Source organism: Erwinia sp. S38 (assembly GCF_016624545.1).
Classification (GTDB): domain Bacteria; phylum Pseudomonadota; class Gammaproteobacteria; order Enterobacterales; family Enterobacteriaceae; genus Erwinia; species Erwinia coffeiphila.
This window is the reverse complement of sequence record NZ_JACVTS010000001.1, coordinates 230,687-288,357: the sequence shown is the minus strand read 5'-3', so window position 1 is coordinate 288,357 and position 57,671 is coordinate 230,687. Positions and strand designations below refer to the sequence as shown.

Here is a 57,671-nt window from a genome sequence, read left to right as displayed (position 1 = left end):
GCCAGGATATTCACGCCGCGCAGCATTTTTACGCGAGCGTCATTACCGAATTTTACGTCTTTAGCTGCCATTTTCTAATTTCCCTTAAATTCGTTAGGTTCAGTGAGTTACGCGTAAATTACGCTTCAACAATCGCCAGGATGTCGTTTTCAGAGATGATCAGAACTTCTTCGTTGTCGATCTTCTCGGTTTTTGCGCCGTAGCCTTCGTTGAAAATCACTACGTCGCCAACTTTCACATCCAGCGGCTTCACTTCGCCACTTTCCAGGATACGACCGTTACCTACAGCCAGCACTTCGCCACGGGTGGATTTACCCGCTGCGGAACCGGTCAGCACGATGCCGCCTGCAGATTTAGATTCAACTTCTTTACGCTTAACAATCACACGGTCGTGCAGTGGACGAATTTTCATTGATAGCTCTCCTTTGAGAAGTCCAATCAGTCTTTTGGGATGAATGCCGGGCTTCGCTCGAAGCTGGCCTCGTGACGGAAGAGATAAGGACGGAACAACCCGCTTTCAAGGGCTGGAAATTATTTTTTTTGCTTATGTCGCCGTTCGCGTGCTTTTCAAGCAGTTGACGATAAAAAAAACGGCGCGACCATCAGGTCCACGCCGCCGGAGATGACGATACAACAGGCTTAACGCCGGTCGTCGCGATCGTCATGTTCGATCAGATTATTCTCTTTACGCTCATATTCACCGTCAACGGTAAACCCGCTGCTGCCGTTAGCTCCGCCGCCGCCCCAGACGCGCAGATGCGGCATCAGTTTCAGCGTCAGGTGCTTCTGCACCGGCGGCAGTAGCAGCAGCAACCCCAGGAAGTCAGTGAAAAATCCGGGGATCAGCAGCAGGAAGCCCGCCAGGATCAGCGAAACGCTTTTGACCATTTCGGCAGCCGGGCTTTCACCCGCATTCAGCTTCTGCTGCATTAACATAAAGTTTTTCATCCCCTGGTTTTTGACCAGCGAGATACCGATACAGGAGGTAAAAATCACCAGCAGCATGGTGAGTAAGACCCCAAGGACGTGGGCAACCTGAATAAAGAGTGAAATCTCAATCCAGACCAGCACGAAGATGACTAAGAACGGTAACCAACGCACCGTATTCTCCTCTTTAAGTGGCCACCCCGCTAAAGGCAGAGCGGCAGAAAATGGCGATCCTGAAGACCGATATTATAGAAGATGGGAGCGCCCTACCCCGTTTTCAACCGTAAATGTGGAAATTCATCCATCCGCATCTTTTGCCGGGACGATCACATATTATTGAAGATGTTTGAAATGGCACACGCTTTAAGTGATCTGGATTCAGTCTTTTCACTGGCAACAGAATATGATCGTGCCTGAGCGGTCACGAACGGATAAAATACGGCTCAGGGCGTTTAACGCCACGATAATCCCCGGTGACCTGATTCCGAGCTGGTTATTGTTGCTGACTTACGTTGTACACGGACCGTACGCAGGATCGATTCCGTGCTGACGAAACGTTCAGTACCTGTTGCCAGAGAAGGCAGGCGCTTAAATTGTGTAGATTTCCCGGCAGTTCTAACAAGAAGGTTCTCATGGCTAATAACATTCGTATCGAAGAAGATCTGTTAGGTATACGTGAAGTTCCGGCGGATGCTTACTACGGTGTTCATACTCTGCGTGCGATTGAAAACTTCTACATCAGTAACAGTAAAATCAGCGATATACCTGAATTTGTTCGCGGCATGGTGATGGTGAAAAAAGCCGCCGCGCTGGCAAATAAAGAGCTGCAAACCATCCCACGCAACGTTGCTAATGCGATTGTCAACGCCTGTGATGAAGTGCTGAACAACGGCAAATGCATGGATCAGTTCCCCATTGACGTGTATCAGGGCGGCGCAGGAACCTCGGTGAACATGAACACCAATGAGGTGCTGGCCAATATCGGCCTTGAGCTGATGGGCCACCAGAAAGGTGAATATCAGTACCTCAACCCGAACGATCACGTTAATAAATGCCAGTCCACCAACGACGCCTATCCAACAGGCTTCCGCATTGCGGTGTACAGCTCAATCCTCAAACTGCTTGATGCGATTGCCCAGCTTAGTGAAGGTTTTCAGCGCAAAGCGGTGGAATTCCAGACCATCCTGAAAATGGGCCGTACACAGCTACAGGATGCGGTGCCGATGACCCTCGGCCAGGAATTCCATGCCTTTAACGTGCTGCTGAATGAAGAGATTAAAAGCATTCTGCGCACCGCCGAACTGCTGCTGGAAGTGAACCTGGGCGCAACGGCGATCGGCACCCGACTGAATACGCCGGACGGCTATCAGCAGCTGGCGGTGCAAAAACTGGCCGAGGTCAGCGGGCTGCCGTGCGTACCGGCTGAAGATCTGATTGAAGCAACCTCTGACTGCGGTGCCTACGTGATGGTCCACAGCTCGCTGAAGCGCCTGGCCGTGAAGCTGTCGAAAATCTGTAACGACCTGCGCCTGCTCTCTTCCGGTCCGCGTGCCGGCCTGAATGAAATCAACCTGCCGGAGCTGCAGGCGGGTTCTTCCATCATGCCAGCCAAAGTTAACCCGGTGGTGCCGGAAGTAGTCAATCAGGTCTGCTTCAAGGTGATCGGCAACGATATTACCGTCACCATGGCGTCCGAAGCGGGTCAGCTGCAGCTGAACGTGATGGAGCCGGTGATTGGCCAGGCGCTGTTTGAATCGGTGCATATCCTGACCAACGCCTGCTACAACCTGCTGGAAAAATGCGTCGACGGCATCACCGCCAACAAAGCGGTATGCGAAGCCTACGTGTTTAACTCCATCGGGATCGTCACCTACCTCAACCCGTATATCGGCCACCATAACGGCGATATCGTCGGTAAGATCTGTGCCGAAACCGGCAAGAGCGTTCGTGAAGTGGTGCTGGAGCGCGGTCTGCTGACCGAAAGCGAGCTGGATGACATTTTCTCTACCCAGAACCTGATGTTCCCGGTTTACAAAGCAAAACGCTACACCGATGAAAACTAACAATAAGCGATTTACCCGATAGCCCTTTTAAGGCACGTCAGTTCAGCGAACGACGTGCCTTTTTACTTTCCACGGTCTACAAATCATTAACAACTTATTATCAGTAATTTAAGGAGCACATAGATGTTGCTACCCGAGCTTGTCGTTGTCCTGCTGGCTATCTACCTGGGTTCCCGGCTGGGCGGGATCGGTATTGGTTTTGCCGGGGGTTTAGGCGTGCTGGTACTCACCCTGGGGTTCCAGATAAAACCCGGTGCCATCCCCTTTGACGTGATTGAAATTATTATGGGGGTGATTGCCGCCATTGCCGCCATGCAGATCGCCGGCGGGATGGATTACCTCGTCAATCTGGCCGAGCGCCTGCTGCGTAAGCACCCGCGCTACATCACCTTTCTGGCTCCGCTGGTCACCTACGGCATGACGCTGCTGGCGGGTACCGGCCACACGGCGTTTTCCACCCTGCCGGTGATTGCCGAGGTGGCGAAAGAGCAGGGCGTGCGCCCTTCCCGCCCGCTTTCGATTGCCGTAGTCGCCTCGCAAATTGCGATTACCGCTTCTCCTATTTCCGCCGCCGTGGTGTTTCTGGCCGCGCTGCTGGAGCCGAAAGGCGTTAGCTATCTCGGGCTGCTGGCGGTGGCGATTCCCTCAACGATGGCGGCTATTTTTGTCGCGGCGCTGGTGACCAACTTCCTCGGTAAGGAGCTGAAAGACGATCCGGTTTACCAGGCACGACTGGCGAAGGGCGAAGTCACGCTGCGCGGTGCCAGTAAGTTTGAAGAAAAGCCCGGCGCGAAGCTCTCCGTCCTGCTGTTTTTAGTCGGCATCGTGGCGGTGGTGTTCTACGCCACGGCCATTAGCGACGCCGTTGGCCTGATCCAGAATCCGGTCCTGCCGCGCAACGAAGCAATCGTGGTGTTTATGCTGACCGTCGCCACACTGATCTGCCTGACCTGCAAGGTGGACACCGGTGAAATCCTTAGCGCCAGCACCTTCAAATCCGGCATGAGCGCCTGCGTCTGCGTGATGGGCGTTGCCTGGCTGGGGGATACGTTTGTTAAAGCACACATCGGCGAGATCCAGAGCGTTGCCGGTGAGCTGCTGGACAGCTATCCGTGGATGCTGGCTATCGTGCTGTTTTTCGCCTCCACGCTGCTCTACTCCCAGGCGGCCACCACCAAGGCGCTGATGCCTGCCGCCCTGATGCTCGGCGTATCGCCGGTCACGGCAGTCGCCTCCTTCGCTGCGGTGTCCGCGCTGTTCGTGCTGCCGACCTACCCAACCCTGCTTGCTGCCGTTGAGATGGACGATACCGGCTCCACGCGCATTGGCCGCTTCGTCTTCAACCACTCCTTCCTGATCCCCGGGACCCTGGCGATTATGCTCTCCGTGGCGTTTGGCTTCCTGATTGGGCATTTAGTGCTGTAGCCAGGCCAGCAGCGGGCCGCACGCCATCGTCTGCGGCCCGCTATCACGCTCTCAACTTCATCCTGAAAAGCCATCCCCGACTTGCCATGCTATTATCTGCGCTTGCCGTACAAGGAATAGCCGACAGCACCGCTTTCCGGTCTGTCTCAGCCCCAAATGGAGAGAGCCAACGCCCGTTATGATCCCACGACTTTTGACTTCTTTTTTACTGCTGCTGTGTACCCTGTTCAGCGTTAGTGCCAGTGCATCGCTTTTCGGCCAGGGCAGTAACAGCCAGTTTGTGCCGGTTAATCAGGCTTTTGCTTTTGACTTCAGCCAGCAGGAAAACCAGCTTACTCTCCGCTGGCAGATCAAACCCGGCTACTACCTCTATCGTCAGCAGATGCATATCAGCGTGCAAAACGCCACGCTGGCGCAGTGGGAACTGCCTGCCGGCAAACCGCATGAGGATGAGTTCTACGGTAAAACCGAAATCTACCCGGAAAACCTGACGCTGCCGTTCACCATCCAGCAGGCGAGCAGCGGAGCGCAGCTCACCGTTACCTATCAGGGCTGCGCCGCCGTTGGATTCTGCTATCCACCGGAAACCCGCAGCGTGCCGCTTAGCGCTGTCTTCGGGCAGGAACCCGCGTCCGCGCCGGGCGCATCAGTCACAGCGCCACCAGTGGAAGACTCACCTGCCGTAGCCAACAACCCGCCGCCTGCTGAAGCTTCACCTGCCGCAGCCAGTAACTCGTCCGCTATTGAAGCGTCGCCGGTTGCAGCCGATAACCAGTCAGCGGTCGCCGTCAGCAACGCGCCACCTGCCGCAACGCCTGCGGAAGAATCATCCTCGCTGCCGTTCTCACCGCTGTGGGCGTTGCTGATTGGCATCGGCGTGGCCTTTACGCCCTGCGTACTGCCGATGTACCCGCTGATTTCCGGCATCATTCTCGGCGGCAATCGTAAATTCAGTCTGTGCCGCCTGTTTATGCTGGCGATGATTTACGTTCAGGGCATGGCGCTGACCTATACGGTGATGGGTATTGTCGTTGCCGCCGCCGGGCTGCGTTTCCAGGCGGCGCTTCAGGCCCCGGCCGTGCTTATTGGCCTGTCTGTGCTGTTTATCGTGCTCGCTCTGTCGATGTTCGGCCTGTTCACACTACAGCTGCCTTCCACTCTGCAAACCCGGCTGACTCTGTGGAGCAATCGCCAGCAGGGCGGATCGCTACCCGGCGTGTTCCTGATGGGCGCGCTGGCCGGGCTAATCTGTTCCCCCTGCACCACCGCGCCGCTGAGCGCGATCCTGCTGTATATCGCCCAGAGCGGCAATATGCTGGCGGGAGCCGGTACGCTCTACCTTTATGCGCTGGGCATGGGCCTGCCGCTGATCGCCATTACGCTGTTTGGCAACCGCCTGCTGCCGAAGAGTGGCCCGTGGATGCAAACGGTTAAAGAAGGCTTCGGCTTCGTGATCCTTGCCCTGCCGGTGTTCCTGCTGGAGCGGGTCATCGGCGATGTCTGGGGGCTGCGTCTGTGGAGCCTGCTCGGTGTCGCTTTCTTTGGCTGGGCGTTTATCAGCAGCCTGAAAAGCAGCCGGGGCTGGCTGCGCGTACTCCAGGTGATCCTGCTGGCGGCGATGCTGATTGCCGCACGTCCGTTGCAGGACTGGGCGTTCGGCACTCAGGCAGCCAGTACTGAGGCCGCACACCTTAACTTCCAACGCATCAGCAGCGCGGCACAGCTCGACCAGAAGCTTCAGGCCAGCCGTGGCAAAATCACGATGCTGGACCTGTACGCAGACTGGTGCGTGGCATGCAAAGAGTTTGAGAAATATACCTTTAGCGATACGCAGGTGCAGTCAGCCCTCGGTAAAGTGCAGCTGCTGCAGGCCGATGTGACCCGCAACAGCAGCACGGACAGCGCGCTGTTGCAGCATTTGCAGGTGCTGGGGCTACCCACCATCCTGTTTTTCGATGCCAATGGTCACGAGATCCCTGGCTCACGCGTCACCGGCTTTATGAAAGCGGATGATTTCCGCCAGCATTTGCAGAAAGTGACACCATAAACAACACTAAAGCCTTATTGCGCATCCGTTGCGATGCCAGACCGGAACAGAAAAGGAGAGCCAATTGCAGCGTGAACAGGTACTCGAGCATGCCCTGAATATCCTCGAGAAATACGGATTGGCGGCAACAACCTCTCTTACCATGCTGGTTGGAGAGCTGGATTGCTCCGAAGAAGAGATTAAACGCTTCTGGCCCGATCGCGAAGCGTTGCTGTATGACGCCCTGCGCTATCACGGCGAGCAGATTGATATCTGGCGGCGCAAGCTGCTGCTGGATGATGAGCTCAGCGCCGGTCAAAAGCTGCTGGCGCGCTATCAGGTGCTGGCCGATGCGGTGAATAACCAGCGCTATCCCGGCTGCCTGTTTATTGCCGCCTGTAGCTTCTATCCGCAGGCCGACCATCCGATCCACCAGCTTGCCGAACAGCAAAAGAAAGCCTCCTGGCAGTACACCCACGAGCTGCTCGATACGCTGGGAGCGGAGAACTCCACGCTGGTCGCCCATCAGATGGAATTAATTCTGGAAGGCTGCCTGTCGCGCCTGCTGGTGAAACGTCAGGTGCAGGACGTTGAAACCGCCCGCAGACTGGCCGAAGATGTTCTCGCCATTGCAATGTGCCGTAAGAACGGTGCGCTTTCCTGAGCAGCTTTTGCACCATCAGAGCAAAAAGCAGGCAGTCAGCGGGGATTTAGGTATTTTTTATGACAAAGCCGTTGACGCCGAACGGCCATTACGGTTTAATGCGCCCCGTTGCCCGAATAGCTCAGTCGGTAGAGCAGGGGATTGAAAATCCCCGTGTCCCTGGTTCGATTCCGGGTTCGGGCACCAAATTTAAAGCATACTGGTTAGAAGTTAGTTTTCTAACGGGTGTCTGAATGAAGGTGGTGTTCAAAGCAACGGTGAGTGCATTTGCATCATCGAAGGTTGAATGTTTTAAACCTTCAAGAAAGGGTATCAGTTTACGCTGATGCCTTTTTTTTCGTTGGTGAAAAATAATTACCCCTGACCTCATCACGTGGTAACCATGAGTAAACTAATTCCCTCATCTCTGGTTGCTTTAAAAAAGGCCTCGCCGTGTGAGGGCTGCAAATATCTGCCGGAACGGCGGCACTCCAGTCTCGTTACAATTTCACCCACTAACAGGGGTTTATGGGTTCAATTGTCTGAAATTAGGGGAAAGGCTAAATATCTTCAGCCTTTGGCGCTTATCTCACCTTTTTGAAGATAATCAGGATAAGAGGTACACCTATTACGAAACCGTAAATCGCCGCATCAAAAACGGCATTTGTAGCTTGAGCAAGTGAATCAACAGCTTGGTAATACTCATTCAATGGAACAGGGTTTGAGACAAGGTTCTGGTTTTCTGAGAAGACCTCGAATGCTTGTGAGGCGATAAACAGACCGAGGAAGTAGCCTAAGCTAACAATGCAAATCCCTCCCCATCGGAGAATGGTTTTAGTTCTACTCGTCAATGTCATAAGAACCACCTAATACACCACCAAACGTACCACTGGAATATTGTGATAATGAATCACCGGTAGCGGCGGCTTCGGCAGCAATATGCTGAATTTTACCTTTTGGTGACTCTTGATATCGCAGTAAATTGTCCTTGTTGGGGTATATTTTTTTAAACTCTTCCGTCATTTCAATTACTGTCATTGATGAGAAGTCAGAGCTTTTTGACCCAAGATAACGCTGCAACGAGACAGGGATCGTGAAATCCTCTTCAGATTCGATAGGAATCTGCGTCGTGATGGACGTGTAGTTATGCTCGAATACTTTTGAACCAGCAAACTTGATCCCTTCAACAGAGTGAGTGGTACAGTTATTTCCCGTTACGTCGTACTCATCGATAGTGCGACCTCTTCGCTGAGTTGTTTCTTTCATCTCCGATGTTCGAATTGCTGGCTTACCTTTGTTCCAAAGATCTTCAAAGAACTGTCTCGTTTTCATCGGGTCAGCGTCATCTATTCGAAATACTCTTGCGCCCATACGGTACAGTTCCGCTCTATAGTAAACCCTCGCATCTTCACCTTGCAGAAAGTTTAAAATCCCATCACCCGTTAAATTACCTGGACCTGTTCTGCCGTAGCGACCATAAGTATAGAGATAAATAGAATTACCCTGATGAACGGATACGAAAGCGTGTCCTGCGTCGCTGGTTTCAGTCCAAATGTAAACACCGTTCAATAACGGGTTATGTTCTGGCTTACAGATGTCAGCAAAATTATTCATTTCAGGATTTGCAATTGGACCGGGGAGTACGGGAAATTCAAACGAGTGAAATTGAGCCATATTGTTTTTCGCTGGCTCTCTAGAAAATTCGTAAGTATCAAAGATGGAAGGAATAAAACGTGATTTGCAAGGACAAGAGCTACGGCTGTGCAATGTCCCGGCAATCCTTTTTCCATGTATGTCGTCGTTTTCAAGACCTCCCACAATGCGAAATCTACCGGCATGTTTACCACAGGTAACTTGATGGCCTTCGCAGGCCATGTCTCTATCAAAGTGTTGGTGATCGGGACATCCTTCAATAATTCGACCACCGCAAACGGTTTTATCCCCCCTGAATAAGTAGTGACCAATAGCCATTCATCTTCATCCTTATGTTATTTGTAAACCCATACAGAAAGTGTAGGCTTTTGGCTGTGGTGAGTAAATGCACAAACGTAATGAACTCAGGGTATGAGCACGGTTAAGTTGAGTGTCGCTTAGTTTTCACTGTTAAGGCGGTACACGCACTTGTGATTAACGTGAAGGCCTTCGCGGCGCAGTAACTGCCAGATGCAGCGATAGCCAAAACGCCTGCGCTCACGTGCCAGCTCAAGGATGCGCACTGATAAATGCGCATCAGCTGCCGGACACTGAGAATCATAGCTGCAGGTCGACAGGGACAAACCTGTAAGCCTGCAGGCACAATGTTGCGACAGACCGGTCGCATCGCACATAAACTCGACGGCTTCCCGCTTCTGGTCTGTCGTCAGTACTTTCGCTCCGGAGCCACCTGAAGTCCCTCCCTATCCAGCATGGCTTCGGCAAGCAGCTTCTTGAGTCTGGCATTTTCTTCCTGAAGCTACTTCAGGTGTTTAACCTCGGGAACCTCCATACCGCCATACTTCTTATGCAAGGTGTAGAAGGTGGCGTCGGATTTGGCGTGCTTACGGCAGTGCTCACGGGTAGAAACCCCGGCTTCAGCCTTGCGGAGGATACTGATGATCTGTTCGTCGGAAAAATGCTTCTTCATGGGGATGCCCTCATGTGGCTTATGAAGACATTACTAACATCAGGGTGTATTAATCAACGGGGAGCAGGTCAAGATGACTCAGCGGCACGATCAACACGTTGAAGACCTAAGAGTGTAAGTATCCCCAGCACCCGAAAAAAACCGGCCCTGTTGGCGGAAGTCAGTGGTGATTTTCACGGTCTGAAGGGGAAAATCAGCAGCGCCGACGGGCTACGTCGTCGGCGCTGTAGACTATTTTCGCGCTTCGCGCAGATCGAAGCGCACCGGAAGGCTGATGCTGATCTCGGCCATGCCGACGACCATCTCCGGCGGTGGCGGCGGCACCGGCGATGCGCGCAGCGGTAGCTCAGTGGTTTCCCGATCCAGCGAGCTGACGCCGCTCGAGCGCAACAGCTTCACCGCCAGCACCCTGCCCTGGCGATCGAGGGTAATGCTAATCTGCGCCACGCCCTGCCGCTGCTGGCGCAGCGCGATCGCCGGGTAGCGCTTGTAGCGGCTGAGATGCGCCAGCAGTTCGCCGCTCCACGCCGAAGCGTTGCGGCTGGGCTGGGCAGCGGCCTGGCTACGCGGGGCGGCAACGGTTTTGCCCGCCATCGGCGGCGGCGCGCTGGTATCCGGCGCGGCCGCTGCGAGGGAAGGCGGGTTCGGCGGTGCCTTTTCCACCGGACGCTTCGGGGGTTTCTGCTTCTCCACCGGGGTTTTGTCAGGCTGTGCGGCGGCGGTTGTGCGGTGAATCAGGGCGTCGGGTGCCTCCGTCAACTGCGGCGCGGCCTGCCGGGTTGGCTCAGCCTGCGCGGCGATCGCCTGCACCTGGCGCACGCCGGTCGGCCTTTTCTCGCTGTTCGGCACCGATTCGGCCTGCTCGGCAACCGCCAGCAGCAGCATCGGCTGAGCGGCAGGCAGCGGCGGCGGCGGGGCCGCACGGTAGCTCAACCACAGCAGCAGCGTGCCGTGCAGCGCCAGGGTAAGCAGCCCGGCCGCGGCCCGACGGCGCTGCCGCTGCGGTGCGGGAAGCGGGCTGGAGGGAAGGACGGAGTGAGCGATCATAAGCAGCAGTACCCGGATTGGCCGTAAAAGGTGCCCGATATGCCTGAAAACAATCGGGGGATTACCCTGAGGTCACCCGAACGGAGAGAAACGGGCAGAACTGCGATGAATTATGGGGTTATTTATCTTAAATTGTCTTCACTGTAGTTTTATATTCTACTTCGAATATTAACATCACTCTTTTTAAGCGTATTCGTCTGTTAATAGTCGACTATGAGATGCTGATGAAGTATTTCGATAGCGAGCTGACCTGAACCGGCAGCGTGCCTGGCAGCGAGGCAATAATCCGATCGGTGTCAGCGAGCGGGAAGGCACCCGACAGCCGCAGGCCTGCGACCTGCTGACCGCAGCGGATTACGCCGCGACGGTAGCGCGCCAGCTCGGCGAGAAAGTCATCCAGTCGCATATTGTCGGCGTACAGCATTCCCTGCTGCCAGCCGGGTTCCCCGCTGACCCTGCCCACCTCGTGGAAACCGCTGAGATTCAACCGACCGCCGTAGCCCGCGTTGAGGGTGGTGCGCTGGCCATCCAGAGGCATGACGCTGAGCTGGCCGTGATAGACCGCAAGCTCGCTATAGTCGTCATGCAGCCGCAGGCTGAACCGGCTGTTGTGCGACTGCACGCTGCCCTGCGGCAGCGACAGCTGCAGCGGCATGCCGTTGCGCGGCGAGGCGACCAGCATTTCGCCCTGCAGCAGGCTGAGCTGCGGCAGGCTGACGTTCACCGCGGTCTGCGTGTTCAGCAGCAGATCGGTGCCGTCGCTCAGCGTGACCCGCTGCTGCTCGCCGATCGCCGTGCGGTAGTCGGCCTGCCACGATCGCCAGGGCAGCCCCCCTGCGCCGACCGCGCCGATCAGACCAACGCCGGCAGCGCAGCGCAGCAGCCGACGCCGCTGCGGGTTAGCGACCGTCGACAGGCTGCGGTGCGCCGCTTCGCCGTTCAGCTGCGAGAACTGCGAAGAGAAGCGGCTGATATGCTGCCAGGCCCGCACGTTTTCCGGGCTGGCCGCCAGCCAGCGCTGCCAGCCGTCCTTATCCTCGCCGCTCGCCTCTTCCGACATCAGCTGCGTCAGCCACGCCACTGCCTCGCGTGCGCTCTGCGGGTCAATCTCTTCGGCCATCGCGCCCCCCTCCGCCGTTATCACGCAGAGAGCGCAAAGAAGCAGTGCAGGTTGGCACGCTGTAGGTACTGTTTCACCGAGCTGGTTGAGACGCGCAGGCGTTCTGCAATGTCGCTGTAGCGCATGCCCTGTAGGTGCGCCAGCAGGAACGCTTCGCGCACGTGCGGCGGCAGCCCGTCCAGCGCCCGGTCAAGCTGCTCCAGCATTTCAATCGCCTGCTGACGCACTTCCGGCGAGGGGATCGCCTCTTCCGGCAGCTCGGCGAGCGCCTGCAGGTAGTGTTCTTCAATTTTTTTACGGCGGTAGAAGTTGGCGACCAGGCGGCGTGCCACCGTCGCCAGGAACGGGCGCGGCTCGCGGATCGTTAACAGCTGCGGGCTGAGCAGGATGCCCATAAAGGTATCCTGTGCCAGATCTTCCGCATGGGACGCGCAGCTGACCCTGTTGCGCAGCCAGCTGCACAGCCAGCTGTGATGCTCAAGGTAGAGCTGTTCGGCAAAACCGTGGGACGCTGCGCTCTGTTTCCTCGCCATGCAAAACACCCGATAGTAATGATAGTGAAAATAACAATCATTATTATTTAGATAATGTAAATGGCGTGTCAAGTTATTGCTGAATTTTAACGCGTTTTACCGCGTTGTGCGGCCACACGTGCGGTGCGGGGGCCACTGCGGCCCCCGCTGGGAGGAAGGATTAGAAACGCTGGCTGACGCTGAACTTGAAGTTGCGCCCGACGCCGGAAACCGATTCGCCGAGGTACGGATAGTAGTTGTGGTTCAGCAGGTTATCGACGGTGACCCGCGCCTCAAGACCGCGCCAGAAGTTTGGCTCCCACGAAGCGAACAGGCCGTACAGCGCATAGCCGGAGGTTTTCGGCAACGCCCACACCGCCGCCTGAGGATCGCCATCCACCGGCGAGCGGTCCTGCTTACGTACGAAGTCGCCGGTTACGCCGAAGGCCAGATTGGCACGCGGCACTTTCAGGCCGAGCATCGCGTGTGCGGTCGTCGGCGGGATTTCGGCGATCCATGTTTCATTACCCCACGGGTCGCGCGGTGAGCCGTCGCGCTTACCGCGAATCGATGACAGCGACAGGCTGCCGAACACGCTTTCGCTGTCGTAGAACGACTCAACCTCGAACCCTTCAATGGTGTAGCCCGGCAGGTTGCGGTAGTTGGAGAGCGGCTGGCCGCAGCTGCCCTCTTCGCACAGCACGCCGCGGCGGTAGAAGATCTCGTTCTTTCCACGGTTACGGAACAGGGTGGTGCGGATCTGCAAGCTGTCCTTGTCCAGCAGCAGGTCGTTGAAGTCAAGCACCGCGCCCAGCCGGATGCCGGTAATGCGCTCCACCTGCAGATTGCGGCTGGTGCCCGGCACGCTGGAAGCGGCGGACTGCACTTCATACTGCTCGTCGATCACCGGCGCGCGCCAGGTGCGGCTGACGTCGGCAAACAGCGAGACGTTACGCGTCGCCTTCCAGATGGTGCCGAGGTGCGGCGACCAGCCGGTGTAGGTCACGCTGCTGTAGTCGTGGCCGGCCAGCGGATCGCTGTCGTTATAGCGCGGCGCAAGGTTCGGCCGCCCGGTGTTGGTGACATGGTCGTAGCGCAGGCCAGGGGTGATCGTCAGGTCGCCGTAGCTCACCGCATCCTGTAGATAGACGCTACGCGTCTCCTGTTTACCCGCTGGCATATAGTAAGGCTGGAAGTAACCATAGTTGTAGCTGGCGTTGGTCGCGCCGGACGGATAGTACATCAGCGTATCGCGGTCGTGCTTATGCAGCTGCGTGCCGATCAGCAGCTTGTGCTCCAGCGGCCCGCTGCTGAACTCGCTCACGTTGCTGACGTCCAGCTGGCGGTCGGTATAGCTGACCCAGCTCTCGTTGCCCAGCGTGCCGAGATAGCTGGACTGCGAGGCGGAGTCAGGCCGCCGGTCATGCTGCTCGGTTTTCGAATAGGCCAGCGCCACGGTCAGATTGACCAGCGGCTGTGACTCCGGGGCAAGGTTCCACTTCGCCGAGTAGTTGCTGTCCTTCTGGTCGCGGTAGACCAGAATGCGGCGCCAGGCCTCCTCATAGCCGTAGCGGTCGATGTTCGCCTGGCTCGGTGCGGCGATATCGTCGCGTTTGGCGGCAAACGGCTGCCAGCCGTCGGATTCAGAACGCATCGCCGAGAGGGTCAGGGTCTGCGAATCGGTCAGATAGAGGTTAGTTTTCAGCAGGTAGGAGGTCTGGTCGTTCTCAGAATAGGCGAAGCGCGTGCCGTCCGGGCGCTTGATGTTACCGCCGTCGCGGCGGCTGGCGTACAGCAGGCCGTCGGCAAATCCCTCCTCGCTGCGGCCGTACAGCGCGCCGCTGTAAATGCCCTGGCGATCGTTGGTGTGGTAGCTGTATTTCAGCATACCGCCGAGATCTTCTCCCGGACGCAGCATATCACCGGCGTCTTTGGTTTCCATCGTGATGGTGCCGCCGAAGCCGCCGTTGGCGTTCTGAATATTATGCGGGCCCTTGTCGACGCTCACGCGCTTCAGCAGCTCCGGCTCAATAAAGACCGAACCCTGGCGATACTTTTCGAAGCCCTTCGGCGCGCCGTCCAGTACCACCTTAACGTCTTCCATGTCGCCCATGCCCCAGATATTCAGGCTCTGCCCACCCGGACGAGGCGAACCGGCCATCGACACACCCGGCAGCTTGTCGAGCAGGCTGGCAACGTTGTCGGCCTGGATGCGGTCGATATCCTGCTGGTCAAGCGTGGAGCGCCCGGCGGCGGTACTGTCGGACAGCCCGGCGACCACCGACAGCTCTGGAATGGCGAGAGCCTGTTCCGCCGCGCTGTCGACCAGCCGGTAGCCGCTGTCGGTCTGTTCAGCGCGCAGGCCGCTCCCTGCCAACAGGATGTCCAGCGCCTGCTCAACACCGTAGCTGCCGCGCACGCCGGCGCTGCTTTTCCCGCGGGTCTGCTCCGGGGTGAAAATCAGGATGACGCCCGCCTGGCCAGCGGCGCTGCGCAGCGCCCCCGCCAGATCCCCGGCAGGAACCGAGAAGGTCTGCGCTGCGGGCTGCTGCAGCGTAGCGGACTGTGCCAGCGCGCCAGCGGGCACGACGGCGGTGGCGGCCAGCAGGCCGGTGATGGCGATAGCAAGGCGACTACGGGCAGAGGCGGCCCCCGCGCGCGTCGGGCGGACTGTATTTTTTATGGTCATTAAGCGGTTCCCTGAAGGTATTGAATCGAAAGCTCATCAAAGAGGTCACGCGAGGAAAGAAATCGGGCAGAAAAAAAAGAAAATTAGTCGGGGAACGGGCTGCGCTATCTATCCTCTTTCATTCTGAGGAGAGAGATATGCCAAAAAGAGAATCACAATGCATAAAAATCGGAACCTGTAATTTAAATCGATAAACTCCCTGTCAAATCCCCCAGCGTCACCATCAACATCATTGGGTCTATTGGTGAAGGCTCAAATCCTACTCTCAGGTAAAATGTACGCGCTTCATCAGACAGCGCATGTACCATCATTCCTCTGATGCCGATCGTATCTGCTACCTGAATGACCCTTAGCCCGGCATCGCGCACCAGCGCCCTGCCAACCCCCTGGCCGTGTAATGATTTATCCACCGCCAAACGGCCCAGCACAACGACGGGGATGGGATCGGGCATATTACGGCGAAATCGTCCGGGAGCGGCATTCGTCATTACGGCACTGGAGGCCAATGAATAATACGCCAGCACGTTTAAACCATCACAGCTGACGAAAGTACGTGATGCGCCAGTGACCTGATTTTTCATCGCCCGCTGTTTTAGCCAGTTATCCATGGACTCCACGCCACAACAAAATGCAGACAGCAGATGTTCGGCGTGGAGCGGCTCGGGTGCAGATATCATTCTTTCTTTTCCCACGGGGCAAGGGTTTGCATCGTTTTTCGCAGTGCGTCATTCGCAGCAGGAGCCTGATCCAATCGGGTAAGAAAAGCCTGATAAGCGTCTGGATCTGCCATGATGATCCGCCGATCGATTAACGCTTCCTCCGCGGCGGCACGAGCAGCCTCAAGAACAAAATCGGTGCGATTTTTTCCCTTGGCTTTTGCCGCACGATCGATGAGATCCCGCTCGGCGGGCTTGATGCGCAAATTCAATGTTTCGCGTTTGACAGAAGCACTGTTCGTTACGGGCATAATGTTATCTCCGCCATACTTACTGGACATTAATCATACAGCAATCGTAACGCAGATGTCATTACGAGCTATCGTAACCACAGGCAGCAGGATGCTCCTCAATTAGAATGCCACGGCAGCATTCACCGCCCCAGCAGCCCCTTAAGAAGCCCACGGCTTTCATCCAGGTCCGCCATCTGCCGTTCAATAACATCCAGCTGCTCGTGCACTTTCACCTGTAAAGCCTCACAGGGCGCGCTCCCCGAACTCACACAGTTCAGCAAGCTGCGAATAACCGGCAGCGTAAATCCGGCCGCATTCAGCATCAGCACCCGACGGACCGTTTCCACATCCTCTTGGGAAAAATGCCGGTAGTTTGTGCCGCTGCGCGTCGGGTGCAGCAATCCGGCCGTTTCATAGTAACGGAGCATGCGAATGCTTACGCCGGTCAGCGACGCCAGCTTACCAATCTGCATATCCCCTCCCCTTGACTCTGACAGTGCTGTCAGAGTGTAAGCTTGCCTTTGTCGAAATAACAGGAGCAGCACAATGTTGAAATTGATCATGTGTGTAAAAAGACGGGCGGACTTAACGGCAGAAGAATTCGATCGATACTGGCGTGAAAACCATGCCCGGCTGGTGACTAAACACGCTCAGGTACTGGGAATTCGTCGCTATATCCAGACCCTCCCTTATGCTGATGCTTCGGCACAAGAGGCACTACGGCAAACCCGAAACGCCCCTCAGGTGGATTACGATGGCTGCGCTGAGCTGTGGTGGGACGACATGGCGTCGCATCTGGCGGCGCGAAAAACCGAGGAGGGATTACTGGCACTGCGGGAGCTGATTGCCGATGAACGACAGTTTGTCGATTTAACGCAATCACAGCTCTGGTACGGTGAGGAAAGGACGATCGTTTCTGAATCAGAAAAATAACGTCGCGGCTCTAAACCTTATTTTCAGCTATTCTCCCTGAAAACTGACTTCAGGGGGAAACAGACGCCGGGTCATATGCAAAAGAATTGATCTGCAAAATGAAATACACTCTCCACATGCGGCCTGTAGGTTCGATGTTCCTCATCACGGCTATTTTCAGCCAGAAATCCTCCACTTCAGAATACGATAAACATCAACCAGCCCATCCGGCTGAAAAATTGAATTTCAGGTAACCCCCTGCCATCCAGAACTCTCTATTAGTCTAAAATAAAAATAGAATAGCCTTCCCACTTTTTCTTCACCGTGACAAACCTGCCAGCAAAAGTATGTTTACCATTCGTTTAAAAAACCAGTAAATAACCACATAATAAATAAGCGTTATTTAAATTTACCCTACCCAGGAGAATACTTACCAAAACTGTCAAGTACCTGTTAATTGTCTTCATCTATTATTTAAACATTAACGATAGACGACCCTCACAATCTCTTGCACTAAGTGGTGATTTTTTCCTATAGGATAAAGACCAAAATGGTACTAAAAAAATAGCATGAGAGGATATGGAATGTCAGTGGGGATCTTAAAAGAGTCTAAATATGAAATATTGGCAATCTTGAGAGAAGAGTGCAGAGTTAAATCTGAAATAGACATTTATCATAAAGGAGAATTGTGGGCAGCAAATATCAAAAAGGTTGATTTCTCATGTTTTTATATTAATCCTGATGATTCGGATTTTTCATCAATTACTGACAGTGCTGGGTTTTCTTTTGTATTACACAGCCAGTTAGGAAAAATTGAGTTCAGTGCTGCATTAAGCACCGAAAGTGACCGTCAAAACACCGCCAATGCCATTGCTTTTTTTTTGCCTGATAGCATTAACATTTTGCAACGTCGCTTAACACAACGCGTACGCGTTAAAAACGATTCGGGTTTCTTCTGTTCGGGTCGACACAAGAGCGGTGAAAGCTATAGATGTACTATCAATGACCTTTCTGAGGGAGGATGTTCTTTTATATCTGAATCCTTCAAAAAAAAGTTCATGGATAAAGGAATGGCATTAGACAATGTAGAGATTTCACTTGCAGAATACGGTATTATCGTTACCAGTCTGAAAGTGGTTAACGTCACGCCGGTGTATCAGGATCGTTCTCATGAACGAAATGCTTTTCGCATTTCCTGTAAATTCAATTATAAAAACCCCGACACTAAAAAATACATCGAGGACACCGTATTAAAGATAACCGTCGATCAAAAACTCAAGTCCAGACGATTTTAGTTCCAAATTATATTTAAGTTTGAATAGCATATTGTGTATTCTGGTTGTCATTGCCGTTGGCGATGACACATCAAATAAAAAACTGACACCTGAAAAATAATGAGCAATACGATGCTTATCGATACGTTATCTCGTGGTGATATAGCTATTCGCTATGTTTATCAGAAAATGTTTTCACCTGAAGGAAAACTGGTTGCCGTTGAATGCCTGAGCCGCTTTGACCGAATCACCGTCTCCCCCGATGTTTTTTTTCGCAATGTAAACAATTCATTACGTGAAGATATTTTTATCGAGCAGCTGGCACAGGCAGAGCAGCACAGAAACTGGTTCCTGGATAATGCTGTGTTTCTGACTATCAATATCGACGATCATATCCTCTCGCTTCTGCAACGTCATGATATTGCGGAGAGGATTGAACGGCTGGAACATGTGCATTTTGAGGTAGCTGAATACTCAGTCAGCTTATTGAGCCGCGCGCCGGTAAACCGTTTATTGCCGCTAAACGTTTCGCTCTGGCTGGATGACTTTGGTTCTGGTCACGCCGGGATCGGTGCTATACGCGGCTATCATTTTAATTACGTAAAAATTGACAAGGAATTCTTCTGGCATTTAATAGAAAAAGAACACGGACGTCAGCTCATGCAGGCGTTAATTACATTCCTGTCAAAAAATAATCATCGGGTGATTATCGAAGGCGTTGAGAACGAAGAACATCAACGCTGGCTAAGCGGCATGGAATGGTTTGCAATGCAGGGATTTTACTGGCAGGAAGTCAGTATTGAACAACTGGTGCAGGAAGAAGTTGTTATTTAATATGCCGGAGCAATCCGGCATCACCCTTCGATATTATTAATTATAAACCAGCTCCAGCGTTGCCAGGCTGCTAATCGGTCCGCTGGTCACCTGCTGCGGCGAGGTGGTCACATAGCCTATATAGTAGGTTAATACGCCACTGCTTGCCGATTGATCCTGCATCTGAACCTGATTCTGCTGCGGATCGGCCGGAACAATTTTATTTTCCGCCGCCAGCGTGCTGCCGTCATTGGTCGCCAGAGCCAGGTAAATATGGCGCGCACCGTCGGGTAAAATATTATCCAGGTACTCGGCACTGTTGTTATTCACCGCGCTTATACCCACACCACTAATCCAGCGTACACTGACTATCGGAAGCGATATTTGTCGATCTTCCCCGCCATGCGAATTCAGCTGGCACTGAGACAGTTCCAGCGTAAAAGCCTGCGGATTCATAAATGCCCCCGCTCCTCGCTGGTGAACTTCAGTAAGACTGACCGGAGCCAGCCAGATATTACCGCTACCGGCGTTATTGCTGCCATTTAGCGCCACGCTGCATGACGTATCGCTAACTCGCCCACGAAAATCGATCCGCCCATCATCATAGAAAGGCATCTTCCCCTGGGCTGAAAAGGCGGTTAAACCGCAGCCCAGCAGAATCATCTGAACGATCTTTTTAAGGGTTAAATACGATAACAATTCGCTCATATCCACCTCCCGGGTTAATCGTACGTCAGGTTAAAGACCATATGAGATTCCACTTCACCGGTCGAGGTGGTCGGCAGGTACTGATAGAAACGGGCACGATACGGTAAGGTGATATAGCGCGTTTCCTGGCTCTGTAGCGTACCGATGTTGTATTTTTTATTAAACTCGATTGGCGTACCGTCTTTCAGCACCTGAATACCGATCCCTTTTGCCGCCGAATTGCCGGTTTTTTCGTTAATCAGTGCCCCTTTGGTCGCGGTGGTATTGGTGGCCAGATTCCCGGAGAACGTCGTATTGATGTTAGCAAACCCGGAAGCGCTTAAGCCGCCGCTGCACTGCAGCTGAATATTAAAATCTCTTCCGCCCGCAGTCGTACCGACTCCGTTTAAATCGGAACGTTTAATTGCGCCCACATCAACATTCATATTAGTACCACTCAATACCGTACAGGAAGGCGAAACAATGGTGATCGCATTGGCACTCAGATAGGTGTCCAGAATGGGATTATTACCGTTCTCCCAGTCGTAGCTCGTATATTTTCCTGCCGCCAGCGTACCGCTTCCGGTGGTGGTGGCGGTTTTAATAATCTCCAGGGTGAAGCGCGACCCCTCCAGAGAATAGGTCGTGGTTCGGGTTATCGATGAGGAATAGGTATCCGGGTAGATAATATTCACCGTGGCCCCGCCGCGGCTGAAGCGCATGCCGATTCCCGGCACGTTGGTAGAAAACACCTTATTACCCAGATTGGTACTGCCCGCCAGCGCCATCTTCGCCACAAAGCGGTTGGTGCCGGAGGTACAGGTGTAGCTTGCGCCGCCCGGCGCATTCATCGTCCAGTTTCGGGTGGCAATCACCGAACCCACCGGCAGATCGGGCGGCACCACCACCCTGCCCACCACCATATCCAGCTGTACCGTTGGCTGAGAGAGTCGGGTACAGGCTGCCCAGGCGGAGGTTGTCCCCATCATCATCAGCCCCATCAAGATAACCAGCTGCTTACTCAGCGACATACCCTTTCCTTATTGTTTTCCTGGCCCAGCTCAACGGAACACTCTCCGCCGCTCCATTTCACCACCGCGCGCCGTGCGCTGGCATCGCTGATAAACAGCATGCTGCCCTGGCCTACGACGCCAATCGCTTTACCGTCCGCATCGTAAACGGAGGCGGCAAACGGCAGCGGCGACTGATTGGCCTGCCGGGCATGTAGCGTGATGTTGTTCTGAATTGACGTATTGAAGGCCACTTTCACCACGCTGTCTTCCCACGGTACGACCTGAGCAACCGTTCGCTCGAACGCGACATCGTCATTGCTGCCTTTCGGGTCAATTTCAACCGCATTGATGCGGTAGGGGCGCAGATACGGCAGAACCGCATAGCCGTTTTTATCCACGCGCGTCCCCGGTGAACCCGGCAGTTCAGCACCTGCCGCATCCTTCGCTTCGATCAGCGCCATGGTCGTGCCGGTCTCCGGCGACAGGACGATGCCGCCGCCGTGAGCAATCAGCGTCCCACTGCCGCCCAGCCCGCTCTGGCGATAGCCCGCGCCCTGACTGTAGCTGCCATTCAGCGTGGCCAGCGGCGTACGATAGCTGCCGTTCAGCGCCACATCATGCTCACCGCCGCTGGAGGTGGTGGTGGAAATGCCGTAGTTAAGGTTATTGCTGCTATCCAGCGAGCCGTTCACGCCAATCTGTGAGCTGCCGAAGTGCGAGTTATTAAATGAGGTATTCGAGGTCAGGTTGGCGGTACGCCCCTCGCCGAACCACAGCGGATAGCTGAAGTTAAGCGACACGCGGTCGTCGCGGCTGTGGCCGGAGCTGTCCGGGGTATAAACGCGCTGAGCGCCCACCGACCATGACAGGCGGCCAAACATATTGTTGTAGCTGAGCTGATACTGCTTCTCGGTGCCGGAACGGTTCCAGTAATCGGAGATGCGGCCGCTCAGATAGAAGCCGCCCCAGCCGTCCGGCAGGCTCTGGTTGACGGTAAAGGTCAGGCCGTTTTTCTGCCGCCACTGGGTGTAATTGCTGTCGTAGTATTTCTCCTGATCGACCGCAAACAGCGCGTCGTTCAGGTTGTAATAACCTTTGGTGGAGTAACGATACGCCGCCAGCACGATGCTGGTCTGGGTTTCGGTGAACATCCGGTTAAAGGTGGCACGGTAGCTCTGGCCGTTTTCATTCAGCGTATCGCTTCTCAGCCGTGACTGGGTGATATCGAAGGAGAGCGCACCGAAACCGGTATTCATCCCGGTGCCGAGCAGGAAGGCCTGATAATCATTAAAGCCGGTAGCGCCGACATAGCCGGTAAACAGGTTATTCAGACCGTGCTGCCAGGTCGCCTGATACAGCACGGGTCGGTTGCGCAGCGAGCTGTCATCAACCTTACCGGCGGAAAGCGCATAGCGCGTCATTCCCGGGCGTAGCAGCTGCGCCACCGAGGCGTAAGGCACGTTAAACACTTCTGTGCTGCCATCGGATTCTTTCACCGACACTTCCAGATCGCTGCCGTAGCCGGAAGGATAGACATCTTTTAATACAAACGGCCCTGGCGGCACGGTCGTCTGATAAATCATATTCGCGCCCTGGCGGACCGTTACCAGCGCGTTACTCTGCGCCACGCCGCGGATCTCCGGCGCGTAAGAACGCATTCCGTCAGGCAGCATATTGTCGTCGGTCGCCAGATTCACACCGCGCACACCAATGGTGTCGAAGAACTCGCCGTTGGTGAAGATTTGCCCCGCGCTGACGATGGAATCGACCTGCGGCAGCGGCCGCTGTACGTAGGTCTGATTACTGCTCCAGCGCGCCTTGCCCTGCTGCTGCTGCCAGTTCAGATTCCCCACGTGCTTCAGCAGCCAGCCGTCCCAGGAAAATCCCGCATTGATGCCCAGATAGGCGCTGCTGTTATCCGAACTTTCACCGGCCGAAGCGTGGCTGGTCCAGGTGTTCGCCATCCAGCCCAGGTTCAGCGCGGTAATGCCTTTATCCCAGAATTCCGGGCTGACGAAATTTTTAAAACGCTGATCTTCATAGATTTGCGGCACGGATATTTCCAGCCGCAGAGAGGACTGAATCAGGTTATCTTTAATCGTGTCTTCGCTGTGCCACTCCGGCAAACGGCCGCAGAAGCCTTCCTGCTGGCTGAGCGTGGGGTTGAGCTTCTCGGCGGCAATACCAAACTGCGCCAGCATGGCCCGGGTGTAACAGATCCCCATTTTCCCCTCTTGATCGCGGGTGACATTGAGATCGTAGCGCCCTTTCCACTCGCCGTTGGTGTACACGTCAAGTGAGTAGGTTCCCTCGGTGATGGCGCTGGTAGAGAATCGTGACAGATCGACTTTTTCACGGCTGCCGACGATAAAACCGTCGTTAAAGGTGTAGGTCGCCCCTGGGTTTTCCTGTCCGCTGGAAACTAACGGCAAGCCGCAGAGCGCAATTGCCATCGCCGTGCGTAAACTTCCCGGGCAGAATAACTTCTGCTTCATTATTTTCACCCTTATTGAACGGCGACTTTCACAGCAACATCGGCACCATAGTCATTGATATTGTTAACAGTCAGCGTCTCGCCTTTGCTCACCGACGCGTTCAGTGCAATCACCTGGCTTGACTGCGGGGCAAGCATTACCGTTTTGCCATTGAGCGGCCTGGTGCCGTCGCGCGAAATACGGCTGACGGTGATATAAAACGGCGTGGGGTTCGATACCGATAAGCGATTACCGCTGGCGGAGAGTGCGAGTTTCTCGGCGGCCGCATCACGGTTGCCCAGCCCGGTCGGGCGATAGATAAACTTGAAGCGCGAACGAATCGCCAGCTGCAGGACGTTCTGCCCCTCATTTTTGCCACTGGCGACCACCGGCGGGATTTCCAGCAGGTTCAGCCACCACAGCGTCTCTTTATCTTTGGCTAATCCGGCATCGCTGCCGAGTTTGATGCGCAGCGTCTGGCCGCTTTTGGCATCCACTCGGGAAATTGGCGGAGTAATAATAAACGGCGTGGTGATAGTATCCGGCGTAGCGTCGGGATTACCGTTATCCAGCCAGGTTTGCGCCAGCGCCGGGCGGTCTGCGGTGTTGGAAAGCTGCACCGTTATTTCTTTTTCATTTCCCGGATAAATAAAGCGGGTGCCGTTGACAATAATATTGTTGGCGCTGGCCGCAACACTAAAAATGGAAAAGAAAAAAAGGGCAATCGACTTCATGCTGACCTCAAAATAAAAAATAAGCGGCAGCACGTGCCGCTTTATCACTGTTTAAACCAGCCGAAAAAGGCCGTTTTAATTTCAGGCAGTAATTACTGGTAGGTAATTTCGTAAGTCGCGTAGCTGTTCACCACACCGGTGGTGACAGTAGACGGGGTGCTGGTCGCGTAGCCCACGATATACGTGAAGCGAGCACCATCCTGTACAGCAGCAGCGTCGCCGGTGACTTTCGGCTGGGTGCTGTCGCCAGGGATGATTTTGTTGGTCAGCGCGGTGGCACTGTCTGTTGCCAGAACCAGCTGAATGTTTTTAGCACCGGCGGCTTCGGTGTTCGCCAGGTAGCCCTGCTGCTTGCTGGTTGCGCCAGCCAGCAGGTTACCACCGGTCCAGTTCACGCCCAGCTTGGTCAGATCGTCCTGCGCGGTGCCGTCAGCGGCCTGGCAGTTAGACACGTCGATGGTGAAAGATTTTGGTTTCAGCAGTGTATCAGCCGATGCACCTTTTACTTCAGTTAAGGTCACTGGAGACAGATAAACATTGGCATCGCTGCCCTGGCCATTAACGGAAACAGTACAAGAAACATCGGTCACTTTACCGAAGAAATTAACCTGACCACCACCCACATTCTGGTCAGCCGCATTAGCTGCAGACAGGCCTAAAAACGCAGTCGCCATCGCGGCGGAAAGAATTACCTTTTTCATTGCTTATCCTTGTCGGAGAGAGTTATTTATCAATTAGCCAACAGCGGTCCTGCACAAAGTCGTCGACTTTTTGCCATACGTATTTGTGCAATGGTGAATAGAAACTTCAACTGACCGGAAGCCGCAAGATTAAGGCGTCAGATAGCGAGTCTCGTTAAGGAGAGTTCGTTAATACTGTCGGCGTCAAAGAATGCTATTTCGCCGACAAATATACATTTGTTCACATCTTAATGGCGGCTGGTTTGACAGCGAGCGGCTATTAATTTTTAAGGAACAATAGATTTTTTTAATGATAAAGGTTAGCGAATTTCGTAAGAATTTTAAGGTGAATAAAGAGGGCAAGGGGGCAAAGGGGATATCGATGATGCTTGATGTGGCCACCACGTAAGAGCGGGCAGACCCGGTGGGCTGCCCGCTCTTATACGCCGCTAGCGCTTAATTTTACTGGTGATACCGCGCAGCCTGTCGGCCGCCGCCATAACGAAGATAAAGAAGACCGGCACGAAGAACACCGCCAGAATCGTCCCGGTGACCATTCCACCAAACACCCCGGTGCCGATGGCGTGCTGAGTCGTGGCGCTCGCCCCGGTTGCCAGCATCAGTGGGACAACGCCAAGGGTAAAGGCCAGCGAGGTCATCAGGATCGGCCGCAGGCGCATACGGGCGGCACGCAGGGTCGCTTTGAACAGATCGCCCTCTTCCCGGTAGAGCTGCCGGGCAACTTCAACAATCAGAATAGCGTTCTTCGCCGACAGACCGATGATGGTGATCATCCCCACCTTAAAGAACACGTCGTTGGGCATGTCGCGTAGCAGAACGGCACAAACGGTTCCCAACAGCCCCAGCGGAACCACCAGCATCACCGAAAACGGGATGGTCCAGCTTTCATACAGCGCGGCCAGCACCAGAAATACCACCAGCATCGACAACATCATCAGTATCGGAGCCTGTGAAGCCGACTGCAGCTCCTGCTGCGACTGCCCGGTCCACTCCACAGCAAACCCCGACGGCAGCTCCCCGGCAAGCCTCTCCATTTCGGCCATTGCATCCCCACTCGAATAGCCCGGCGCGGCGTTACCCGCAATACGGAAAGCTGGATAGCCCTGATAGCGAATCAGCTGCAGCGGCGAGGTTTGCCAGTCGGCCTGAACAAACTCGGACAGCGGCACCATGCCGCCGTTTTTATTGCGCACGTAAAGTGAGAGCACATCTTTCAGCTGCATGCGGTACGGCGCATCGGCCTGCACAATGACCTGCTGAATGCGACCATGGTTCGGGAAGTCATTCACGTATGATGATCCCATCGCACCCGACAGCGTCTGGCTGATATCTGCAAAGAGTACGCCCATTGCTTCCGCTTTTTGGCGATCGATGCGCAGGTTAATACTGCTGCCGTCAGGCAGGCCATCCGGATAGACATCCTTCACAATTTTGCTGCTGGCTGATGCACTCAACAGCCTATTCAGTGCTTCTCTTTGTGCTTTATAATCGTGCCCCGCTCGGTCTTCCAGCCGCAGCGTGAAGCCGGTGGAGTTACCCAGCTCGGCAATCGGCGGCGGCAGCAGGCTCATCACCGTGGCATCAGGAACGGATGACATGGCATTTTGCACCCAGGCCGCTTCTTCCTGCGCCGTCGCCCCGTTTCGCTCATTCCAGTCTTTCAGCATAGTAAAGGCCAGCGCGGAATTAGATCCCGATCCGGCAAAGCTGAAGCCAAGGATCGACAGGTTACGATCGATGCCCGGGCGCTCGGCAACCAGGGACTCCATTGTTTTCACCACGTCGCTGGTACGCTCGGTGGTCGCATCGGAAGGCAACTGGAGGGAAGTCATAAAGTAGCCCTGATCCTCTTCCGGTAAAAAAGAAGACGGCAGGACTTTGAAGCCAAAGGCCAGCACCGCGCATAGTGCTACATACAGCAGCATCATCCGACCGGTTTTTTTCAGCAGGCGGCCCAGCCACGACGCATAGCCGGAAGACATCCGTTCAAACCCGCGGTTGAACGCGCGAAAAAAACGCCCTTTGTGATGTGATTCCGGGGTAATCGGCTTTAACAGAGTGGCGCAGAGTGCGGGCGTCAACGTTAATGCCAGGAACGCAGAAAACAGAATCGACACCGCCATCGACAGGGTGAACTGACGGTAGATAATCCCTACCGAACCACTGGCCAGCCCCATCGGGATAAATACGGCAGTGAGTACCAGCGTAATACCGACCACGGCGCCGGTGATTTCACGCATTGCCTTTTCTGTTGCTTCGCGCGGCGACAGGCCTTCTTCCGCCATCAGGCGTTCGACGTTTTCCACCACCACAATCGCGTCATCAACGATAATGCCGATCGCCAGCACCATGCCAAACATCGTCAACACATTGATGGAAAACCCACTCAACATCATCACGGTGAAAGTGCCCAGCAGCGCTATCGGCGCAACAATAGCCGGGATGACGGTATAGCGGATGTTCTGCAGAAACAGAAACATCACCAGGAATACCAGCACCATCGCTTCAAAAAAGGTATGGACCACCTTCTCGATGGAAATTTTAACAAAGGGAGCAGTATCAAACGGCAGCGAATAAGTCATGCCTTTCGGCATGGTTTTCGCCAGCTCTTCCATTCTCGCCTGCACCGCCGCCGAGGTTTTCACCGCGTTGGCACCGGGCGACAGCTGGATCGCCGCCGCCGTAGACGGTACGCCGTTGTCACGGATAGAGAAAGAGTAAGTTTGTAATCCCAGCTCCACCCGCGCCACGTCGCCCAGCGTCACCCGTGAACCGTCGGTATTGGCCTTCAGCACGATCTGACGGAACTCCTCCGGCGTACCGAGCTGGCCGCTAACGGTCAGTGGATAGGTCGAACGCTGTCCGTTAATCGTAGGGGAGTCACCGATACGGCCGGGGGCAATTTGCGCATTTTGCAGACTGATAGCATTGGTAATATCGTTAATCGTCAAACGATAGGAAATTAACTTCACGGGGTCTATCCATACCCGCATCGCCTTCTCTGCCCCGAATGCCTGGACTTTCCCCACGCCTTCGATCCGGCGCAGCTCTTCCGTCAGGTTACGGGCGAAATAATCGCTCAAATCAGCCTCGGTAAAGCGACCCGGAGCAGAATTCAGTCCGACAATCATCAAAAAGTTTGAGGAGGCCGCTTCGACGGTCAGCCCGTTTTGCCTGACCGTTTGTGGCAGCCTTGGCTCCACGACTTTAATCTGGTTCTGCACGTCTACCTGAGCCAGTTTAATATCGGTCCCCGGCTTAAAGGTCACCGTAATTATGCCCAGACCTGAGGTATCGCTCGAGGATTCAAAATAGAGCAGATCGTCCACACTGGACAGCTCGCGTTCGATCAGTGAAATCACCGATTCATTCATGGTCTGCGGCGTGGCGCCGGGATAGCTCACGGCAATCATTACGCTGGGCGGCGCCACAGATGGGTACTGCGCCACCGGCAGCTGTGGAATGGCGATCAGCCCAAACAGCACGATAAACAGTGCGATAACCCAGGCGAAGATCGGGCGATTGATAAAAAATTGCGGCATCAGATTTTCCCTTACTGATTTAAACGGTAATTACGCACGGGGCGCGAGCGGAACAGCCGTCACTGGCATGCCTTCCTGAAGCTTGTCCTGGCCTTCAATCACCAGTCTTTCGCCTGCCTGCAGGCCGCTTTTGACGATCTCGCCCTGGCCGCTTTCGCCCGCCAGCTCAACGCCGATCTTTCGCGCCGCGCCATCGCTATCGACCGTCCAGACAAAACTGCTGCCGTTAAGCCGCTGCACCGCCTGACCCGGTATCACCAGCCCGTCCTTAGCGATGTGTCGGGTAATGTTGACGCGGATATACATCCCCGGCAGCAGTGCACGCCCCGGATTGTCCGCCACGATGCGCAGCACCACGTCGCCGGTTTCGTTGTTAACGCTCACGCCGGAAAACAGCAGCTGGGTCTGCACGTCGTAGGCTTTACCGGCCTCATCCAGCAGACTGACCTGTAGCGCGCCCGGCGAGGCTCCGTCCGCCGCAGGACGGTCAATAATATGCCGCAGCTCCGATGCCGGCAGGCGGGCATCGACATAGACTTTTTCCGTCTGCTGCACGATAGCCATCGCCTGCGTATCCGCCGCGCTGACCAGCGCGCCTTCGGTGACAAATTCCTGATCGATTCGCCCGCTGACCGGGGCCTTCACCGTGGAGTAAGCCAGATCCAGCTTTTTACGCTGCAGCGAGGCTTTGGCTTCCGCCACGCTGGCCGCCGCCTGGGCACTGTTCGCCAGCGCATCATCATAATCCTGACGGCTGACGGCGCCGGTATGCAGGATCTGACTCAGCCTGTTCGCACGCTGCTGCAACTGGCGATGTGAAGCTTCAGCCCTGGCAAGGGTGGCTGCTGCCATATCCACTTCCACCTGGAACGGGGCTGGATCGATTTGGAATAGCGGCTGGCCCGCTTTGACTTCAGAACCCTGAGAAAACAACCGGGCGGTAACAATCCCCCCCACCTGAGGCCTGATTTGCGCAGTGCGCAGCGCGACAACGCGGCCCGGCCAGCTGCGGGTCACCGACACCTCCCCCGCTTCCAACGCAGTCACCGTTACTTTTGTTGCTTCAGTTAGCTTAACGGCGGTCTTATCCTGATCCTGCCCACAGCCGACAATTGACAAAACAACAGCGGCCACCAACAACATCCGTCCTTTAAGTTTCATAGCGGCATCATTTCCAAAATTTATGAGAGTGAATGACGGCAGACTAAACCTGTTTTATGCAGAATCGGTGGAGGAAATGTGGAGGGAGTGTGGAGATGAAAAATAAAAAATATTGCCTTAACAATCCGTTACGAATGCCCTATGTTGGAGCCCTATGAACAATCAATCCCCGATCCTTGTTGTTGAAGACGAAGCGGAAATCGCTGAGATCGTCCAGGCATATTTGCAACGCGATGGCTTTAACACGCTTCATGCCGCCAACGGCGTCGACGCGCTTGAACTGCATGCGCGGCATGACCCCTGCCTGGTGATTCTGGATATCCGAATGCCCGGTATGAACGGCTGGCAGGTGCTCTCCGAGCTGCGCCGACGCGGCAATACCCCGGTGCTGATGCTGACGGCCAGCGATGGCGATACCGATAAGCTCGCCGCTTTGCGGATCGGTGCCGACGACTACGTAATCAAACCGTTCAATCCCGATGAGGTGGTGGCCCGGACCCTCGCTATTTTGCGGCGTGCGGCGTATCAGACCCGCCCCGATACCGCCATGCCGCAGGTGCTCAGAACCGCCCGGCTGGCGCTCTATCCTGAAGAGTTCCGGGTGCTGAATGCCCTCACCGGAGAAGAACTGGGTATCGCGCTAACCACCACCGAGTTCCGTCTGCTGGCCCACATGATGCGCTATCCGAAAAAGGTCTTCAGCCGCCTGGAACTGCTGGAAAACTGCCTGGCCGAGGGGGAAACCCTCGAGCGCACGGTGGACAGCCATATCAGCAAACTGCGCAAAAAGCTGGAAGAAGCCGGGATTTCAGGTATGCCCGAAAGCGTGCGCGGCCTCGGCTACCGGCTGGGGGATTAGCATGAAGGGTTCCGGCCTGAGCCGCCACCTGGTCGTGCTGATGACCCAGGTCATCTGCTCATCGATCATCATCTCTTTCGGCGTGTATTACGCCTGGTACGGCCTGGCGCTGCTGTTCACCAATATGGAAGAAATAAGCTACGAGCTGACCACCGGTGAATGGCTGCAGTTCGGCATCTCTACCGCGCTGTCGCTGGCGGTGGCGGTCCTGACCGCCGTCAGATTTGCCCGCAAGGTGCTGTATCCGCTGAACTCTCTGGCCGACAGCGCGCGTAAAATAGCTGGCGGCGAACTCAGTACTCGCGCCGAAGCCGGCGACCGCAGGCTGACGGAAACCGCCGCACTGGTGGACGACTTTAATACCATGGCCGAGCGGCTGGAAACGGCCTCGGGCGAGATCACCACCTGGAATGCGGCCATCGCCCACGAGCTGAGAACGCCGGTGACCATCCTGCGCGGGCGGCTACAGGGGCTGGCCGACGGCGTCTTTCCCCCGGATCAGGCGCTGTTCGTTAATCTGGTAAAGCAGACCGAGGGCCTGGCGCGGCTGATTGAAGACCTGCGTACGCTGAGCCTGGCGGAAAGCGGCCATATGCCGCTGCATGCTGAAAACTGCGAAATCAGCCGGGAGATCGACGCCGTGGCGGAACTGATGCGGCCCTCGCTGGCCGAGCGCAGACTGTCGCTGGTACTGCGGCTGGATGACATCACGTTACACTGCGACGCCGCGCGAATTCGCCAGGCGCTGCTGGCCCTGCTGGACAATGCGCGGCGCTACGCCACGCCGGGGATCGTGATGGTGTCCTGTTTCCGCAGCCCGGAGGGTGTCACTATCGCGGTAGAAGACGAGGGGCCGGGTATCCCGGCGGAAATCGGTAATACCCTGTTTAATACCTTCACCCGGGGCGATCAGTCGCGTTCACGGGAAAGCGGCGGCACCGGGCTGGGGCTGGCGGTGGTACAGGCGATTGCCAAAGCCCACGGCGGAAAAGCACACTGCGGGATCAGCGAACTGGGCGGCGCGGCGTTTAAGCTGACTTTTACGAATAGTTAGCAATATGTCGGATGCGGGCTAACCACGGCCCAGCAAACGTGAAAACTGCTGTGCCAGCTGCGCGCCTAAATCGGTGCGGCTGGCGTCTTCGCCGATCACCAGATTGTCCACCGCGCCGTGCATACCGTGGTACATCAGCATCGCGGTCAGCCGGGGCTGCTCCAATTGCCAGGCTCCCAGCGCAACCCCTTCGTTCAGCAGCGCCAGCACCTGATCCAGCACCGCATCGCGATCCTGATTGCCGCGCGTGTGGTAGTGGTGATCGTGATACAGCGCATCATGCACCGCCATGCTGTCCAGATACGCCGCCACGCAGCTGTTGCACCAGGCGTGCAGGCGGGCTATCGCATCATCCGCCGGGCAGGCATCCATCGCCAGCTGAACCCGATCGATAAACTGGCGGGTAAATCGCTCGCGCAGTGCGGCCAGCACTTCATTTTTTGACGGGAAGTAGTGATAGAACGTGCCCTTCGCCACGCCAGCATCGCGCACGATCTCACTGACCGTAGTGGTCTCAAAACCCTTAGTGATAAACAACCGCTCGGCGGCATCCATCAGCTCGTCCAGTCGAACCTCTGCCGGTTTGGTGCGCGGCTGCGGCGGTCTATTTTCCTGTGGTGAATTCATTTTCGCGTCCCGTATTGCCCGGCTGTCATCGTAACCAATGTCGCTTTTCTTGACCAGAAAACCGCAAAATAGCCGCCACCAATCCATTGACCGACGGTCAGTCATTATCTATATTGAGAATCATTATCAATAAAATGACAGGATCACGGAGACGCTATGCACCGCTTACGCCGGGTTTCGCTGGTGGCAGCCATCTGCCTCGGCACCTTTATGACGTCGCTGGATATCAGCATTGTTAACGTTGCGCTGCCCGCAATGCAGGCGGCACTGAATACCACGCTATCCGGGCTTCAGTGGGTGGTGGATGCCTACGCGCTCTGCCTTTCCGCCTGCATTCTCTCCTCCGGCCCGCTCAGCGCACGTTTTGGTCACAAGCGCGTGTGGCTGTGCGGCATTGCGATTTTTACCGTGGGTTCAGCCCTTTGCGCGCTTGCCGGATCGCTGCCCACTCTGCTGGCGGGGCGGGTGGTTCAGGGCATTGCCGGAGCGGCGATTATTCCGGGGGCGCTGTCGCTGTTAACTCGATCTTTTCCTGATGAATTTCAGCGTATTCGGGTCATTGGCATCTGGTCGGCGGTGAGCGCTCTGTCGCTGGTCGCCGGTCCGCTGCTCGGCGGCATCCTGGTGCATATTACCGGCTGGCAGGTGATCTTCCTGATCAACCTGCCCATCGGGATAATCACCCTGCTGCTGGGCCACTATGGCCTGCGTGAAAGCGCCTCGAAAGAGCGCCTGTCGCTGGACCCGGCCGGGCAGCTGCTGAGCGTGCTCTGGCTGGGAGCACTGACGTTTGGCCTGATAGCCAGCGGCGAGCACGGCTGGCGCAGCCCGCTGAGCGCCGGTTCACTGTTCGCCGCGCTGCTGCTGTTTGCCGCATTTCTGCGGGTGGAAAAATTCGCCGTCCGCCCGCTGCTGCCGCTCGACCTGTTCCGCAAGGCTGACTTTACCCTCTGCAATCTCGCTTCGGCGGTACTCGGCTTTTCCGCCTACAGCAGCGTTTTCTTTGTCTCTCTGTTTCTGCAGCAGGCGCAGGGATGGAACTCGCTGGAAACCGGCTGGCGCATGGCACCGGAATTCATTGCCATGGCGATAGTGGCGATGGCCTTTGGCCGTCTGTCGGCCCGTTTTAGTGTGCTGATGATGGCAGTGACCGGCTATGCGCTGATGGCTGTGGGTCTGCTGCTGATGCCACTGCTGGACGCCGGTAGTCCGGGGCTTTTCGTGAGCCTGCTGCTGGCGATACTGGGTGCAGGGATGGGGCTGGCGATGCCCGCTACCAGTGCGCTGGTGATGCGCAGTGCGCCGACGGAACGATCCGGGATCGCCTCGGCGGTAATGAATGCGCTACGGCAGGCGGGCATGACGCTGGGCATCGCCCTGCTGGGTACGCTGATGAATCTTCATGCGCAAGCCGTACTGGCTGCCAGGCTGCGGGCGGCCCGCTTCAGCCAGCCGGAAGCGTTGGCCCACGCGGCAATCGTTGAGCATCACTGGCCCACGAGCGTGGACGGTGAAAGGCTGATGCAGGAAATGGCCCACGCGATTGCCAGTGGCTTTGGCAGCGCGATGCTGTGGGCGGGGCTGATCAGTCTGGCGATGGCGCTAGTGCTAATGCTGCTGCATCCCCGTTTCCGCCAACGATCTACCGAACCGCCGCTCGTCTCGGATGGCGCGCGGCACTAAGCCGGATGCTGGGTGCCGGTCAGCGCCGGCATGGTTTCCCGCATCATCGCCAGAAACATACGCAGGCGGGCGGGATAGTAGCGCGCGTGCGGATAGACCAGATACACCGGCAGCGCCGCCGCGTGCCACTGCGGTGCCAGATGCCGCAGTTTTCCCTCGGCAAGATCCTGCTGCACCATCCACGATGAGGCAATGCCGACCCCCATCCCCGCGAGCACCGCATTACGCAGCGCATACAGGCTATCGGTCAGCAGGCGCGGCTGAATATCAAAACGCTGTACCTCGCGGCTGGCATCGTGCGTCAGCGACACGCTGTGGCGATAAAAGGTACTCAACGCCAGCCAGGGCAGATCCTGGAGCTGCTGCGGCCGTTCCGGCAGCGAGCGATCGCCGAGCAGCGTGGGGGAGGCGATAACAATACGCGGGACTTCGGCCACCAGAACCGCCACCACCGACGGTTCGGTAATGGGCCCAACGTGCACAGCGCAGTCAATGCCTTCGGCAATAAAGTCCGGCGTGCGGTCGCTGAGCATCCAGTCCACGGTCATTTTTGGATAGCGCTGCAAATAGGCCTGTAGCGGCGCGATCATCTGATCCTGGCCGAAGGCATGCGGGGCCAGCACGCGCAGCACGCCCTGCGGCTCTTCCGTCACGCCACGCAGATCGTCCTCTATCCCCTGCCAGCTTTCCAGCAGCGAACGCGCATGAGCGTAGCAGCGCTCACCGTCTTCGGTCAGCTTCATCACGTGGGTATTGCGCTGCAGAAGCTTCAGACCCAGCAGCTTTTCCAGCGTTTGCAGGCGGCGGCTGACGGTAGGTTGAGTGGTTGACAGGCGCAGGGCGGCCGCAGACAGGCTGCCTGCTTCAACGATGCGCACAAAGGTTTGCATCAGCTCTATACGGTCAACGCCGGGTAATATGTCTTTGCTCATACGTTCATCGTATAACAGTTCTACCTGGCAGGCGACTACCAACCGTTATCGTAACGGTGAAAAATACCTGCAACTTCTGATGAAACGAACAACGGGTAACAACCATGTCAACGCAAACACATCCATCGCATAACGAACGGCCGCTGGCGGCTTCGACCGTGCTGATGCTGGCGACCGGTGCCGGCTTCAGCGTCGCCTCAATCTACTACAGCCAGCCGATGCTGGAAATTTTATCCGGCCAGTTGCACGCCAGTGTGACCGCCAGCGGCCTGGTGCCAACCCTGACGCAGATTGGCTACGCGCTGGGGATACTGCTGCTGGCCCCGCTGGGCGATCGCCACGATCGTCGCACCATTATCAGCATTAAAGGGCTGCTGCTGACCCTCGCGCTGCTGCTTAGCGCCGCCGCTGGCAATATCACCGTCTTGCTGGTTGCCAGCCTGGCGGTGGGAATTGCCGCCACCATGGCGCAGGATATCATTCCGGCTGCCGCTCATCTGGCACCGACAGCGCAGCGCGGCAAAACCGTCGGCACGGTGATGACCGGGCTACTGCTGGGTATCCTGCTCTCGCGGGTGGTCAGCGGCGTGGTGGCGCAGTACGCAGGCTGGCGCACGATGTTTATTCTCGCCGCCGTGCTGGTGCTGGCGATTACGCTGGTCCTCTGGCGACGCCTGCCGCATATCGCTCCGAGCACCGCGATGAGCTACCCGGATCTGCTGGCCTCAATGCGCCATCTGTGGCTGCGCCACGGCGAGCTGCGTCGCGCCGCGCTGGCGCAGGGTCTGCTGTCGGTAGGGTTCAGCGCCTTCTGGTCAACGCTGGCGGTGATGCTGCACAGCCATTACGGCTTGGGCAGCGCCACGGCGGGTGCGTTTGGTCTGGCCGGGGCAGCGGGTGCGCTGGCCGCTCCGCTGGCGGGCATGCTCGCCGACCGCCACGGCCCGGCCATGGTGACCCGGCTGGCCACGGCGCTGGCGACCGTATCGTTTGCCGCGCTGTTCCTGCTGCCGCTGCTGCCGGTTCCGGCTCAGCTGGCGCTGATTGTTGTCTCTGCTCTCGGCTTTGATTTTGGCGTACAGGCCACGCTGGTGTCCCACCAGACGCTGATATTCGGTCTGGAACCTGCGGCACGCAGTCGTCTGAACGCGCTGATGTTCACCGGGGTCTTTATCGGTATGGCCGTCGGTTCTGCGCTGGGTAGCCTGATGCTGGAACGTGCAGGCTGGCCGGGCGTGGTAGTGCTGCTGACCGTCGCCGGTGCCGGTAGCTTTGCGGTGAGAATGTGGGGCCGCAGTGCGGAAACGCGGGATGCGATAACGGCAGCAAAATAGTCGGGAAGCGGATGACGTATGAACCCGTCATTCAAATCCCAATTACGTCGCGGAAAACCGCTATAAACTCAAACAGTGCGAACCCTTTTATCGGGTTCGCCTTTTTATAAACGCTAAGCCAGTCAGCCAATCAGCCAATCAGCCAATCAGCCAATCAGCCAATCAGCCAATCAGGAAATTTTCAGCTCGCCGTAGGCCGCCGTCCAGTCCTGATCGAAGCGTTGCAGCGCGCTGTCGACTGCCGGATCGAGCAGGAACAGTTCGGCGACATCCGGATCGACGGTGATCGACTCGCATCCTGCCAGCATGCAGTCCAGCACCTGGCGCGGCGTACGGAAGCTGGCCGCCAGCACTTTGCTCTGCGGGCAGTGGAGCGACAGCAGTCTTTGCAACTCTTTAACCAGCATAATGCCGTCGCCGCCCTGCGCATCCACGCGGTTTACGTAAGGCGCAATGTAGCTGGCCCCGGCCAGTGCAGCATAGAACCCCTGCCCTGCGCCGTATACGGCGGTGCCCAGCGTCGGGATATTCTGCTGGGTCAGCGCCTTGATCGCCGTCAGACCATTATGCGTTACCGGCACTTTCACCACCAGCGACGGGACGATTTCACGCAGATGCAGCGCTTCATCCACCATCGCGGCGGCATCATGGGCGATAACCTGGGCAAACAGCGTGCTGTCTGCGGGCAAAATCGACACCAGTTCCTGCAGCACGCTGCTTAACGGGCGCTTGCTGCGCGAAACGATGCTTGGGTTTGTCGTGACGCCTTTAATCGGCAGAACGGCCGCCAGACGTTTTACTGCCGCAACGTCAGCGGTATCTAAATAGAATTCCATGGTGACCTCCGGTGCAAAATGCGATTCACAATAAAAAAGTTTCATATGCAATATATTTTTATTTCATTAAAAAATAAATCTGTATCTTTGTATAAAACGCGATCGCTATCACATTGTAGAAATACTGGGGAAATTAAATATAACTCGTTGTATATATTGAAATATAGTCAAAATAAGGGCAGAAATATTTATATATCGCAAGTTGAGTTTTCTATAGCGGAGGGTTTCGAAACAAAGGAAAGAAAATATGAAAGAAAAATGCCCGAATTAGCCACCGCATAAAAAAACCCAACGCGCCGAACCACCGGTCAGGCGGTCAGGCGGTCAGGCGGTCAGGCGGTCAGCACCTTAACGCCCTGCCCGGTTAAGCTGCCAACAAATTCTGCGGAAAGATGCCGATCGGTGATAATCGTATCAATATCGCCATGCTTCGCCACATTATAAGGGTAAAGTTTGCCAAACTTGGCGGACTCGGCAATCACGAAATTCTGCACCCGTTTTTCAATCGCCAGCCGAATGTTCTCTGCGCGCATCACGTCGCGGCCGGTAAAACCGTGTTCCGGACTGTAGCCATCAATGCCAATAAACACCTTGTTAAAGTTGATGTTGTTAATACACAGGTGCGTCAGCGGCCCCACCAGGCACTCGCTGCGCTTTTGCAGTACGCCGCCGATTAACACCACTTCCTGATGACAGTTCTTCAGTTCATTTGCGACATACACGCAGGGCGTAATCACCGTCACATCCAGCCCGGAACGGCCAATTTCGCGGGCCAGATGGGCGTTACTGCTGCCCGCTTCAATAAACACCGTGTCGCCCTCGCAGAGCAGCCCCAGCGCGCGCTTCGCCATCGCCTCTTTGGTACTGAAATTACTGCTGACCCGCTCGCTGAGATCGTTAAGCGACACCGCATAGCCGTGGGTCCGGGTCAGGTAGTTCAGCTTTTCCAGCTCGACCAGATCCTTGCGAATCGTCACGCCGGATACCGCGAACTGCAGCGCCAGATCCTGAATGCTGACCTTCCCCTTTTCTTCCACCCGATCCAGAATCAGCCGATGCCGCTCTTTCATCTCATCCTCACAGTGCCGTACGCCCGACAGCAAAAAACTTTCATTAGTAAATTATTACTTTCATATTATGAAACATGAGGAGCGATAACAATCACCGCCATTCGGCCTGTATCGCAAAAATGAAAGAAAAGCGGCACAAAGGTGCAAAATTCGCCTCTTTTTTTTTGCACCTTTTCCGACGAAAATAGCGGATGTTTTTTCTACTTCAGGGCATGGAACCGTGATTAAAATGATCGCCGTCGATATGGATGGCACCTTTCTTTCAGACCAGAAAACCTATAATAAAGCCCGGTTTTTGGCCAGTATCAGCAAATCAAACAGCAAAACATCCGTTTTGTGGTGGCCAGCGGCAATCAGTATTACCAGTTGATCAGCTTCTTCCCAGAAATCCGCGATGAGATCACCTTCGTCGCCGAAAACGGTGCCTACATTATCGATCGTGGGCAGACGCTCTTCTGTGGCGATCTCAGTGCCGACCGCGTGCAGCGCGTACTGACGGTGCTGTCGGCGTTCCCGGACGTTCACGTGGTGCTCTGCGGCCCGCGCAGCGCCTGGATGCTGGGATCTTCGCCGGATGCGCTGGTGACGCTGATGTCAAAACACTACCACCGCCTTGAACTGCGCGAGAGCTTTGACCATCTGAATGAAAGCGTCTTCAAGTTTTCGCTGAATCTGCCGGACGAAAAGATCCCTGAACTGATGGCACACGTCGGCCATGCGCTGGACGGTATCGTCACCCCGGTTTCCAGCGGCTTTGGCTTTGTCGATCTGATTATTCCAGGCGTGCACAAGGCCCACGGACTGGCGCTGTTGCAGCGGCAGTGGGGCATCGCCGATGAGGAAGTGGTTGCCGTCGGCGACAGCGGTAACGATATCGAGATGGTGGCGCATGCAGGCTTCGGTTTTGCGATGGCTAACGCGCAGCCTGCGGTCAAACAGGTTGCGCGCTACCACACCGAAAGCAATAACGACGAGGGCGCGCTTAACGTTATCGAGCGCGTACTGACCAAAAGTGCGCCATTCGGCGGCTGGGCTTAGCTCAGCTCCTCAGTCAGCCGATCGAGCGAGTCCTGCTGTAGCTGCTGATACAGCGCAAATTCATCCTGCACCGCGCAGCCCAGCGCCTGCTCAAACGCCGCCTGGCTGGGATTGCCGCTGCTGACGCTGCTGGTGTCGCTGCCCAGATTGGACTGGAAAATCCCCGCCGCGCTGACCGGCAGAAAGTCCTCGTAGATGATCGGTTCGGCAATCACCGCGCCGCTGACGATCAGCGCCTCCAGATCCTGCCCCGACTGTGCCGCAACGCCCGGATTGCGCCGGTAGCGGTAAAAGGCCAGCTGCTGCTGACGCAGTTCGGCATCGCTGTCGGGAAACGCGGCAAACACGGCGCTGAGGTGCTGCTGATGGGCGGCGTTATCGCTGAACTTCTGCGCTGAAGCCTCGCGCAGCAGCCGATCGTACAGCTCGCGGCCTTTACGGGTCAGGGCGACGCCGCGCTGTTCGATCTCACCAAAGCGGGCAGTGTGGGTGCCCTGCTCGCGGTCGGAAAAACGGATCTCTTCATTCAGCGCCTTAAAGCTGGTCTGTCGCAGCAGAATCGGACAGCGTCGGCGCGGCGGGCCTTCAATCACCTCTTTCGGGCTGATGCCGTACTCCGGCATCAGCTGCTGCACGCGGTCGATATCCAGCGTGCGCGGCGTCAGGTGGTTGATGTGCGGCCCACGGAAGCAGGCGACATCGGCAATCAGCCGGTGCTGGGCCAGCAGCGCGTTATAGGTTGGCAGATCCACCGCCGCCTGCTGGTGCCAGCGGAAGGTTTCCAGCGCTTCTCTGACGAACTCCTCCGCTTCACTTTCGCTGAATCCGCCCTGCTGCTGCCACAAAACCAGCAGCTCGCGCAGGCGCGGCGTATAGATATCGCGGCGGGCCAGCACATCGGCCACCCGCTGGCGCAGGGCCGGATCGTCAATCAGCTCCAGCCGCAGCAGCGAGGTAAAAACTCGGAAGGGATTGATCAGCAACGAGGCTTCACTGACCGGACGAAAAGCGGTGGAATGGACCGGCACGCCTGCCTCGGAGAGATCGTAATAACCCACCGCCGACATGCCCATCACCGCAAACAGCTGGCGCATGGTGGCCAGCTCGGCCGCGGTTCCCAGACGAATCGCACCGTGACGTTCCACACTCAGGCGATTCAGTTCTTCCGGGGATAACGCGCTGCAATCCCGCGCTGATTCCTGCTGATTCACTTCCCGCACCAGCTGAAGCAGCGTGCCGTACTGTGGCACTTCCGCCTGGTACATGGCCGACATGGCTTTAGAAAAGCGGTCGCGTATCCGATCGGCACTGATAAATCTGTCACTCATTGCAGCTCTCCTGAAAAAGCTCAAATTATCCCACTGGCAGCATAGTCACCCCGCCGCGAGTTGAGTACCGTTTGCATCACAGATTATCAATAATGTGAATCAGCCCGCGACTGCGGCTATTATCATGGCGATCGTTTTATTTCAGGGAGAACAAACATGCCTCAACCCCGCATCGGCGTTGGTGTACTGATTTTTCGCGACGGCAAAATCCTGCTCGGCAGGCGTCTGGGCAGCCACGGCGAGGGCGACTGGTCTGCCCCCGGCGGCCATCTGGAATTTGGTGAAACCCCGCAGCAGTGTGCCGCCCGCGAGGTGCTCGAAGAAACCGGGCTGATCCTCGGTGCCACCACGCAAGGCCCGTTTACCAACGATTTTTTCCACGCCGAGCAAAAGCATTACGTCACGCTGTTCGTGCTGGCCCATGCGGCCAGCGGCACGCCGCAGCGCTGCGAACCGGAAAAATGCGCGGGCTGGCAGTGGTTCGATCCCGCCGATCTGCCACAGCCGCTGTTTGCGCCGCTGCGCTCGCTGCTGGCACAGCAAGGCAGCCTGGCCGCGCTGGCAAAACCCCCGGTTTAACGCGGCGCGGCGGCGAGCAGTGCCGCCCAGCCGCGCTGGAAGATCTGCCGGGTACGGAACGCCACCAGCGCCTGCCAGTCGGCATCCTGCGGGTTGAAGCCCTCAAACAGCTGCCCTTTCAGCTGCCGCCCCTGCTCGCTCGCCGGTTCGCCATACAGATGAAGCCAGTGGTCGTCGCGCACCCGGCGATGCATTTCATCCCCGGCATAGGTCCCGCACTCCACCACCAGCTGGATCAGCTCCGTATCCGGCAGATTATCGAGCAAGAACTGTGACAGATAGCCGGTGGCCGTGGCGGTGACGCCGGTTTCGCTGTCGCGGCCCGCGCCGGTGATCAGCACCGTCAGCCACTCGCCGAAAATCTGCCGCGCCTCGTCCAGCGCCGGGTAAGGCCGCTCGGCGATCGCCAGCAGCATCGGATGCCCCCAGGCTCCCGCGCCGGTGTGCAGATCGAAGCTGATAATGCGCTCCGCATGCTGGAGGTGACTGGCGATAATCTGCTTCAGCGTCAGATGCGACCAGCTGGCGCGGCTGCCGCCGAAGAAGATGCCGTCGGCAAACTGATACTGCCCGGCCTCAACGATCTGCTTCACCCCGCTCCAGCCGCGTACGGCACACTGCTCTGCCAGCATGGCATCCGCGGCGGCACGTTCAGGGCCGTTCACGTCGCGGCAGGTGTAGATCGCGTGCAGTTCGCGGTAAGCCGCATTTTCCGGCGCACCGGCGGCGAAGTCGATAAAGTTGCGGTTGAGGTCGGCGTTATCTTCATTCACCCGCCGCAGGTGCGCGGTGCCCCACGGATTCAGCAGGTGAACCAGCACCACCGCCACGTCATCCGGTAGCGCCTGGCCCTCCAGCGCGTCCAGCCAGGCAATCTGGCTGTCGGAACCGTAGTAGCCTTCTACACCGTGCGTGCCGGAAATAATCAGCATCACGCGCGGCGCATCGGCGCGGCCCAGCACCGCGACATCGGTTGAAAGCGCTTCACCGGCGGGGCCGGTTAACGGATGGTCGTAACGGGTTACGGTGCCGCCGTTGCGCGCCACCGCTGCCAGAAAGCGCGCCCGCTGCGCGGTGAAATCAGGAAGAACTGTCGTAGTCATCACTTATTCCGGGCGCTTGTAGACGTCAAAGCTGAAGTACTTCTTCGCTAACTTATCGTAGGTGCCGTTTTTATGCAGTTCGGCCAGCGCCTGATTAATCTTTTCGACCCGCGCCGTGTCGTCCTTGCGCAGGCCGATGCCGATGCCCTCACCGAAGTATTTCTGGTCGTACATCGGCTCACCGGCGATATGATAGCCCGCGCCCTGCGGGGTTTTCAGGAAGCCGGTTTCGGCCGCTGCGGCATTAATAAAGGTGGCATCCAGGCGGCCCGAGGCCAGATCCGGGTAAATTTCCGCTTCGTTCTGATAGCTCACCACCTGCACGCCCTGCGTTTCCCATACGCTTTTAGCGAAGGCTTCCTGGGTGGTGCCCTGCGCCACGCCGACGGTTTTCCCCTTCAGCACCGCCGCATCAGGCAGCAGCCTGCTGGCTTTAGACGTCAGCAGCGCGCTCGGCACGTTGTAGATCATGTCGGTGAACAGCACCTGCTGGCGGCGCTTTTCGGTCATCGCCATCGCCGACAGGATCGCATCGAATTTACGCGCCTGCAGAGCCGGAATAATGCCGTCGTACGCGGTCTGCACCCAGACGCATTTCACCTGCATCTGCTGGCAAACGGCATTACCCAGATCGATATCAAACCCCTGTAGCGATCCGTCCGCCGCCTTGCTTTCAAACGGGGTAAAGGTCGGATCGACGCCAAAGCGCAGTTCTTCAGCAGCCTGCGAGGAGGCGCTAAAGGCGGCCAGCAGGGCCAGCGCGGTAAGGGTGAGTTTTTTCATGGTAGATCTCCGGATTAATCAGGCGTTTATCCCCAAGTAATACCATGATTAATCGCGGAGAAATAAGGTTATTAGCTTATAAAAAAGGAAGAATAATTAGCAGGAGTGATAGCTATCCCTCCGGGTACATCTCCAGCAGGCGGCGGGTGACGCCGTTGGTCCAGCCAAATCCGTCCTGAAGCGGGTATTCCCCCCCGGCCCCCAGCAGCGCGGCATCACCGCTGACGTTGTACTTCTCCACCATTTTATGGTGCTGCTGATAGGTTGATGACACGGTTCTCAGCCAGCGGCTGGCGATTTCATGTGCCAGATTCTCGTCGCCGTAAATGCTGAAGCCCTTCACCGCCATCCACTGTAGCGGCGCCCAGCCGTTGGGACTGTCCCACTGCTCACCGGTCTGTTCCATGCTGGAGAGCAGGCCGCCCGGCGCCAGCAGATAGTCGCGCACCGCTTTGGCCGTGCGGTTCGCCTGGTCGAGGCTCGCCATACCGACATAAACCGGGGTGACGGCGGCAGCGGAGAACGTTGCCTGCTCGCCGTCGCGCCAGTTGTAATCGCGGTACAGGCCGGTGTCGTTATCCCACAGATAGTGGTTCACCGCCTCCTGCCGACGGTACGCCAGCTGCTGATAACGTTCGGCGGTGGCCTCATCCCCCCTGGCGGCCGACAGTCGGGCAATCGCCATCTCCAGCTTGTAGAGGAACGCGTTCAGGTCGATGGGGATAATGCTGGTGGTTTGAATGCTGGCCAGACGGCCCGGCTCGCTCAGCCAGCGCGAGGTATAGTCCCAGCCCGACGCCGCACCGGCACGCAGGTCGCGATACACTTCGCTGGACGGGCGCGACGAGTCACGTGCGGTTTCCACGTCCTCAATATAAGACTCGTCGCGCGGGGTATCGCGATCGTCCCAGTAGCGGTTCAGCACCGTGCCGTCCGGCAGCATCACCACATGGCGATACGCCTGATTCGGCTCCAGATTTTCCTGGCCGTCCATCCAGAAAGCGTACTCGCTTTTCAGATGGCGAAGATAGCGCTGCGCCTCGTTGACGCCGTTCTTTTCGAACAGTTCCACCATCATCGCGAAGACCGGCGGCTGCGAACGGCTGAGATAGTAGGTGCGGTTGCCGTTGGGAATATGGCCGTAGCGATCGATCATCCAGGCAAAGTTGTCCGCCATATTGCGCAGCAGATCGCAGCGCCCGGCGGCGGCAAAGCCCAGCATGCTGAAGTAGGAATCCCAGTAGTAGGTTTCACCAAAGCGCCCGCCGGGCACCACGTAGGGTTTCGGCAGCGGCAGCAGCGAGGAATATTCACAGTGCTGTTTCGGGTGACGGGTTAATACCGGCCACAGCGCGTCAATATGTTCCGCCATGGTTTTTTCCGGGTCGGAAACATAATGACTTTCATTAACCTGCGGCAGATCGAAATTCTCCAGCACGAAATTATGCAGATTAAAATCATCGCGTTCGCGCGCCAGGTAATAACGAAACATAATCCGTTCCGGATCTATTTTTGGTGCACAGTCAGCAAAGGTTTTACTGTCGCTAAAGATGCGCGACGTCTGCACCGCGACGAACAGTTCCTGATAGCGGTCAGACGGCGTCAGAATATCGGAGACCGGCAGGCCGCGGATGTGCTCCGGCTGCGGCTCCATCACCGCTTCTGGGCCGGCTTCGTAGTCGAGATACCAGTTCTCAAATTCGCCGGGAATGTTAGTCATCGTCTCAGTGTGATTGAAAGTGATAAAAGCCTCCTGCTGCCGGTAATAATCGGCAGAATTCACATGATGAATTTATCGTACTGATAATAAGTATAGTACCGGTGTCTCTTCACGCAACCCGATGTTTCTATTAATCTTAATGACATATTATTTCAAAAAATAAATGAATGGTTAAATACGGTATTTTTATAAAAAAAAGAAAATATCAGGGAGAATGAATAAACATAAACTGACAAATTCAGCTTCCTGCCGTATTGATTAAAAATAGCCGCCGAATAACAGTCATTTAGTGTGATCCGGCTCACTGTTTTGCCGTATGCGGGTTTCCCAGCTTTATTCGCGGCAATCTTCAATCCGAACAGCAGATTAGTACGTTTTTCCCAACGGTGACGCGCCCCGCTGGGCGCCGCAGGCAGCAGCTGTTATGTTACGTGTTTGTAAATTTTAAGCGGCCGGCATTTTTTCACTCACCGGCCTTACGGAGCCATTATGCAATCTGGCACGCCCGCCACCTCGCCCACTGCACCGATACCACGAACCTGGTGGATTGCCCTGCTGGTGGCCGTTACCTTCTTTATGGAAAACCTGGATGCCACGGTAATCACGACGGCCATGCCGCAGATGGCGCGTGATTTCTCGGTCAGCGCGGTGGATATGAACGTCGGCATAACCGCCTTTCTGCTGGCGGTGGCAGTATTTATTCCGCTCAGCGGCTGGCTGGCCGACCGCTTTGGCGAACGGCGTATTTTTGCCAGCGCCATCGTGCTGTTTACCCTCGCCTCACTGCTCTGCGGCCTGAGTACCTCGCTGCCGATGTTTACCTTCAGCCGCGTGCTGCAGGGGATCGGCGGTGCGCTGATGGTGCCGGTGGGCAGGCTGCTGGTGCTGCGGGTGACGGAAAAACAGGATCTGGTGCGAATGATCGCGCTGATCACCTGGCCCGGCCTGATCGCTCCGGTGCTTGGCCCGCCTCTCGGTGGGCTAATCGTCACCGTCGGCCACTGGCCGTGGATTTTCTGGCTAAATATCCCGCTGGGTATTGCAGCACTCATCTGTACCTTCTGGCTGATCCCCAAAGGCGAACGCGGCCAGCCGCGCCCTTTCGATTTAGCCGGCTTTCTGCTGACCGCCATCGCCTGCGCCGCACTGATCGCCGGGCTGGAGTCGCTGGGCCAGAGCCATCTGCTTGCGGGCACGGCGCTGCTGCTGCTGGGCAGCCTCAGCGCCTGGCTGGCGTGGCGACATGCGCGCCGCGCAACAGCCCCGATGCTGCCGCTGTATGCACTCAGTATCAGCTCGTTTCGCAGCACTCTACAGGGCGGCTCGCTGTTTCGTGCCGCCATAAACGCCATTCCGTTCCTGCTGCCGCTGATGTTCCAGGTCAGCTTTGGTCTGTCGGCGATGGAGGCCGGTATTCTGGTGCTGTGGGTGTTTGCCGGTAATCTGGCGATGAAGCCGTTCACCACCGCAGTGATGCGCCGCTGGGGCTTCCGGCAGGTGCTGCTGGTCAACGGAGTCATCAGCACGGCGGCCATCGCCGTCTGCGCCTTTATTACCCCGGCGCTGCCGTACCCGCTGCTGGCGCTGGTGCTGTTTATCGGCGGGCTGTCGCGTTCAATGCAGTTCACCTGCTATAACTCGCTGGGCTTTGCCGACGTGCCGCGCCCGCAGATGAGCGCCGCCTCCACGCTGTTCAGCATGTTCTTCCAGTTCAGCATGAGTGCCGGTATCGCCTTTGCCGCGCTGGCGCTGCGCGCCTCGATGTCTTTACAGACGCACTCACAGCCGCTGCCGGTAGATTTTTCCTGGGCGTTTATCGCCGTCAGCCTGCTGTCGCTGCTGGCATTACTGGACAATCTGCGGCTGAAGGCGGGAACCGGCGAACACGTTTTACAACGCCAGCCGTAGCGATAATGGAAAATCTTGCGCATGTGATTTACTTCTCACTGCCGAGAAAATAAACTACCGCTCCTTCGTATTTCAACGAAATCCATTTATCGCTTATCGCTAAAAACCCTCAGGCAGAGGGTTTTCAATGAAAGGACCCTGTATGACGCTCCACCTCTGGTTGGCCTATACCGGCGTGATTGCCGCACTGATTGCCATTCCCGGCCCGTCGGCTTTAATCAGCATGACCCACGGCCTGCGCTTCGGCCGTAAACATGCGCTGGCAACGGTTGTCGGCGGCGTGCTGGCAGCCATGGTTCTGATGACCGCCTCCGCGCTGGGTCTGGGTGCTATTCTGGCCGCCTCCACTACCGCCTTTACCATTCTGAAAGTGGTCGGTGCCGCCTATCTGGTCTGGCTGGGTATTTCCGCATGGCGCGATAACAGTCATGAAACGCCGGTGGCCACCCCAGAAATGGAAGATGCGCCGAGCGCGCTGCGCCTGTTCCGTAAGGGCTTTATGGTCGGCATCAGCAACCCGAAAGATCTGCTGTTCTTCGCCGCGCTGTTCCCGAACTTTATTGATGCCAGCCAGCCGCACGCGTTGCAGTTTGCTACACTGGCAATCACCTGGGCCGCGCTGGATTTCAGCATTATGTTCAGCTATGCCTGCGCCGGTCGTCGCCTGTCCGGGCTGTTCTCTAACCCGAAACGTCTGCGGATGCTCAACCGCTCAACCGGCAGCCTGTTTGTCTTTGCCGGTGGCGCGCTGGCTATCTCCGCCAAATAATCCCTCAGGGCCGCCTCACCGCGGCCCTGCTGCTTTATAGCGGGGAATTTATGCGCTTTTGATTCTGCCGCTGGCGCGGGCATAGGCAAACAGCCCACCCGCCGCGACGATGTTCGCCAGCTCGCCCGCCGGATCGATGGCCGCCGTTTCACCGCAGTCCAGTAGCGTGACGGTCTGCGCGTCGTTGTCGATTTCCACCCGGTCGCCGGTACGCAGGCGATCGCACAGCCGCGTGGCCGAAGCCAGCGGCAGCACCTCGCCGGTCGCCACGCAGTTGCGGAAGAAAATGCGGGCATAGGACTGCGCCAGTACCGCCTGCACGCCCGCCGCGCCCAGCGCAATCACCGCATGCTCCCGTGAAGATCCGCAGCCAAAGTTTTTACCGGCAACGATAATCGGATGCGCAGCCCGCTGGCCGGAGGCATCCAGAAACGGCTGCGCCCCTTCCGGCAAACCACACATCGCCAGCCCCGCCAACTGCGCGTAGCCCTCCGGGGTCGAGGGATTCACCTTCAGGTATTCGGCGGTCAGGATCTGGTCAGTATCAATGTTGTCGCCCAGTACGTAGACCGTTCCGCTGACGATATTTTTCATGATGGCGCTCCTAACAGCTCAACAGGATTGGTTATGGTGCCGCGCACCGCCGCGGCGGCTACCGCATAAGGGGAGGCCAGATAGATGTTGGCGCGCTTGTGCCCCATACGGCCCACGAAGTTACGGTTGGTGGTGGAAATCACCGAAATCGGCTGATTAATCCGGCCGAAGGTATCGGCAGGCCCGCCGCAGCAGGCCGCACAGCCGGGCTCGGATGAAAGGTTCACCCCCGCAGCGGTCAGGATTTCATAGATTGACTGGTTCGCAATGCGGGTGACGATCAGCTGATGAAACACCTCTTTGGTGGCCGGAACGGCAAAGGTCGGGATCGCCACTTTGCGGCCCTGCAATATCCGAGCGGCGGCAACAAAATCCGCCAGCTTGCCGCCGGTGCAGGAGCCAATATAGGCCTGCGAGATTTCCACCTGCTGCAAAGTAGCGATCGATACCACATTGTCCGGCGAGTGGGGTTTCGCCACCAGCGGCTGCATAGTGCTGACATCGATGTCGACAACGCGGCTGTAAACCGCATCGGCATCGGCCTCAACCACATTAAAAGGCACCGTGGTGCGCGCCGCCAGGTAGTCGAGGGTGGCCTGATTCGGCACCATAATGCCGTTCTTAGCCCCGCACTCCACCACCATATTGCACATGGTCATGCGCTCTTCTACCGACATGGCGTCAATCACCGGACCAGCAAACTCAATCGCCTCGTAGGTGGCCCCCTCCACCGTCAGTTCACGCAGCAGGGCGAGGATCAGGTCCTTCGCCTGCACCTGCTGTGGCTGTTCACCGTGATAGTTCACCCGAATGGTGGTCGGCACCTTCAGCGGGATCTCACCGGTGCCCAGCGCATAGGCCGCATCGGTGATCCCCAGACCAATGGCAAAACAGCCAAACGCCCCGGCGGTCACCGTATGGGAGTCGGTGCCCAGCAGCACTTCTCCCGGGCGCGTATGGCCACCTTCAGCCAGACCAATATGGCAGACGCCCTTATAGGCGGGTGTGCCCACATCATAGAAATACTTCACGCCCTGCTCGCGGGCAAATTCACGCATCACGCGGATATTCTGATTCGCCTGCGGATCGGCAGAATAAACAAAGTGGTCAGGAATAAGAATAAAACGTTCCGGGTTCCATATTTTCGCCTGTTCGCCAAATTCTTTCTTAAATACGCTGGCCACACCCGGCATACAGGGATCGTGCGACATTAATATATCGACCTTTGCCCAGACTATTTCTCCAGGCGTCACGCTTTCGCGCCCGCTGGCCCGGGCGAGTATTTTCTGACTGATTGTCTGACCCATGTTAATTTTCTCTCTGCGCGATTATTTTCCGATGACTCACAATTACTTGTAATTACCCTATCTCTTTTCGGTGCGCCAGAAACGGGAAATATGCTAGTATTCTTTATTGTTTCTCCTTAAGAACAATCCGGGATAATAATGAGCGATTTTGAAAACCTGCACGGGATGATTATTTTTGCCAAAGTGGTGGAAACGCTGAGCTACACCGAAGCGGCAAAGGTACTCGGGCTGGCAAAATCCTCGGTCAGCAAGGAAATTTCGGCGCTGGAAGTGCGTCTGGGGGCGAAGCTGCTCACCCGCACAACACGGCGGATTCAGGTGACGGAAGTCGGCATGACCTATTATCACTACTGCTACCGTATCCTGCACGAAGTGAAAAGCGCCGACCTGTTTATCCGCCAGTTCCACGAAGAGCCCACCGGCAGCCTGCGCGTGGTGGCCCCGGTCACCTTTGGCTGCCAGTGCATCGTGCCGGTGCTGAATCGTTTTGTCGCCAGCAATATCCACGTCAGCGTCGATCTTGACCTCACCGACCGCCCGGTCAGCCTTGAGGACGATAATTTCGATCTGGCGGTGGTGATTAAGCGTGAGCTTCCCGGCCACCGCAACTATCGCCCGCTGATGGATATCACCTGGGGGATTTACGCCGCGCCGGATTACCTGCGGCAACACGCTGAGATTACCAGCCCGGACGATCTCACCCGCCATGACTTTATTCTTTTTCGCGGCCCGGCCCACACGATCTCGCTGCCTTTCAGAAAAGAAAAACAGAAAAAAGATATTGAAGTCCGCAGCAGATTTCGTGCCAACAACAGTATTGCGCTGGTGAATTCAGCTATAGCCCAGACCGGCATCGCGTATTTACCCAGCTATATTGCGCAGGAAGCCGTCGATGAAGGTAAATTAGTTCAGGTACTGCCGGACTGGGAAATGGATATTTATAAATCCTACGTTCTGATGAAAACGGACAGCTATATTTCCCCGCGCGTGAGGTTATTCGTTGAGGCACTGCAAAAAGCGCTGAGCGGTAATTAACGTTTAGGATTAAGGTTGGGAGATGGCGGTAATTAATGCTCCGAATTTATTCCGGGAGAGTAACAATAAAAAACGCCCGCATTCGCGGGCGCTGATTGATTTTCGCGTTATTCGCGCCTGAAGAGAGCAGCATCTGCCGTCGTCTCAGGCGCAGAAGCGATAATCAGTAGTAGTTACCGTGACGGTAATCCCAGGTGGTGAAGATGTCAGACAGCATTGACATGATCTTATCCACATCCAGACCTTTACGGATCAGTACCGGGCATGGCGTGATGTTGCGCTCGCCTTTCTGCTCTGGCACCAGCTTACCGTTTTCGTCCACCATCGCGACCATCACACCCTGCTCGTAACGGGTCTTTTCAGATTCGTTAGGCTGGATAGATTTCACGTAGTCGTTTGCCGCAATGATCAGGTCAGCGTGCTGTTCGATACGCTCGCCGATACCTTCTACCAGGCCACGGTTACCTTTACCTGACGGGTTAGCCGAGCTGGCGAAGGAGAACTTGCCGTGGTTTTCCCACAGTTCTTTTGCCAGGTTCTCACCAGGCACACCGAACTTGATGACGAAGCAGCTGGTCTGGCGGCGGTCCATCATCAGGTCTTTAGAACCGTCTTCCGGAATGCGCGCGACGGCTTCTTCTTTCCACGGCAGGATGCAGCCCAGCAGAACGTCTTTGTCCCAGTGCTGCTGATACAGCTCTTCGATTTCCGGGTTCAGCTGAGCCAGCTCTTTCAGCTGCTCCAGCGAGCCGCACAGCACCACGCCAGGCTTGTTACGGTTACGCTGCTTGGCGTCGAACTTACGCTCCAGGCCTTTCGCATCAGAGGTCATGATGATGTAGCCCACTTTGGTAGGGCAAACGATCATGCCGCCTTCAGCAGACAGGATTTCAACGGCTTCCGGCTGTAAGCCACCATTCCAGTTAACGACTTTATTGCTCATCATGACACCTTCGGATTCGGTTTAAATTAGGAGGGTAATCACCCGTTGAAACCATCCTGCCACAACCAGTTTTTCCTGCAACAATAAACGCGATCGTGGCCATATTGTTTCCATACGGAAACAATCGTTGCACTACGGAAAGGGTGAAACCGACGATTTGGCGAAAATAATATTCCACCGATAAATCTGATGGTGACATTTCCCTGACTAACTCATTAAAAATCATGCAGTTTATTCATTTCGTTTTTCCTGTTTCAATGTTGAGCTGGCTCGCAGTTTATTAAATTAACCGCCTCTCCCACCGTTGATGCTTTTACAGCCATTAAGCTTAACGAGTCAGGTGAATCACTCGCCGGGGGAAAATCATGAACACACATCACGCTCAAAGTCGCACACATGTTTATCGCAAAAACATGCGCTATCTGCTGCCGCTGCTGGTGGTCTGCTATCTGTTTGCCTTTATCGACCGAACGATCGTGGGTTTCGCCTGGCTGGAAATGGAGGCCGATGTGGGTCTGAGTGCCGCCGCGTTTGGCCTCGGCGCAGGGCTGTTTTTTATTTCTTATGCCTTCTGCGAAGTACCCAGTAATCTGCTAATGCTGAAATTCGGGCCGAAGATCTGGTTTTCCCGCATTCTGGTCACCTGGGGTATCATCACCATTCTGATGGCTTTCGTGCAGGGTCCATGGTCGTTTTACGCGCTGCGTTTTTTACTCGGCGTCGCCGAAGCCGGGTTCTATCCGGGCATTATCTACTTCATCACTAAATGGTTCCCACCTTCGCGCTGCGGCCAGGTCATCGGCATTTTCTTCCTTGCGAATCCGCTGGCACTGGTGATCGGCAGCCCGCTCTCGGGGCTGATTATGCAGATGGACGGCCTGTATCAGCTGGCGGGCTGGCAGTGGCTGTTTATTCTGATGGGCCTGCCGCCGGTGCTGCTGTCGCTGATTGTCCTGCGCTCGCTGCCGAACACGCCGCAGCAGGCGCACTGGCTGAACGACCAGGAGCGCAGCCAGATCGCCAGCGATATTCAGCAGGAGCAGCAGCAAAACGGCGTCACCGACGCGCCCGGTCAGCATCAGCACCCGCTGCGGGTGATGAAGGATCGCCGCATCATGATGCTGATTGCCTTCCTGATGTGCTATCCGATAGTCGGCTACGGCCTGATGCTGTGGCTGCCGAGCATTATCAATAAGTTCAGCACTTCGGTGATGATGACCGGCCTGCTCTCCGCTCTGCCGTGGCTGGCGGCGGCCGTGGCGGTGATCGTGGTGCCGCGATCCGCAGCCAGGCACAACACGCCGTTCCTGCATATCGGCGTGACGCTGGCGCTCAGCGTGACGGGACTGATCCTCAGCGTGATATTTAACGATCCGCTGTGGCGCATGCTGGCACTGTGCATGGCGGCCTTTGGCATCTTTGCCGGGCAGCCGATTTTCTGGAGCTTCCCGGCAAGGCTGCTGAAAGGCACCGATGCGGCGGTGGGCATTGCGTGGATTAACGCCTTCGGCATTGTGGGTGGCTTTATCGGCCCGTACGGATTTGGCGTGGTCGCACAGCTAACCGGCAGCAATGAGAACGGGCTGGTGTGGTTTATCGGCTGGGGTATTTACGGCCTGCTGATGCTCTACCCGCTGCGGCGGATGATGCGCCGCCAGCGCGGGATGAGCGGGGAAGCAGCAGCGGTTCCGCATCATCCGTAACCCCTCAGCAGGACGGGGGCAGAAGCCGGGTCGGTTGAACAAACGGCAGAATCGGCAGGGCCATCGCCCCTTCAGCTACCTTCTCAACAAGCGGCGAACATGGCGATCCGGCCGTGCCCGGATCAGCCGTTAAACCCCAGCTCGGCGGAGATGGCTCTGGCGGTGGCCACCACCGGTGCCATCAGCTTTTTCACCCCGACCTGCTGCAGCTTGGCGGTCGGCAACGACACCGAAACGGCAAACGGCACCCGCTGCTGGATATCAAACACCGGTGCCGCCAGGCAGGACACGCCCAGCTCATTCTCTTCCCTGTCCATCGCGGTTTGCTGCTGGCGAATCACCTTCAGCTCGTCCAGCATCTCCGGCAGCGTGGTGATGGTATTTTTTGTCAGCTGCTGGATTGTGTCCTGATGCGTTTCCCAGTAGTGCGCCGGATACTCTTCGCTGCCCCAGGCCATAAAGATTTTACCCATCGCCGAGCAGTACAGCGGCATATGCTGGCCGATATACGCTCGGGTTCGCAGCATACCGGTCGTCGGCTCCAGCTTGTAAATCAGAATCACATGATCGTCTTCACGGCTGGAGAAATTTACCGTTTCCCCCACTTCCAGATTGAGTTTTTCCAGATGCGGGGCCGCAACGTGAATGATGTTCAGCGACGACAGCGCCTTCTGCCCCACCGAAATAAACTTAGTGGTCAGTCGGTAGCTGCCGGGCGACGGCGCCTGGGTGACATAGCCGCTGCTGTGCAGCCCCTGCAACAGCCGGTGAACGGTACTCTTATTCATCCCGGACAGTTCTGACAGATTCGCCAGCGGGCAACCGTTGGGGTAATTACTCAATATCTCAATCAGCTGCAGGCCACGAAACAGACTCTGGGTGCCAGCCGGCTGATCCTTTTTATCGTCCTTTGCGGTATCCGCCTTTACGCTCATTCACGCTTCCTCTTAATGTCCCGCACACCCTTTACGGGGCTTTGTCTGATGGTAACTCATGCCTCTGCGGCTGTGAATATGGAACGACGTTTCAACACTGACAATGCTCCATATTAGACGGTTAAAAGCGCAAAAGCGAAGTGAGCGATTCATCACAGTTCTATAACATTAAAAATAACCATCTGATTTATATAAATAAATAAAACTTCCTCACCTTTGCTTTCCGCCCTCAGTAAGAATACTATTTTTGAAACTTGATTTCGCATGTTGGAATAAGCGGTGTTTTTATTAAGCTGTCGCCGCCGTTGATACTTGTCTGTTGTTGCAGGAGACTGTTATGCAGAATACACCCGGGGCAGCGGTTCTGACGCTGAGCCATATCACTAAACGCTTTGGCGGCAACATCGCCGTCAACGACGTCAGCCTGGAGGTTCATCCCGGTGAAGTCCTGGCGCTGCTGGGCGAAAACGGTGCCGGCAAATCCACGCTGATCAAAGTCCTCGCCGGGGTTTACCCACGCGACAGCGGCGATATCCGCTTCCACGACGACACCATTACCTCCGCCGCCGCGCTGAAAACCGCCCAGCGCCAGCCCATCGCCTTTATTCATCAGGACCTCGGACTGATCGAGTGGATGACGGTGGCCGAAAATATGGCGCTGGTGATGGGCTTTACCCGTCGGCTGGGGCTGATTGACTGGCGAGCGGTGCGCGAGCGCTCCCGCCAGGCGCTGGAAGAGGTCGGTATCGCCCTCGACCCGGACTCACGCGTGTTCGAACTGTCGCGCACCGAAAAGTCTCTACTGGCTATCGCCCGTGCGGTGGCCGTCAACGCCGAAGTGCTGGTGCTGGATGAGCCCACCGCTTCGCTGCCTGCCAACGACGTCCGCCATCTGTTCAGCGTTATCGAACGCCTGAAAAGTAAAAAAGTGGGGATGATTTACGTCACCCACCGCCTGGACGAAGTGATCGAAATTGCCGACCGCGTCTGCGTAATGCGCGACGGGAAACGCGTAGCGGGCGGCTTCACCCGCGACTACAGCCTGCGCAACCTGGTGGAAATGATCGTCGGCGAAGCGGTAGAGGGCAACCAGCGCGAGCCGCTGCCGGAAAAAGCCGATCCGGTTCTGGCCTTCGACAGCGTCTGCATTGATGAAGTGGGCCCCGTATCCTTCAACCTGCAGCCCGGCGAGATGCTGGCGCTGGCCGGCCTGCGCGGTGCCGGGCAGGAGGAGATTGGCCGCCTGCTGTTTGGCCTGCGTCAGCGTACCGGCGGCAGCATTACCTTCCGCAAGCAACACTATCAGGCCAGCTCGCCGCAGCAGGCGATGGCGGCAGGCGTGTCGCTGGTCGCCGGGGATCGCACCGGCGAAAGCCTGGTGATGTCGATGAGCGTGCGTGAAAACCTGTTTATCAACCCCTGCGCCAGCGGCCATCGCCTGCTGTCGCACTACGGACGCCGCGCCGAGCTGGGGGCCAGCTGGTGGAAAATGCAGCTGTTTGACGTCCGCCCCAAGGACGTCAGCCTGGATATCAGCGCCCTCTCCGGCGGCAACCAGCAAAAGGTGGTGATGGCGCGCTGGATGCACCTCAATGCGCCGCTGCTGATCCTGGAAGATCCGACTGCGGGCGTCGACGTGGGCGCGCGCGAAGAGATCTATCACCTGCTGAACAAAGCGCTGGCTGAAGGCGTGGCGGTGCTGGTGATCTCCAGCGACTTCGAAGAGATCGCCCATATCTGCAACCGGGCGCTGGTCTTCAACCGCGGGCAGATCGTCGGCGAATTGAAAAACGATCGCGTCAGCTTTGCCAACCTACTTGAGCTGGCCTCCGCCAGCAGCGAATCCACCGTCGCCACCGTGTGAAATTTAACGCCACCCCGCAGGCGGTGGCAGGAGAAGATCTATGTCTAAAACGTCCGTCAAATCGACCGCGCTGGAGCAGCGGGTCAGTCTCAGCCAGCACGGTGCAGGCCCGTGGTCGATGCAAATCGTCACCCGCTACGGCCTGCTGCTGCTGTGCGTGCTGCTGGTGGCGATGTTCTCGGCGCTGTCGCCGTCGTTCGCCAGCATGCTGACCCTCCAGGCGATCCTCTCCAGCAAGGCCAAGATCGCCCTGCTGGCGCTGGCCGCAACGATCCCGATGATCGTTGGCAAAATCGATCTTAACGTCGGTTTCGGTATCGTCCTCTGGCACATCCTCGCCATTACGTTACAGGTGCAGTACGGCTTCTCCTGGCAGATGGCGGTACTGACCGTGCTGGCCATCTCCGCGCTGTACGGCCTGCTGAATGGCATTCTGGTGGCGCTGGCGGATATCGACAGCTTTGTCGCCACGCTGGGTTCCGGCACCGTGCTGTACGCCATCGCGCTCTGGCACTCCGGCGGCCGTCAGATCGTCGGCGATCTGCCCGACGCCTTCACTGCCCTGCACTACACCGAAATTTTCGGCATCCCGATTGGCGCGTTCTACGTGCTGGCGGTGGCCATTGTCCTGTGGCTGATCACCGAACACACCCCGCTTGGCCGCTGCATGTACGCGGTGGGCGGTAATCCGGCGGCGGCGCGGCTGAACGGCATTGCCGTTAATAAATTCACCATCGGCGCGTTTATCGCCTCCAGCGTGCTGACCGGCTTCAGCGGCGTGCTGATCGCCGCCGAACAGGGCGTCGGCCAGGCCAGCGTGGGGATGGACTACCTGCTGCCCGCGCTGGTTGGTGCGTTCCTCGGCAGTACCACTATTCGCCCGGGACGGGTCAACGTCTGGGGTACGGTGGTCGGGATTGCCATTCTGGCGATTGGTATCGCCGGTATTCAGCAGTTTGGCGGTGAGTTCTGGGTTGAACCGCTGTTCAACGGTGCCACCCTGCTGCTCTCCATTAGTCTTGCCGGCTACGCCCAGCGCCGCCGGATGTTAAACCAGAAAGCCGTCGTTCGCAGCCAGAGCGCCCCGGCAACGCCTCCTGACAATAATCAAAACGCCACTACAGGAAGTCAGCTATGAAAATTCACGTTCTTGCCTTAACCCTCAGTACTCTGCTGGCCGCCTCCCTGCCGGCACACGCCGACAGTTATCTCGACCAGGCCACAGCGGCAGTGACTAAAGCCACCGCCAGCGTGACCGAATGGGACGGACCGACCACCGGCCCTAAGCTACAGGCGAATAAAAAGGTGATTTTCATCGCCTCCGACATGAAAAACGGCGGTGTGCAGGGCGTGCAGCAGGGGCTGAGCGAAGCCGCGAAGGCGGCGGGCTGGAAGCTCGATACCCTGGACGGCGGCGGCTCGGTAAAAGATCAGCTAGCCGCGCTGAATCAGGCGATTGCCCAGCGCCCGGACGGCATCGTGATCGGCGGCTGGAACCCGAACGTCGCGAAGGTGCTGCTGAAAAAGGCCGCGCAGCAAAAAATCGTGCTGATGGCCTGGCACGCGGTGCCGCAGCCGGGGCCGATTCCGCAGTACGGCGTCGTCACCAACATCACCTCGGATTCAACCGAGGTGGCGCGTCTGACCGCGCAGTATGCGGTGGTGCATTCCGGCGGCAAGGCCAGCGTGCTGATCTTTACCGACTCGCTGTATCAAATCGCGCTGGATAAAGCGAATACCATGAAGCAGGAGATCGAGAAGTGCAGCGGCTGTCAGGTCGTGGAGTTTATCGATACGCCGCTGGCCGACACCGCCAACCGCATGCCGTCAATGACCTTCAGTCTGCTGCAAAAATACGGCGATAAGTTCCAGTACGCGCTGGCGATTAACGATCTCTACTTCGACTTTATGGCTCCGGCGCTGAAAACCGCCGGTAAAGGCGGCAGCAACGCGCCGTTTAACGTCTCCGCCGGTGACGGTTCGGTTTCCGCCTTCCAGCGGATTCGCAGCGGCGACAGCCAGATCGGCACCGTCGCCGAGCCGCTGAAGCTGCACGGCTGGCAGCTGCTGGACGAGTTTAACCGAGCCTTTGCCGGGCAGCCGCCGTCAGGCTACGTCACCCCCGCGCACCTGATCACCAAAGAGAATATCGGCAGCGACGGCGGTCCGCAGAACCATTATGACCCGCAGAACGACTATCAGGGCCACTACAAAACCATCTGGGGCGTGAAGTAACGGAGGCAGAACAATGGCAATCACCGACGATCTGGTTATTGAGACGCTTTGCTCCCCGGCGATCTGGGCGGAAGGGCCGGTATGGCTGCCGCAGCAG

51 protein-coding genes, 1 tRNA gene and 2 pseudogenes (2 of these 54 running past the window's edge) are annotated in these 57,671 nt (G+C 56.8%); 22 read left to right on the top strand and 32 right to left on the bottom strand.

The genetic code is table 11. From position 1 onward, the window contains the following. From groL to IBT46_RS01240, 3 genes are all read right to left on the bottom strand, one after another. Positions 1-71 carry the 5' end (the start) of a chaperonin GroEL gene (gene groL / locus IBT46_RS01250; protein WP_105592112.1) on the bottom strand. The gene continues 1,576 nt to the left of window position 1, outside the view, so only the first 71 of its 1,647 coding nucleotides appear in the window; it begins with the start codon at positions 69-71; the stop codon falls past the left edge of the window. 47 nt (positions 72-118) lie between these two features. Next, on the bottom strand, positions 119-412 hold the full coding sequence (locus IBT46_RS01245; RefSeq protein WP_105592113.1) for a co-chaperone GroES: 294 nt from the start codon (positions 410-412) through the stop codon (positions 119-121). 227 nt (positions 413-639) lie between these two features. After that, positions 640-1,101 carry an FxsA family protein gene (locus IBT46_RS01240; RefSeq protein WP_105592114.1) on the bottom strand — a complete coding sequence of 154 codons (462 nt, stop codon included), beginning with the start codon at positions 1,099-1,101 and terminating at the stop codon, positions 640-642. A 458-nt stretch (positions 1,102-1,559) separates the two neighbouring features. Here IBT46_RS01240 and aspA point away from each other — a divergent pair, with 458 nt between their 5' ends. From aspA to IBT46_RS01215, 5 genes are all read left to right on the top strand, one after another. Beyond that, positions 1,560-2,990, top strand: coding sequence for an aspartate ammonia-lyase (gene aspA / locus IBT46_RS01235; protein ID WP_200543314.1), 1,431 nt, complete (start codon positions 1,560-1,562; stop codon positions 2,988-2,990). A 123-nt stretch (positions 2,991-3,113) separates the two neighbouring features. After that, on the top strand, positions 3,114-4,415 hold the full coding sequence (locus IBT46_RS01230) for an anaerobic C4-dicarboxylate transporter (protein ID WP_200543312.1): 1,302 nt from the start codon (positions 3,114-3,116) through the stop codon (positions 4,413-4,415). Between the two features lie 178 nt (positions 4,416-4,593). Then, the gene (locus tag IBT46_RS01225) at positions 4,594-6,462 is read left to right on the top strand and encodes a protein-disulfide reductase DsbD (protein ID WP_234479892.1); all 1,869 of its coding nucleotides are present in this window, start codon (positions 4,594-4,596) and stop codon (positions 6,460-6,462) included. A 64-nt stretch (positions 6,463-6,526) separates the two neighbouring features. Beyond that, on the top strand, positions 6,527-7,105 hold the full coding sequence (locus IBT46_RS01220; protein WP_105592118.1) for a transcriptional regulator: 579 nt from the start codon (positions 6,527-6,529) through the stop codon (positions 7,103-7,105). A 110-nt stretch (positions 7,106-7,215) separates the two neighbouring features. Then, positions 7,216-7,291, top strand: a tRNA-Phe gene (locus IBT46_RS01215). Positions 7,292-7,668: 377 nt separating this feature from the next. On the opposite strand, the gene IBT46_RS01210 is transcribed toward IBT46_RS01215, so the two are convergent. From IBT46_RS01210 to IBT46_RS01165, 10 genes and pseudogenes are all read right to left on the bottom strand, one after another. After that, positions 7,669-7,941: a hypothetical protein gene (locus IBT46_RS01210; protein ID WP_200543308.1), complete on the bottom strand. Its 273-nt coding sequence runs from the start codon at positions 7,939-7,941 to the stop codon at positions 7,669-7,671. Then, the gene (locus tag IBT46_RS01205) at positions 7,925-9,055 is read right to left on the bottom strand and encodes a PAAR domain-containing protein (RefSeq protein ID WP_200543306.1); all 1,131 of its coding nucleotides are present in this window, start codon (positions 9,053-9,055) and stop codon (positions 7,925-7,927) included. The genes IBT46_RS01210 and IBT46_RS01205 overlap by 17 nt, the downstream gene beginning before the upstream one ends. A gap of 134 nt (positions 9,056-9,189) precedes the next feature. Continuing rightward, positions 9,190-9,707, bottom strand: a pseudogene (locus IBT46_RS01200) (transposase); the annotation flags it as partial. A gap of 231 nt (positions 9,708-9,938) precedes the next feature. Next, positions 9,939-10,754: a TonB family protein gene (locus IBT46_RS01195; protein ID WP_200543304.1), complete on the bottom strand. Its 816-nt coding sequence runs from the start codon at positions 10,752-10,754 to the stop codon at positions 9,939-9,941. 211 nt (positions 10,755-10,965) lie between these two features. After that, positions 10,966-11,874, bottom strand: coding sequence for a DUF4880 domain-containing protein (locus tag IBT46_RS01190; protein ID WP_200543302.1), 909 nt, complete (start codon positions 11,872-11,874; stop codon positions 10,966-10,968). A gap of 20 nt (positions 11,875-11,894) precedes the next feature. Then, a complete protein-coding gene (locus tag IBT46_RS01185; RefSeq protein ID WP_105592123.1) occupies positions 11,895-12,407 on the bottom strand; it encodes a sigma-70 family RNA polymerase sigma factor in 513 nt (170 codons plus the stop codon). A gap of 160 nt (positions 12,408-12,567) precedes the next feature. Beyond that, a complete protein-coding gene (locus tag IBT46_RS01180; RefSeq protein WP_200543300.1) occupies positions 12,568-15,075 on the bottom strand; it encodes a TonB-dependent receptor in 2,508 nt (835 codons plus the stop codon). Between the two features lie 182 nt (positions 15,076-15,257). Beyond that, positions 15,258-15,752 carry a GNAT family N-acetyltransferase gene (locus IBT46_RS01175; protein WP_200543298.1) on the bottom strand — a complete coding sequence of 165 codons (495 nt, stop codon included), beginning with the start codon at positions 15,750-15,752 and terminating at the stop codon, positions 15,258-15,260. Next, positions 15,749-16,042 (bottom strand): DUF1778 domain-containing protein, encoded by a 294-nt coding sequence (locus tag IBT46_RS01170; RefSeq protein WP_200543296.1) that lies wholly within the window; start codon positions 16,040-16,042, stop codon positions 15,749-15,751. The genes IBT46_RS01175 and IBT46_RS01170 overlap by 4 nt, the downstream gene beginning before the upstream one ends. A gap of 122 nt (positions 16,043-16,164) precedes the next feature. Next, positions 16,165-16,497: a MerR family transcriptional regulator gene (locus IBT46_RS01165; RefSeq protein ID WP_200543294.1), complete on the bottom strand. Its 333-nt coding sequence runs from the start codon at positions 16,495-16,497 to the stop codon at positions 16,165-16,167. Positions 16,498-16,570: 73 nt separating this feature from the next. On the opposite strand from IBT46_RS01165, the gene IBT46_RS01160 reads away from it, so the two are divergent. From IBT46_RS01160 to IBT46_RS01150, 3 genes are all read left to right on the top strand, one after another. Then, a complete protein-coding gene (locus tag IBT46_RS01160; RefSeq protein ID WP_200543292.1) occupies positions 16,571-16,957 on the top strand; it encodes an EthD domain-containing protein in 387 nt (128 codons plus the stop codon). 563 nt (positions 16,958-17,520) lie between these two features. After that, positions 17,521-18,231 carry a flagellar brake protein gene (locus IBT46_RS01155; protein ID WP_200543290.1) on the top strand — a complete coding sequence of 237 codons (711 nt, stop codon included), beginning with the start codon at positions 17,521-17,523 and terminating at the stop codon, positions 18,229-18,231. A 111-nt stretch (positions 18,232-18,342) separates the two neighbouring features. Then, positions 18,343-19,044, top strand: coding sequence for an EAL domain-containing protein (locus tag IBT46_RS01150; RefSeq protein WP_370569363.1), 702 nt, complete (start codon positions 18,343-18,345; stop codon positions 19,042-19,044). 36 nt (positions 19,045-19,080) lie between these two features. On the opposite strand, the gene IBT46_RS01145 is transcribed toward IBT46_RS01150, so the two are convergent. The 7 genes from IBT46_RS01145 to IBT46_RS01115 all read right to left on the bottom strand — a co-directional run bounded on the left by IBT46_RS01145 (position 19,081) and on the right by IBT46_RS01115 (position 29,335). Next, on the bottom strand, positions 19,081-19,731 hold the full coding sequence (locus IBT46_RS01145) for a fimbrial protein (RefSeq protein WP_234479891.1): 651 nt from the start codon (positions 19,729-19,731) through the stop codon (positions 19,081-19,083). Between the two features lie 14 nt (positions 19,732-19,745). Continuing rightward, on the bottom strand, positions 19,746-20,741 hold the full coding sequence (locus tag IBT46_RS01140; RefSeq protein WP_200543285.1) for a fimbrial protein: 996 nt from the start codon (positions 20,739-20,741) through the stop codon (positions 19,746-19,748). Next, entirely contained in the window at positions 20,732-23,218 is a 2,487-nt protein-coding gene (locus IBT46_RS01135; RefSeq protein ID WP_200543284.1) for a fimbria/pilus outer membrane usher protein, read from the bottom strand. The genes IBT46_RS01140 and IBT46_RS01135 overlap by 10 nt, the downstream gene beginning before the upstream one ends. A gap of 11 nt (positions 23,219-23,229) precedes the next feature. Continuing rightward, on the bottom strand, positions 23,230-23,931 hold the full coding sequence (locus tag IBT46_RS01130) for a molecular chaperone (RefSeq protein WP_105592325.1): 702 nt from the start codon (positions 23,929-23,931) through the stop codon (positions 23,230-23,232). Positions 23,932-24,023: 92 nt separating this feature from the next. Next, positions 24,024-24,632 (bottom strand): fimbrial protein, encoded by a 609-nt coding sequence (locus IBT46_RS01125; protein WP_105592134.1) that lies wholly within the window; start codon positions 24,630-24,632, stop codon positions 24,024-24,026. A gap of 428 nt (positions 24,633-25,060) precedes the next feature. Then, the gene (locus tag IBT46_RS01120) at positions 25,061-28,174 is read right to left on the bottom strand and encodes an efflux RND transporter permease subunit (RefSeq protein WP_200543283.1); all 3,114 of its coding nucleotides are present in this window, start codon (positions 28,172-28,174) and stop codon (positions 25,061-25,063) included. 30 nt (positions 28,175-28,204) lie between these two features. Then, complete coding sequence (locus IBT46_RS01115; protein WP_200543281.1) at positions 28,205-29,335, bottom strand: efflux RND transporter periplasmic adaptor subunit; 1,131 nt, start codon at positions 29,333-29,335, stop codon at positions 28,205-28,207. Between the two features lie 154 nt (positions 29,336-29,489). On the opposite strand from IBT46_RS01115, the gene IBT46_RS01110 reads away from it, so the two are divergent. Together IBT46_RS01110 and IBT46_RS01105 are read left to right on the top strand one after the other, a co-directional pair. Then, on the top strand, positions 29,490-30,194 hold the full coding sequence (locus tag IBT46_RS01110) for a response regulator (RefSeq protein WP_200543279.1): 705 nt from the start codon (positions 29,490-29,492) through the stop codon (positions 30,192-30,194). A 1-nt stretch (position 30,195) separates the two neighbouring features. Beyond that, positions 30,196-31,248: an ATP-binding protein gene (locus IBT46_RS01105; RefSeq protein ID WP_200543277.1), complete on the top strand. Its 1,053-nt coding sequence runs from the start codon at positions 30,196-30,198 to the stop codon at positions 31,246-31,248. An 18-nt stretch (positions 31,249-31,266) separates the two neighbouring features. Here IBT46_RS01105 and IBT46_RS01100 read toward each other — a convergent pair whose 3' ends face one another. Beyond that, positions 31,267-31,875 (bottom strand): TetR/AcrR family transcriptional regulator, encoded by a 609-nt coding sequence (locus IBT46_RS01100; RefSeq protein ID WP_200543275.1) that lies wholly within the window; start codon positions 31,873-31,875, stop codon positions 31,267-31,269. Positions 31,876-32,031: 156 nt separating this feature from the next. Here IBT46_RS01100 and IBT46_RS01095 point away from each other — a divergent pair, with 156 nt between their 5' ends. Further along, a complete protein-coding gene (locus tag IBT46_RS01095; protein WP_200543273.1) occupies positions 32,032-33,558 on the top strand; it encodes an MFS transporter in 1,527 nt (508 codons plus the stop codon). Here IBT46_RS01095 and IBT46_RS01090 read toward each other — a convergent pair. After that, positions 33,555-34,490: a LysR family transcriptional regulator gene (locus tag IBT46_RS01090; RefSeq protein ID WP_200543271.1), complete on the bottom strand. Its 936-nt coding sequence runs from the start codon at positions 34,488-34,490 to the stop codon at positions 33,555-33,557. The genes IBT46_RS01095 and IBT46_RS01090 overlap by 4 nt on opposite strands. A 104-nt stretch (positions 34,491-34,594) precedes the next feature. Here IBT46_RS01090 and IBT46_RS01085 point away from each other — a divergent pair, with 104 nt between their 5' ends. Then, entirely contained in the window at positions 34,595-35,824 is a 1,230-nt protein-coding gene (locus IBT46_RS01085; protein WP_200543269.1) for an MFS transporter, read from the top strand. 170 nt (positions 35,825-35,994) lie between these two features. Here IBT46_RS01085 and fsa read toward each other — a convergent pair whose 3' ends face one another. Then, complete coding sequence (gene fsa, locus IBT46_RS01080; protein ID WP_200543267.1) at positions 35,995-36,660, bottom strand: fructose-6-phosphate aldolase; 666 nt, start codon at positions 36,658-36,660, stop codon at positions 35,995-35,997. Positions 36,661-36,992: 332 nt separating this feature from the next. After that, positions 36,993-37,730, bottom strand: coding sequence for a DeoR/GlpR family DNA-binding transcription regulator (locus tag IBT46_RS01075; RefSeq protein ID WP_200543254.1), 738 nt, complete (start codon positions 37,728-37,730; stop codon positions 36,993-36,995). A gap of 229 nt (positions 37,731-37,959) precedes the next feature. Between IBT46_RS01075 and IBT46_RS01070 the strand changes: the two are divergent. Next, a pseudogene (locus IBT46_RS01070) lies at positions 37,960-38,768 on the top strand (Cof-type HAD-IIB family hydrolase). On the opposite strand, the gene IBT46_RS01065 reads toward IBT46_RS01070, so the two are convergent. Next, complete coding sequence (locus IBT46_RS01065) at positions 38,765-40,096, bottom strand: VOC family protein (protein WP_200543252.1); 1,332 nt, start codon at positions 40,094-40,096, stop codon at positions 38,765-38,767. The pseudogene IBT46_RS01070 and the gene IBT46_RS01065 overlap by 4 nt on opposite strands. A gap of 156 nt (positions 40,097-40,252) precedes the next feature. On the opposite strand from IBT46_RS01065, the gene IBT46_RS01060 reads away from it, so the two are divergent. Then, the gene (locus IBT46_RS01060) at positions 40,253-40,675 is read left to right on the top strand and encodes an NUDIX hydrolase (RefSeq protein ID WP_200543250.1); all 423 of its coding nucleotides are present in this window, start codon (positions 40,253-40,255) and stop codon (positions 40,673-40,675) included. Here IBT46_RS01060 and IBT46_RS01055 read toward each other — a convergent pair. The 3 genes from IBT46_RS01055 to treF form a co-directional block, all read right to left on the bottom strand. Further along, a complete protein-coding gene (locus tag IBT46_RS01055; protein WP_200543248.1) occupies positions 40,672-41,778 on the bottom strand; it encodes a DUF2817 domain-containing protein in 1,107 nt (368 codons plus the stop codon). The genes IBT46_RS01060 and IBT46_RS01055 overlap by 4 nt on opposite strands. 3 nt (positions 41,779-41,781) lie before the next feature. Next, positions 41,782-42,561, bottom strand: a complete 780-nt coding sequence (locus IBT46_RS01050; RefSeq protein WP_200543246.1) for an ABC transporter substrate-binding protein — start codon at positions 42,559-42,561, stop codon at positions 41,782-41,784. Positions 42,562-42,673: 112 nt separating this feature from the next. Next, a complete protein-coding gene (gene treF, locus IBT46_RS01045) occupies positions 42,674-44,344 on the bottom strand; it encodes an alpha,alpha-trehalase TreF (protein ID WP_370569361.1) in 1,671 nt (556 codons plus the stop codon). Positions 44,345-44,770: 426 nt separating this feature from the next. Here treF and IBT46_RS01040 point away from each other — a divergent pair, with 426 nt between their 5' ends. Continuing rightward, positions 44,771-46,189 carry an MFS transporter gene (locus tag IBT46_RS01040; RefSeq protein WP_200543242.1) on the top strand — a complete coding sequence of 473 codons (1,419 nt, stop codon included), beginning with the start codon at positions 44,771-44,773 and terminating at the stop codon, positions 46,187-46,189. 142 nt (positions 46,190-46,331) lie between these two features. Further along, a complete protein-coding gene (locus IBT46_RS01035) occupies positions 46,332-46,958 on the top strand; it encodes a LysE family translocator (RefSeq protein ID WP_123331769.1) in 627 nt (208 codons plus the stop codon). Positions 46,959-47,006: 48 nt separating this feature from the next. On the opposite strand, the gene IBT46_RS01030 is transcribed toward IBT46_RS01035, so the two are convergent. Next, entirely contained in the window at positions 47,007-47,552 is a 546-nt protein-coding gene (locus IBT46_RS01030) for a 3-isopropylmalate dehydratase (protein WP_200543240.1), read from the bottom strand. Next, positions 47,549-48,859: an aconitase/3-isopropylmalate dehydratase large subunit family protein gene (locus IBT46_RS01025; protein ID WP_200543239.1), complete on the bottom strand. Its 1,311-nt coding sequence runs from the start codon at positions 48,857-48,859 to the stop codon at positions 47,549-47,551. The genes IBT46_RS01030 and IBT46_RS01025 overlap by 4 nt, the downstream gene beginning before the upstream one ends. Positions 48,860-48,997: 138 nt before the next feature. Between IBT46_RS01025 and IBT46_RS01020 the strand changes: the two genes are divergently transcribed. Then, a complete protein-coding gene (locus IBT46_RS01020) occupies positions 48,998-49,894 on the top strand; it encodes a LysR family transcriptional regulator (RefSeq protein WP_105592157.1) in 897 nt (298 codons plus the stop codon). Between the two features lie 163 nt (positions 49,895-50,057). Here the strand turns inward: IBT46_RS01020 and IBT46_RS01015 are convergent, their stop codons facing one another. Continuing rightward, the gene (locus IBT46_RS01015; protein ID WP_200543595.1) at positions 50,058-50,837 is read right to left on the bottom strand and encodes an L-threonylcarbamoyladenylate synthase; all 780 of its coding nucleotides are present in this window, start codon (positions 50,835-50,837) and stop codon (positions 50,058-50,060) included. A gap of 365 nt (positions 50,838-51,202) precedes the next feature. Here IBT46_RS01015 and IBT46_RS01010 point away from each other — a divergent pair, with 365 nt between their 5' ends. Next, on the top strand, positions 51,203-52,540 hold the full coding sequence (locus tag IBT46_RS01010) for an MFS transporter (RefSeq protein WP_200543235.1): 1,338 nt from the start codon (positions 51,203-51,205) through the stop codon (positions 52,538-52,540). Between the two features lie 122 nt (positions 52,541-52,662). Here the strand turns inward: IBT46_RS01010 and IBT46_RS01005 are convergent, their stop codons facing one another. Further along, on the bottom strand, positions 52,663-53,475 hold the full coding sequence (locus IBT46_RS01005; RefSeq protein WP_105592160.1) for an IclR family transcriptional regulator: 813 nt from the start codon (positions 53,473-53,475) through the stop codon (positions 52,663-52,665). A 337-nt stretch (positions 53,476-53,812) separates the two neighbouring features. Here IBT46_RS01005 and IBT46_RS01000 point away from each other — a divergent pair, with 337 nt between their 5' ends. The 4 genes in view from IBT46_RS01000 to IBT46_RS00985 are tightly spaced (at most 40 nt apart) and all read left to right on the top strand, a layout consistent with a single transcriptional unit that may run on beyond the window. After that, positions 53,813-55,339, top strand: coding sequence for a sugar ABC transporter ATP-binding protein (locus IBT46_RS01000; protein ID WP_200543234.1), 1,527 nt, complete (start codon positions 53,813-53,815; stop codon positions 55,337-55,339). 40 nt (positions 55,340-55,379) lie between these two features. Next, positions 55,380-56,477, top strand: coding sequence for an ABC transporter permease (locus IBT46_RS00995; RefSeq protein WP_105592162.1), 1,098 nt, complete (start codon positions 55,380-55,382; stop codon positions 56,475-56,477). Beyond that, positions 56,474-57,574: a substrate-binding domain-containing protein gene (locus IBT46_RS00990; RefSeq protein ID WP_200543230.1), complete on the top strand. Its 1,101-nt coding sequence runs from the start codon at positions 56,474-56,476 to the stop codon at positions 57,572-57,574. Before IBT46_RS00995 ends, IBT46_RS00990 begins: the two co-directional genes overlap by 4 nt. Before the next feature lie 13 nt (positions 57,575-57,587). Continuing rightward, positions 57,588-57,671, top strand: the start of a protein-coding gene (locus IBT46_RS00985; protein ID WP_200543228.1) for an SMP-30/gluconolactonase/LRE family protein. It continues 768 nt past the right edge of the window; 84 of the gene's 852 nt are visible here — the first part of the coding sequence; it begins with the start codon at positions 57,588-57,590; its stop codon lies off the right edge, out of view.

Coding starts and splice junctions, on each gene's coding strand:
- IBT46_RS01245 (WP_105592113.1), bottom strand. CDS start 412: ATGAAAATTCGTCCACTGCACGACCGTGTGATTGTTAAGCGTAAAGAA.
- aspA (WP_200543314.1), top strand. CDS start 1,560: ATGGCTAATAACATTCGTATCGAAGAAGATCTGTTAGGTATACGTGAA.
- IBT46_RS01230 (WP_200543312.1), top strand. CDS start 3,114: ATGTTGCTACCCGAGCTTGTCGTTGTCCTGCTGGCTATCTACCTGGGT.
- IBT46_RS01225 (WP_234479892.1), top strand. CDS start 4,594: ATGATCCCACGACTTTTGACTTCTTTTTTACTGCTGCTGTGTACCCTG.
- IBT46_RS01210 (WP_200543308.1), bottom strand. CDS start 7,941: ATGACATTGACGAGTAGAACTAAAACCATTCTCCGATGGGGAGGGATT.
- IBT46_RS01205 (WP_200543306.1), bottom strand. CDS start 9,055: ATGGCTATTGGTCACTACTTATTCAGGGGGGATAAAACCGTTTGCGGT.
- IBT46_RS01195 (WP_200543304.1), bottom strand. CDS start 10,754: ATGATCGCTCACTCCGTCCTTCCCTCCAGCCCGCTTCCCGCACCGCAG.
- IBT46_RS01190 (WP_200543302.1), bottom strand. CDS start 11,874: ATGGCCGAAGAGATTGACCCGCAGAGCGCACGCGAGGCAGTGGCGTGG.
- IBT46_RS01185 (WP_105592123.1), bottom strand. CDS start 12,407: ATGGCGAGGAAACAGAGCGCAGCGTCCCACGGTTTTGCCGAACAGCTC.
- IBT46_RS01180 (WP_200543300.1), bottom strand. CDS start 15,075: ATGACCATAAAAAATACAGTCCGCCCGACGCGCGCGGGGGCCGCCTCT.
- IBT46_RS01175 (WP_200543298.1), bottom strand. CDS start 15,752: ATGATATCTGCACCCGAGCCGCTCCACGCCGAACATCTGCTGTCTGCA.
- IBT46_RS01170 (WP_200543296.1), bottom strand. CDS start 16,042: ATGCCCGTAACGAACAGTGCTTCTGTCAAACGCGAAACATTGAATTTG.
- IBT46_RS01165 (WP_200543294.1), bottom strand. CDS start 16,497: ATGCAGATTGGTAAGCTGGCGTCGCTGACCGGCGTAAGCATTCGCATG.
- IBT46_RS01160 (WP_200543292.1), top strand. CDS start 16,571: ATGTTGAAATTGATCATGTGTGTAAAAAGACGGGCGGACTTAACGGCA.
- IBT46_RS01155 (WP_200543290.1), top strand. CDS start 17,521: ATGTCAGTGGGGATCTTAAAAGAGTCTAAATATGAAATATTGGCAATC.
- IBT46_RS01150 (WP_370569363.1), top strand. CDS start 18,343: ATGCTTATCGATACGTTATCTCGTGGTGATATAGCTATTCGCTATGTT.
- IBT46_RS01145 (WP_234479891.1), bottom strand. CDS start 19,731: ATGAGCGAATTGTTATCGTATTTAACCCTTAAAAAGATCGTTCAGATG.
- IBT46_RS01140 (WP_200543285.1), bottom strand. CDS start 20,741: ATGTCGCTGAGTAAGCAGCTGGTTATCTTGATGGGGCTGATGATGATG.
- IBT46_RS01135 (WP_200543284.1), bottom strand. CDS start 23,218: ATGAAGCAGAAGTTATTCTGCCCGGGAAGTTTACGCACGGCGATGGCA.
- IBT46_RS01130 (WP_105592325.1), bottom strand. CDS start 23,931: ATGAAGTCGATTGCCCTTTTTTTCTTTTCCATTTTTAGTGTTGCGGCC.
- IBT46_RS01125 (WP_105592134.1), bottom strand. CDS start 24,632: ATGAAAAAGGTAATTCTTTCCGCCGCGATGGCGACTGCGTTTTTAGGC.
- IBT46_RS01120 (WP_200543283.1), bottom strand. CDS start 28,174: ATGCCGCAATTTTTTATCAATCGCCCGATCTTCGCCTGGGTTATCGCA.
- IBT46_RS01115 (WP_200543281.1), bottom strand. CDS start 29,335: ATGAAACTTAAAGGACGGATGTTGTTGGTGGCCGCTGTTGTTTTGTCA.
- IBT46_RS01110 (WP_200543279.1), top strand. CDS start 29,490: ATGAACAATCAATCCCCGATCCTTGTTGTTGAAGACGAAGCGGAAATC.
- IBT46_RS01105 (WP_200543277.1), top strand. CDS start 30,196: ATGAAGGGTTCCGGCCTGAGCCGCCACCTGGTCGTGCTGATGACCCAG.
- IBT46_RS01100 (WP_200543275.1), bottom strand. CDS start 31,875: ATGAATTCACCACAGGAAAATAGACCGCCGCAGCCGCGCACCAAACCG.
- IBT46_RS01095 (WP_200543273.1), top strand. CDS start 32,032: ATGCACCGCTTACGCCGGGTTTCGCTGGTGGCAGCCATCTGCCTCGGC.
- IBT46_RS01090 (WP_200543271.1), bottom strand. CDS start 34,490: ATGAGCAAAGACATATTACCCGGCGTTGACCGTATAGAGCTGATGCAA.
- IBT46_RS01085 (WP_200543269.1), top strand. CDS start 34,595: ATGTCAACGCAAACACATCCATCGCATAACGAACGGCCGCTGGCGGCT.
- fsa (WP_200543267.1), bottom strand. CDS start 36,660: ATGGAATTCTATTTAGATACCGCTGACGTTGCGGCAGTAAAACGTCTG.
- IBT46_RS01075 (WP_200543254.1), bottom strand. CDS start 37,730: ATGAAAGAGCGGCATCGGCTGATTCTGGATCGGGTGGAAGAAAAGGGG.
- IBT46_RS01065 (WP_200543252.1), bottom strand. CDS start 40,096: ATGAGTGACAGATTTATCAGTGCCGATCGGATACGCGACCGCTTTTCT.
- IBT46_RS01060 (WP_200543250.1), top strand. CDS start 40,253: ATGCCTCAACCCCGCATCGGCGTTGGTGTACTGATTTTTCGCGACGGC.
- IBT46_RS01055 (WP_200543248.1), bottom strand. CDS start 41,778: ATGACTACGACAGTTCTTCCTGATTTCACCGCGCAGCGGGCGCGCTTT.
- IBT46_RS01050 (WP_200543246.1), bottom strand. CDS start 42,561: ATGAAAAAACTCACCCTTACCGCGCTGGCCCTGCTGGCCGCCTTTAGC.
- IBT46_RS01040 (WP_200543242.1), top strand. CDS start 44,771: ATGCAATCTGGCACGCCCGCCACCTCGCCCACTGCACCGATACCACGA.
- IBT46_RS01035 (WP_123331769.1), top strand. CDS start 46,332: ATGACGCTCCACCTCTGGTTGGCCTATACCGGCGTGATTGCCGCACTG.
- IBT46_RS01030 (WP_200543240.1), bottom strand. CDS start 47,552: ATGAAAAATATCGTCAGCGGAACGGTCTACGTACTGGGCGACAACATT.
- IBT46_RS01025 (WP_200543239.1), bottom strand. CDS start 48,859: ATGGGTCAGACAATCAGTCAGAAAATACTCGCCCGGGCCAGCGGGCGC.
- IBT46_RS01020 (WP_105592157.1), top strand. CDS start 48,998: ATGAGCGATTTTGAAAACCTGCACGGGATGATTATTTTTGCCAAAGTG.
- IBT46_RS01015 (WP_200543595.1), bottom strand. CDS start 50,837: ATGAGCAATAAAGTCGTTAACTGGAATGGTGGCTTACAGCCGGAAGCC.
- IBT46_RS01010 (WP_200543235.1), top strand. CDS start 51,203: ATGAACACACATCACGCTCAAAGTCGCACACATGTTTATCGCAAAAAC.
- IBT46_RS01005 (WP_105592160.1), bottom strand. CDS start 53,475: ATGAGCGTAAAGGCGGATACCGCAAAGGACGATAAAAAGGATCAGCCG.
- IBT46_RS01000 (WP_200543234.1), top strand. CDS start 53,813: ATGCAGAATACACCCGGGGCAGCGGTTCTGACGCTGAGCCATATCACT.
- IBT46_RS00995 (WP_105592162.1), top strand. CDS start 55,380: ATGTCTAAAACGTCCGTCAAATCGACCGCGCTGGAGCAGCGGGTCAGT.
- IBT46_RS00990 (WP_200543230.1), top strand. CDS start 56,474: ATGAAAATTCACGTTCTTGCCTTAACCCTCAGTACTCTGCTGGCCGCC.